Here is a 56,102-nt window from a genome sequence, read left to right on the forward strand (position 1 = left end):
TTGGCATTATTGATATTCTGATTTATCACAGCATTATTTTTGGTAACCTGCTGATCTGTATATGCCATTGATTCATTCTTGGCATTACTGATGTTTTGATTAATTACAGTATTATTTTTAGCTATCTCATTCCCAGTATAATCTTTCAGCTGCTTAACGTTAACACCATCAGTATCCTCAGTACCTGCGGCAACATGAGTCAATTGTCGATTAGTGTTACCCGTCCCAAAAGATACACTATACTCTCTGTCAGTTGTACTTCCCCCGCCAATGGCAACACTATTATTATGTTCGGCTACACTCTGTGAGCCTAGTGAGATAGCATTTTCTGCAGTAGATGTAGCCCCTACACCAATAGCTAATGTATCTCCTGCAGTCGCCTGGGCGGAAGAGCCAAATGCAACACTATTCTCCCCAGTTGCTTTAGACGCAGCACCTACACTTGTAGAATTAGCGACTGCCTCACTACCCGCACCATTTGCTATAGCTGAATCACCGTTTACTTTACTAAATGAACCAATGGCTACCGAGTTATTTCCAACAACATTTGCATTTGCGCCAATAGCTGACGATGAGTTACCTTGAGATGAAGAATATGAACCAATTGCAGTATTATAGGCTCCTTCGGTTTTTGAAACAGCGCCTATTGCTGTAGAAGAAGAACCTGAAGCATTTGCATATGCACCAATAGCTGTCGCATTACTATCAGTTGCCTGGCTATTATCACCGGCATTATAAGAATTATATGCATAAGTATTTGCTGAAACTGCAAATATAACAGAGGCTGCGAATATTTTTTTCATAAACATTCAATCTTTTAAATTGATAGATAGACAGGATTTAACACCATTGAATAGAGCTCTAAAAATAAGCTGTGGGATTTTATTTATATGATTTATGAAATTCAAGAATTATCTTATATTCAAAAAAGGGATAAAGATTATAAGAAAAATCGATATAACAATAAAGTTACACTCGGAGGTTAATAAAAACACAATCAATACACATAAAATGATTAGCGCACCTTATAATTAAGGTGTCTTTATCAAAAAAATACACACATTTACTTCATAAAACAACTCATTGTTATTTCACTTCTCATATTTGAACGATTTTTAAACAGAAACTCATAAAGAAAACTTCACATTACCCGCGTAACAAAAAATCTCTCCCACTCAAAATATTGCTATTTTGTTGCACAGCAAATCTATATAACGTTCAAATTTCACACTAAAATTATATAAATAACCATTCATGTTATTAGCCTTCAATTAATTGAGAGCTAAAATATACCTATCGAAATAAAATATGAATGTGTTGATATTTATTCATTTATATACATAAAAATGCAGCATCTTCTATCTCGCATTAGATCATACGCAATAAACCAACTATTCAATATTAAAGGTGCATACAAAAGCGAATAATTATGCATTTTTGAATCATGTACTGATAAATTTATAAAAAAACACCACCAACCACATCCATACTTATCAAGTAAGGTATAGCCCGGTTTAATGGCATTCGATACCTTTCTAAACTGTAAGCAGCAAAAAGTTCTACTTAACATGCACCACGGTTGAGGAGACAGCTAACGAATATTTTGATCATTTATCAACCGGTAGCATCGATAACAAATTAAAATGCCCCTGCACACCATACAGAAAGTTGACCGACCACTGTACGATCGTGTATATGGTGTGCCCGCGACATATCGCAGAAATGATTATTACATGACAGGAATTACAGGCCTCTCAATATCTGGGACGATTGGCGTATTGCACATGATTTAACAGAACTCGGTGCTTATTCCTGGCAACCTGAAGCGGCACCGCTTCCTCCGTTGCATTTACAGCCACCTTTTTCACCCACGATTAATCAACATCCAGACCAGAAGACACGCCACCACCGGCACAGCAAAATCCATCAGGCTTGCCACATCCCATGCACGTGGATCAAAACCGCCCCACCACGGCATATTCATACGCTTGCCATGCCCGAACATTTCAATCCAGCGATATTCTGCCTGGGTGTGTTCGCGCGCAATGAAGAACGTACAATGTAGTGGCATAGTGAATTTGGCCACCTGAATAGAGGTGATATCATCACCTCATAGTCAAAACAGGTGACATTATGACCGGACGTAACAGACGCAATTTTAGCCCCGAGTTTCGCCTCGAGGCTGCCCAGCTTGTACTCGATCAGCATTACACCGTTGCCGCCGCTGCCACTGCGATGAATGTCGGCAAATCCACGATGGATAAATGGGTTCGACAACTGAAAGAAGAGCGAGCGGGAAAATCACCCATAGCTTCACCCATGACACCTGAGCAGATTGAAATACGTGAGTTGAAGAAAAGACTTCAACGCGTTGAAATGGAAAGGGATATATTAAAAAAGGCTACCGCGCTCTTGATGTCAGACTCCCTGAACAATTCTCATTAGTTGATAAACTCAGGGCGCGGTTTCCTGTTGCCGTTGTGTGCAACGTGTTTGGGGTTCATCGCAGCAGTTATAAATACTGGCGGCAGCCCAGGAAGCCTGACGCCACGAAAGTGGCATTACTGAGCCTTGTGCGTGAAGTTTATCACGAAAGTAACGGTTCAGCAGGAGCGCGAAGCATTGCCGCAATGGTCACCACCAAAGGTATAAAACTGAGCCGCTGGGGGGCAACAAAGCTGATGAAAGCGCTCAATATTATCAGCTGTCAGCAACCTGGCCATCGTTATAAGAAGGCGTCTAAGGAACACATTGAGATCCCTAATTATCTGGATCGCCAGTTTGCTGTTACCGAGCCTAATCAGGCTTGGTGCGGTGATGTGACTTATATCTGGACGGGAAAACGCTGGGCTTATCTGGCTGTTGTACTCGATTTGTTTTCCCGTAAACCGATTGGCTGGGCGATGTCATTTTTCCCTGATTCCGCACTGACAGGTAAAGCCCTGTCGATGGCCTGGGAAGCACGGGGGAAACCGGCTAATTTACTGTATCACTCGGCTCAAGGCAGTCACTATACCAGCAGGAATTTCAGACAGTTACTGTGGAGATATCAGATAAAGCAAAGCCTGAGTCGCCGGGGAAATTGCTGGGATAACAGCCCAATGGAACGGTTCTTCAGAAGCCTGAAAACAGAGTGGGTACCGGATAATGGCTACGCGAATTTTAGCGAAGCCAGCACGGCAATAACGAATTACATCACAGGATATTACAGCCAGCTCAGACCTCATCAATATAATGGTGGTTTGACGCCGAATGAATCAGAACGATTGTTCTGGAAAAACTCTAAAGCGGTGGCCAGTTTTTGTTGACCACTACACGTTGACCTGGCTGCCAGCGGCGTTGCCTACAAAGAGCGGATGAATATACCGGTAATTGCAGAACAGGTAGCCCGTGAGCAACCGGAGAACTTGCACACCTATTTCATGGAACGGCTACGATACTGGCCGGCGTTGAATTAATCCACATGATGCGCAAGGGGCAATATCAGCATCCTCAGGGTGATGGATTGTCACCCACGGAACAATTTTATCTGCTGACTTTCCACCGTTAACGCGACACAACCTTTGTTCCTGAGCTTCGCGTTGCAGAGCCGGTAATCTCCGTCTCTTTAAATTAAAAAGACGGAGACTATTAAAAACTCATTAAAACATCAGGAAACAACAGATTCCCCGTAAAACGCTGCAGCCTGTGCAGGCTGGGAGTCCATATCATCATGGAGATCTCTGGAGTATGGGAGGGAGTTGACTGTCGATATAAATATCCTGTCATTTTCTAAAGTGAAAATTTCTGATTCGAGACTACCAATATCACTATGTACAGGATTAGTCCACCCACTAAATAGTAAAAATCCCCATTCCTGAAAAAGCCCGGAATTCACTTCACGTTTTACATCATGAAACATTTCTCCCGTCAGTTCATCGAAATGGACATTATTGATATCGCGTCGTGCCGGGACAGTCCCTTTTTTATCCTCAATCCAAAACAATGCATTGTCAAATCTGTCCGACGTTGCGGTACGAGGCTTAAAGAAGCGATGAGGTTTAATTAAATAAGATGACACAAATTTCCCTGTGGCTTTATCCTTCGCAAAAATAACAAATGTTTTACCAATGCAGCTTTCATCAATATCTTTTGAAAATGACACCACGCCGTCCTGATTTACAGTCAGCGAATTGTCTCCCGCATTGGTGACAACACTCCAGTCCAACGTATTATTATTGACAACATCATTGTCAACCACCATCTGAAATGTCGCACCTGGAAATAATGTTTTCGGGAATGAACCATTAGCCATGTCTTTTTTTATATCGAAAACATGGTGGCTCACTAGAACACCGGTAATTTTTGGCATAAAAAACTCCTTATTTGTTTAATTGAAATGCGATCAATAAATTCGATCGCCAGAGAGATATTATTACTTTTACAAGAATAAATGTTGTTATTTGTTTATTATAAAACAATCATCACCCAGAAAAGAAAAAGATGCAGCTCGTTAACAAAAACCTTTGTGGCATATTAAGGTTGTGTCGCGTTAACGGTGGAAAGTCAGCAGATAAAATTGTTCCGTGGGTGACAGCCATTACCGCGAAGGCATATTGCAAGGGGCGTTGCTTGTGGTCGATTCCTCACTCACTCCAGTTGATGGTTCGCTGCTTGTATGTGCTTATCGCATAAAGAGATATCGGAAGCATCCGCGCCGCCATGATTGTCTTTCTCCTGATGCAGGAAAAGCAGAATGGCTAAATCAGCAGCAGAGCGCAAAGCCGATCAGAGAGCCAAGCAAGCATCATCCGGTATGCGTAAGCTGGAGCTTGTACTTGATGCTCAGGAAATTGAAATGCTGGAGCGTAACTGTGCCACGCGTCGCTTCAGGCGTGCGCCTTACGAGTTTGGTGAGTACATCGCGTTACTGAGCCGCCAGGATGATGCACTTGTGCGCTGGCGTATAAAATCGATCAGCAGAAAACGTTGCGGTAAGTGCGGCGAGAGAGTTCCTGTTAATTCATGCCCGTGTAATGGTGACTCACAATGCTGGGTGACCAAAGGCTGATTCGAATTTAAGAACTGAAAGAACACCAAGCCGCCTGATGGCGGTTTTTTATTGGAGACAAGAAATGTCAGATTTGGCTATGAAGATTTTGAAATGGCAAACGACTGGCGATGTCGGCATCAGTAGCGCAACTCTTGCCTCAATCGCATGTGGACTGAAAAAGAATATCTATGGTCATCACTTCGGCGCTCCACATGACGCAGCCGATTTCCGACGATGCGTTGCACTTGTTGAGCAGATTCCAGAAATCAGAGATTCATTCGACAAGGTTGCAAAGCGCGTTCCGGCATTCAAAGGCATCCTCAACGAATGGGATTCCCTCGTTGCTCTGTTGAAGTCTGAAATGAAGATACACGGAAACAAAGCACCAGAGACTTACAGAAGAATTAGCGAACTACGCAAGGACTAACCATGGAATCACACAGCCTCAAACCCAATGAGGCATGTTAACCCCCCCCCTTTCATTCCAGCACCGGAGAAAACAATGAGCGAAGTTAACTTAATTGTGCCCAATGACTGGGTGACAGAGCAAAAACTGATCGAAATTACAGGTTTACGCCCAGGAACCATAGAGAGAGCACGTAAACAATCCTGGCTTGTTGGTCGTGAATATCTCCATGTTGCACCTGACGGTATTCCAAAAGAAAACAGCGAATGCATGTATAACCGCAAGGCTATCGACCAGTGGGTTGAAAGTATGTCAAAAAAACAGCCTGGTGCGCGTCGATGAAGAACCGTTTATGCTTAATGCGCTCTTGGGCGTCAGGAGGGAACAATGGCTAAGACAGCATACCCAACAGGCGTTGAGAACCATGGCGGATCACTCCGAATATGGTTCATGTATAAAGGCACACGAGTGCGGGAAAGTCTCGGTGTGCCGGATACACCAAAAAACAGGAAAATAGCTGGCGAGCTACGAGCGTCTGTTTGTTTTTCCATTAAGACGGGTAATTTCGACTATGCCGCTCAATTTCCGGACTCTCCCAACCTGAGAAAATTTGGTGCGGAAAGTAAGGAAATTACCGTCGCAGACCTGGCTGAGAAATGGCTGGATCTGAAAAAGCTGGAAATCAGTACCAATGCGATGGGGCGTTACAGCTCCATTGTAAGAAATATGGTTCCCCGAATCGGAGGCAACAGACTTGCATCTGCTGTGACCCAGGAAGAACTGCTGTTCATACGAAAGGATTTGCTGACCGGATATCATGTTCTGAAACGTGGGCAAAAAACACCCATTAAGGGACGTTCCGTGCCGACAGTTAATAACTACATGAACACCATGGCGGGGATGTTTCAGTTCGCAGCCGACAGCGGATACATCAAAGAAAATCCGTTTGCAGCCATTTCGCAACTGAAGAGATCACGAACAGAACCTGATCCGTTAACCCGTGATGAGTTTGTCAGGTTGATTAACGCATTTAAGCATCAGCAATTAAAAAATATGTGGTCGCTGGCTGTGTATACGGGAGTTCGCCACGGGGAGTTGGTTTCTCTGGCATGGGAGGATATAGACCTGAAGGCAGGGACAATGACGATCAGAAGAAACCACACATTAACGAAAGAGTTCACTCTTCCTAAAACCGAAGCGGGAACAAACCGTGTTATCAACCTTATTCAACCAGCAATAGACGTGCTTAAGAATCAGGCTGAAATGACACGGCTTGGTAAGCAGTATCAGGTTGAAGTGAAACTTCGTGAGTATGGTCGAACTGAAATGCATCCGTGCACTTTTGTTTCAATCCGCAAATCGTTACGCGTAATGGCCTTGCCGGGTACCATTATGCAGTTGGGTCGATTAATCAGTCATGGGAAACTGCAATGCGACGCGCCGGAATTCGCTACCGCAAAGCATATCAGTCCAGGCACACTTATGCATGTTGGTCTTTGACCGCTGGAGCTAACCCTAACTTCATCGCGAAGCAAATGGGACACTCGGATGCTCAGATGGTTTATCGCGTTTACGGATCGTGGATGGCAGAAAACAATCAGGATCAGGTATCCATTTTAAACCAGAAATTGAGTGAGTTTGCCCCATCCATGCCCCACGCTGTGGGATCGGATGTAATTAAACAAGCATAGTCAACAGGTTACAAAACCTACACCTGCATGGACATCACTTCCTGATACGCCGCCACCAGCTTATTACGCACCTGAATCCCCATTTGCATCGAAACCGACGCTTTTTGCATCTCGGTCATCACATCGTTTAGCGCTACGCCGGGTTCACCGAGGGTAAATTTTTCTGCCTGTGTGCGGGCGGTGGTTTGCGTATCGCTAATGCGATCGAGCGCAGCATGAAGCTGTCCGGCAAAACTGATGGTCGGTTGCGGCAGAGTCCCCTGCGCACGCGCACTCATCGCCGTGGCCTGTAACTGGCTGATAACCCCTTCAATCCCCTGTATCGCTGACATATTCATCTCCCGGACAATTCTTGGTAGCAGAGCCTACCAGTAAGTCAATAAGATAAAGGCGCTAAATAGAGACAAAAAAATGGGTTAATTGGCGCATAGAAAAAAATAAAACCACAAATAATGAGGCCGTTAATTTTTCGAGTTTGCTGACCCGGGAGTGCGTCTTGTTCCACTTTGCCAATACCGCTGTCTATCATCTGCCACGAGGTGCGCGATGAATGCGACTGCAGCCCAGACAAAATCTCTTGAGTGGCTTAATCGCCTGCGCGCAAATCCGAAAATACCTTTGGTTGTTGCTGCTTCCGCGGCGGTTGCAGTGATGGTCGCGTTAATTCTGTGGGCAAAAGCCCCTGATTACCGCACGTTATTCAGCAATCTTTCCGATCAGGATGGCGGTGCGATCGTCAGCCAACTGACACAAATGAATATTCCTTACCGCTTCAGCGAAGCCAGCGGCGCGATTGAAGTTCCGGCAGATAAAGTTCACGAGCTACGTCTGCGTCTGGCACAGCAAGGCTTGCCTAAAGGCGGCGCGGTCGGTTTTGAACTGCTCGATCAGGAAAAGTTTGGTATCAGCCAGTTCAGCGAACAGGTGAATTATCAGCGAGCGCTGGAAGGTGAACTTTCCCGTACCATCGAAACTATCGGCCCGGTAAAAGGAGCGCGCGTGCATCTGGCGATGCCGAAACCGTCTTTATTTGTCCGTGAACAAAAATCCCCTTCGGCATCAGTGACGGTAAATCTTTTACCTGGTCGCGCGCTGGATGAAGGGCAAATCAGTGCCATTGTGCATCTGGTTTCCAGTGCGGTAGCCGGATTGCCACCGGGTAACGTCACGCTGGTAGATCAGGGTGGGCATCTGTTAACCCAGTCCAGCACCAGCGGGCGCGATCTTAATGACGTCCAGTTAAAATATGCCAGTGATGTCGAAGGTCGCATTCAGCGGCGTATTGAAGCGATCCTGTCACCAGTTGTCGGCAACGGCAATATTCACGCTCAGGTGACGGCACAACTGGATTTCGCCAGTAAAGAGCAAACCGAAGAACAGTATCGCCCTAATGGCAATGCGTCACAGGCAGCGCTCCGTTCCCGTCAACTGAATGAGAGCGAACAAAGCGGTTCCGGTTACCCTGGCGGCGTGCCTGGCGCATTATCGAATCAGCCCGCGCCTGCCAATAACGCGCCAATCAGTACACCTCCGGCAAATCAAAACAACCGTCAGCAACAAACAAGCACCACCAGTAATAGCGGCCCGCGCAGCACTCAGCGTAATGAAACCAGCAACTACGAAGTCGATCGCACTATTCGTCATACCAAAATGAACGTAGGCGACGTGCAACGTTTGTCGGTCGCCGTCGTGGTGAATTACAAAACGCTGCCGGATGGTAAACCGCTGCCACTGAGCGCCGAACAGATGAAGCAGATTGAAGATCTGACCCGCGAGGCGATGGGCTTTTCTGAAAAGCGCGGCGATTCACTCAATGTCGTCAACTCCCCCTTCAACAGCGGTGACGAAAGCGGTGGAGAACTGCCGTTCTGGCAACAACAAGTGTTTATCGATCAACTGCTGGCTGCCGGTCGCTGGTTGCTGGTGCTACTGGTGGCGTGGCTGCTGTGGCGTAAAGCGGTACGCCCGCAGTTAACACGCCGCGCCGAGGCGGTGAGCGCCGTACAACAGCAGCCACAGGCTCGCCAGGAAGTGGAAGATGCGGTGGAAGTACGCCTCAGCAAAGACGAACAATTGCAGCAACGCCGTGCTAACCAACGTCTGGGAGCGGAAGTAATGAGCCAGCGTATCCGTGACATGTCTGATAACGATCCGCGCGTAGTAGCGCTGGTCATTCGCCAGTGGATAAATAACGATCATGAGTAACCTGACAGGCACCGATAAAAGCGCCATCTTGCTAATGACCATTGGCGAAGATCGGGCGGCTGAAGTGTTCAAGCACCTCTCCCAGCGCGAAGTGCAAACCCTGAGCGCAGCGATGGCAAATGTCACGCAGATCTCCAATAAACAGTTAACTGAAGTGCTGGCGGAGTTTGAACAAGAAGCTGAACAGTTCGCCGCCCTGAATATTAACGCCAACGATTATCTGCGTTCGGTGCTGGTGAAAGCGCTGGGCGAAGAGCGTGCCGCCAGCCTGCTGGAAGATATTCTCGAAACCCGCGACACCGCCAGCGGCATAGAAACGCTCAACTTCATGGAGCCGCAGAGTGCCGCCGATCTTATTCGCGATGAACATCCACAGATTATCGCCACCATTCTGGTACATCTGAAGCGCGCCCAGGCCGCCGATATTCTGGCGTTGTTCGATGAACGTCTGCGTCACGACGTGATGCTGCGTATCGCCACCTTTGGCGGTGTACAGCCTGCCGCGCTGGCGGAACTGACCGAAGTGCTGAATGGTCTGCTCGACGGTCAGAATCTCAAACGCAGCAAAATGGGCGGCGTGAGAACAGCAGCCGAAATTATCAACCTGATGAAAACCCAGCAGGAAGAGGCGGTTATTACCGCCGTGCGTGAATTTGACGGTGAGCTGGCGCAGAAAATCATCGACGAAATGTTCCTGTTCGAAAATCTGGTGGATGTCGACGATCGCAGTATCCAGCGTCTGTTGCAGGAAGTGGATTCCGAATCGCTGCTGATCGCCCTGAAAGGAGCCGAACAGCCACTGCGCGAGAAGTTCCTGCGCAATATGTCGCAACGCGCCGCCGATATCCTGCGCGACGACCTCGCCAACCGTGGTCCGGTACGTTTGTCGCAGGTGGAGAACGAGCAGAAAGCGATTCTGCTGATTGTGCGCCGTCTTGCCGAAACCGGCGAGATGGTGATTGGCAGCGGCGAGGACACCTATGTCTGATAACCTGCCGTGGAAAACCTGGACGCCTGACGATCTTGCGCCGCCACAGGCAGAGTTTGTGCCGCTGATGGAGCCGGAAGAAACCGTCACTGAAGAGATCGAACCCAGCCTTGAACAACAACTGGCACAACTGCAAATGCAGGCTCACGAGCAAGGTTATCAGGCGGGGATTGCCGAAGGTCGCCAGACAGGCCATGAACAAGGCTATCAGGAGGGTCTGGCACAGGGGCTGGAACAAGGACTGGTGCAGGCGAAATCTCAGCAAGCACCGATTCATGCGCGGATGCAGCAACTGGTCAGCGAATTCCAGACCACCCTTGACGCGCTGGATAGCGTGATAGCTTCGCGGCTGATGCAAATGGCTCTGGAGGCGGCGCGTCAGGTGATCGGTCAGACGCCCACGGTGGACAGCCCGGCACTGATCAAACAGATCCAGCAGTTGCTACAGCAGGAACCGTTATTCAGCGGCAAACCACAGTTACGCGTGCATCCGGATGACCTGCAACGCGTCGATGAGATGCTTGGCGCAACGTTAAGCCTGCACGGCTGGCGGTTGCGCGGCGATCCAACTCTGCATCCCGGCGGCTGTAAAGTCTCTGCCGATGAAGGCGATCTCGATGCCAGTGTCGCCACCCGTTGGCAAGAACTCTGCCGTCTGGCAGCACCTGGAGTGGTGTGATGACCACTCGCCTGACACGCTGGTTAACCTCGCTGGATAGCTTTGAAGCCAAAATTGCGCAACTTCCTGCGGTACGCCGCTACGGGCGATTAACCCGCGCCACCGGGCTGGTGCTGGAAGCCACCGGATTACAACTACCGCTCGGCGCAACCTGTGTGATTGAACGCCAGAACGGCGCTGAAACTCACGAAGTGGAAAGCGAAGTGGTTGGCTTTAACGGTCAACGGCTGTTTTTAATGCCGCTGGAGGAAGTGGAAGGTGTACTGCCTGGCGCACGCGTTTATGCCAAAAACATCGCCCCACAAGGGTTGCAAAGCGGCAAGCAATTACCGCTCGGTCCGGCGTTGTTAGGTCGCGTTCTGGACGGTAGCGGTAAACCACTCGACGGTCTGCCCTCTCCCGATACGACTGAAACCGGTGCATTAATTACCCCGCCGTTTAACCCATTGCAACGTACGCCGATTGAGCACGTGCTGGATACGGGCGTGCGTCCAATCAATGCCCTGCTTACCGTCGGACGCGGGCAGCGTATGGGGCTGTTTGCCGGTTCCGGCGTCGGCAAAAGTGTGTTGCTGGGGATGATGGCGCGTTACACCCGTGCAGATGTGATTGTCGTTGGTTTAATTGGTGAACGTGGACGCGAAGTAAAAGATTTTATTGAGAATATCCTCGGTGCTGAAGGGCGTGCGCGCTCGGTGGTGATTGCCGCACCAGCCGATGTTTCTCCGCTCCTGCGAATGCAAGGTGCCGCCTATGCCACGCGCATTGCCGAAGATTTTCGCGATCGGGGTCAGCATGTGTTGCTAATTATGGATTCCCTCACCCGCTACGCGATGGCTCAGCGTGAAATTGCGCTGGCGATTGGCGAACCGCCTGCCACCAAAGGCTATCCTCCATCGGTATTCGCCAAACTACCGGCATTGGTCGAGCGTGCCGGAAACGGCATCAGCGGCGGCGGCTCGATTACCGCTTTTTATACCGTGCTCACCGAAGGTGATGATCAGCAAGATCCGATTGCCGACTCCGCGCGGGCGATCCTCGACGGGCACATCGTACTGTCTCGTCGTCTGGCGGAAGCCGGACACTATCCGGCAATTGATATTGAAGCGTCAATCAGCCGTGCAATGACAGCACTGATCAGCGAGCAACATTACGCGCGGGTGCGCACATTCAAACAGTTGTTGTCGAGTTTTCAGCGCAACCGCGACCTGGTCAGCGTTGGTGCTTATGCCAAAGGCAGCGATCCCATGCTCGATAAAGCCATCGCCTTATGGCCGCAGCTTGAGGGCTATTTGCAACAAGGCATTTTTGAACGCGCGGACTGGGAAGACTCTCTCCAGGGGCTGGAGCACATTTTCCCAACGGTGTCATAACTCAGGAGATAACAGCAGATGGCAGAACATGGCGCACTGGCGACCCTGAAAGATCTGGCAGAAAAAGAGGTGGATAACGCCGCACGACTGTTGGGTGAAATGCGTCGCGGATGCCAGCAGGCAGAAGAGCAACTCAAAATGCTGATCGATTATCAGAATGAATATCGTAACAACCTGAATAGCGATATGAGTGCAGGAATGACCAGCAATCGCTGGATTAATTATCAGCAATTTATCCAGACGCTGGAAAAAGCCATTACTCAGCACCACCAGCAACTTACACAGTGGACACAGAAAGTTGATGTTGCCCTGAATAACTGGCGGGAAAAGAAACAACGTTTGCAGGCCTGGCAGACACTGCAGGAACGGCAATCCACGGCGGCACTGTTAGCAGAAAACCGCCTCGACCAGAAAAAGATGGATGAGTTTGCCCAGCGCGCCGCCATGAGGAAACCAGAATGATTCGCTTAGCGCCCTTGATTACCGCTGACGTTGACACCACCACGCTGTCCGGCGGTAAAGCCACCGATAGCGCACAAGATTTTCTCGTTTTGTTGAGCGGAGCATTAGCAGGCGAGACAACAAACAACAAATCTACGCCCCCATTGTTGGTGGCGACAGATAAACTTGTCATCAAAGTCGAGCCGCTGGTCAGCGATATTCAGAACGACGCGCAACAACCAGATTTACGGATCTCTGTGGATGGAACACAGCCCGTCATCAACGACGAACAATCCACATCAACACCATTAATCACCGCTCAGGCGATTACGCTGGCTGCAGTGCCAGACAAAGACACGGCAAAAGACGAAAAAGCGGATGATCTTAATGAAGACGCCGCGGCCAGCCTGAGCGCCCTTTTCGCAATGTTGCCGGGTTTTGACAATACGCCCAAAGTAACTGACACACCATCAACCGTGTTACCGACAGAAAAGCCAGCACACCCCACAAAACTGACTTCTGCGCAACGCACAACAGCACAGCCTGGCGACACCGCTGAAGCGTCAGTCCAGCCATTAACACCGCTGGTAGCTGAAGCCCAGAGCAAAGCGGAAGTCATCAGCACACCTTCGCCAGTGACTGCTGCTGCCAGCCCGCTAATCACTCCACACCAGACGCAGCCTCTGCCCACCGTCGCAGCGCCTGTTTTGAGTGCCCCGCTGAGTTCCCATGAATGGCAACAATCCTTAAGCCAACATATTTCACTGTTTACCCGTCAGGGGCAACAAAGCGCTGAATTGCGTTTGCACCCGCAGGATTTAGGTGAAGTGCACATCTCCCTCAAAGTGGATGACAACCAGGCGCAAATCCAGATGGTTTCGCCGCATCAGCACGTGCGCGCCGCCCTGGAAGCGGCTCTTCCGGTACTGCGTACACAACTGGCAGAAAGCGGTATTCAGTTGGGGCAGAGCAATATCAGCGGCGAAAGTTCTAGCGGTCAGCAACAGGCGGCGTCTCAGCAACAGCAAGGCCAGCGCACAATAAACCATGAACGCCAGGCTGGCGAAGATGACGATGCACTGCCAATTTCTGCCTCTTTACGAGGGCGTGTAGCAGGCAACAGTGGCGTTGATATTTTCGCCTAACGTCAGAGGTAACCCCTTAATCTGCGTCTTTTCCCCGCTTTGTCGCGATCAAGACACAGGATAATTAGCCGATAAGCAGTAGCGACACAGGAAGACCGCAACACATGACTGATTACGCGATAAGCAAGAAAAGCAAGCGATCGCTTTGGTTCCCGATTCTGGTATTCATTACTCTCGCGGCCTGCGCCAGCGCGGGGTACAGCTACTGGCACTCGCATCAGGCGGCGACTGACGACAATGCGCAGCAACATGTCATGCCCTCACCGGTCTTCTACGCACTGGACACTTTTACGGTCAACCTGGGCGATGCGGATCGTGTGCTTTATATCGGTATTACTCTGCGACTAAAAGATGAAACCACCCGTTCGCGCCTGAGCGAGTATTTGCCGGAAGTCCGTAGTCGCTTGCTGTTACTGTTTTCGCGTCAGGATGCCGCCGTGCTGGCAACCGAAGAAGGCAAGCAAAAGCTGATTGCCGCGATTAAAGCCATACTCTCCACCCCGCTTGTTGCCGGGCAACCGAAACAGGATGTCACCGACGTGCTGTATACCGCTTTTATTCTGCGATAACGACATGGGCGATAGTATTCTTTCTCAAGCTGAAATTGATGCACTGTTGAATGGCGACAGCGAGGTCAAAGACGAACCGACTTCCGGCGTGACCAGCGACAATGACATTCGGCCTTACGATCCCAATACGCAACGACGGGTTGTGCGCGAACGTTTGCAGGCACTGGAAATCATTAATGAACGTTTTGCCCGACATTTCCGCATGGGGCTGTTTAACCTGCTGCGTCGTAGCCCGGACATCACCGTCGGGGCGATCCGTATCCAGCCATATCATGAATTTGCCCGCAACCTGCCGGTGCCGACCAACCTTAACCTTATCCACCTGAAACCGCTGCGCGGCACAGGACTGGTGGTGTTCTCGCCAAGCCTGGTATTTATTGCCGTGGATAACCTGTTTGGCGGCGATGGTCGGTTCCCTACCAAAGTGGAAGGTCGCGAGTTTACCCATACCGAACAGCGCGTCATCAACCGCATGTTAAAGCTGGCGCTTGAAGGCTATAGCGACGCCTGGAAGGCGATTAATCCGCTGGAAGTCGAGTATGTACGTTCGGAAATGCAGGTGAAATTTACCAATATCACCACCTCACCAAACGACATTGTGGTTAATACGCCTTTTCATGTCGAAATTGGCAACCTGACCGGTGAATTTAATATCTGCCTGCCATTCAGCATGATCGAGCCGCTGCGGGAATTGTTGGTTAACCCGCCACTGGAAAACTCGCGTAATGAAGATCAGAACTGGCGCGATAATCTGGTGCGTCAGGTACAGCATTCACAACTGGAGTTGATCGCCAACTTTGCCGATATTTCGCTGCGCCTGTCGCAGATTTTGAAACTGAAACCCGGCGATGTCCTGCCGATAGAAAAACCCGATCGTATCATCGCGCACGTTGACGGCGTTCCGGTGCTGACCAGCCAGTACGGCACCATCAATGGCCAGTATGCGTTACGGATAGAACATTTGATTAACCCGATTTTGAATTCTCTGAACGAGGAACAGCCCAAATGAGTGACTTGAATAATCCGGCCGATGACAACAACGGCGCAATGGACGATCTGTGGGCTGAAGCGTTGAGCGAACAAAAATCAACCAGCGGCAAAAGCGCCACTGAGGCGGTGTTCCAACAGCTTGGTGGCGGCGACGTCAGTGGAACATTGCAGGATATCGACCTGATTATGGATATTCCGGTCAAACTGACCGTCGAACTGGGTCGCACACGAATGACTATCAAAGAGCTGTTGCGCCTGACGCAAGGATCAGTGGTGGCGCTGGACGGTCTGGCTGGCGAACCGCTGGATATTCTGATCAATGGCTATTTAATCGCCCAGGGCGAAGTTGTGGTCGTTGCCGATAAATATGGCGTGCGGATCACCGATATCATTACCCCGTCTGAGCGGATGCGCCGCCTGAGCCGTTAGTGATGAATAACCACGCCACCGTGCAACCAACCACGCCGGTTTCCACCGCGCCGCTCCTGCAGGTGAGTGGCGCATTAATTGCCATTATTGTCCTGATTCTCACTGCAGCATGGCTGGTGAAACGGCTGGGATTTGCCGCCAAACGCAGCGACGCCCGCGGGTTAAGAGTCAGCGCCAGCGCTTCACTTGGCGCGCGCGAGCGGGTAGTGGTGATCGATGTGGAAGATGCACGACTGGTACTCGGCGTCACCGCAGGGCAAATCAATCTGTTGCATAAACTTCCCCCTTCTGCGCCAACGGAAGAGATGCCACAGGCCGATTTCCAGTCGCTAATGAAAAATTTGCTCAAGCGTAACGGGAGATCCTGATGCGTCGTCTGTTATCTGTCGCTCCTGCTCTTCTCTGGCTGGTCAGCCCCCTCGCCTTTGCGCAACTGCCTGGCATCACCAGCCAACCGCTGCCTGGCGGAGGACAAAGCTGGTCGCTTCCGGTGCAGACGCTGGTGTTCATCACCTCGCTGACGTTTATTCCGGCGATTTTACTGATGATGACCAGTTTCACTCGCATCATCATCGTTTTTGGTTTACTGCGTAACGCGCTGGGAACCCCCTCCGCCCCGCCCAACCAGGTATTGCTGGGACTGGCGCTGTTTTTGACCTTTTTTATTATGTCACCGGTTATCGACAAAATTTATGTCGATGCGTACCAGCCATTCAGCGAAGAGAAAATCTCAATGCAGGAGGCGCTGGAAAAAGGGGCGCAACCGCTGCGTGAGTTTATGCTGCGTCAGACCCGCGAGGCAGATTTAGGGTTGTTTGCCAGACTGGCAAATACCAGCCCCTTGCCGGGACCGGAAGCCGTGCCGATGCGCATTTTGCTACCGGCCTATGTGACCAGCGAGCTGAAAACCGCATTCCAGATAGGCTTCACGATTTTCATTCCTTTCCTGATTATCGACCTGGTGATCGCCAGCGTGTTGATGGCGTTGGGGATGATGATGGTGCCCCCCGCGACCATTGCTCTACCATTTAAACTGATGCTGTTTGTGCTGGTGGATGGCTGGCAATTGCTGGTCGGTTCGCTGGCGCAGAGCTTTTATAGTTAGAGAGGGCAAAATGACACCTGAATCGGTCATGATGATGGGGACGGAAGCGATGAAAGTCGCTCTGGCGCTGGCCGCCCCGCTGCTACTGGTGGCGCTGGTGACTGGCCTTATTATCAGCATTTTGCAGGCTGCCACGCAGATTAACGAAATGACGCTATCGTTTATTCCGAAAATCATCGCCGTATTTATCGCCATTATTATTGCCGGGCCGTGGATGCTCAACCTGTTGCTGGATTACGTCCGCACCTTGTTCACTAACCTGCCGTATATCATCGGGTAGCGCGTGCTATGTTGCAGGTAACAAGCGAACAATGGCTTTCCTGGTTAAGTCTGTATTTCTGGCCATTGCTGCGCGTGCTGGCGCTGATCTCCACCGCGCCCATTTTAAGCGAACGTAGTATACCGAAACGGGTGAAACTGGGACTCGCGATGATGATCACTTTCGCTATTGCCCCGGCATTACCAGCCAACGATGTTCCCGTTTTTTCGTTCCATGCCCTGTGGCTGGCGGTGCAGCAAATCCTGATTGGCATTGCCCTTGGGTTTACCATGCAATTTGCCTTTGCCGCTGTGCGAACTGCTGGAGAAATTATCGGTCTGCAAATGGGGCTTTCATTTGCGACATTCGTCGATCCAGGCAGCCATCTTAATATGCCCGTTCTGGCGCGTATTATGGATATGCTGGCTCTGCTGTTGTTCCTGACATTTAACGGCCATTTATGGTTGATTTCGCTGCTGGTCGATACGTTTCACACTCTGCCTATTGGGGGCGAGCCGCTTAACAACAATGCGTTTCTGGCGCTCACCAAAGCAGGAAGTTTAATTTTTCTCAACGGATTGATGCTGGCATTACCGATTATTACCCTGCTGCTGACACTGAATCTGGCGCTGGGATTACTTAATCGAATGGCTCCGCAATTATCAATTTTCGTTATCGGTTTTCCATTAACTCTGACGGTCGGTATTTCATTAATGGCAGCATTAATGCCGTTAATTGCTCCGTTTTGCGAACATTTATTCAGTGAAATTTTTAATTTGCTTGCCGATATTATTAGCGAATTTCCAGCAATATGATTCCGTAATGTTTATCGTGTTATCCTAAGGATTATCCGAAAAATAAAATCAGGCTACATCTTCCAGGATACTCCGCTGGCGCAATATTTATTTTAGTCTCACTCACATATCACAACATTTACTTTACTTTAAGACAATTCCAGGCAAATTATAAAGAACTTTACGGGATAGTAAGTCCGCCTGAAAAATCGCGAGAGTGCCGCATTAGGTGATGCTTGTTGTTCCGTTTAGTCATGATGAAATATTCAGGTAAGGGGAATTATCGTTACGCATTGAGTGAGGGTATGCCATGTCAACGATTATTATGGATTTATGTAGTTACACCCGGCTAGGTTTGACCGGGTATCTGTTGAGTAGAGGGGTTAAAAAAAGAGAAATCAACGACATCGAAACCGTTGATGACCTTGCCATCGCTTGTGATTCACAGCGCCCTTCAGTGGTGTTTATTAATGAGGACTGTTTTATCCACGATGCTTCTAACAGTCAGCGTATCAAGCACATCATTAATCAACATCCCAATACGTTATTTATCGTTTTTATGGCAATTGCCAATGTTCATTTTGATGAATATCTGTTGGTCAGAAAAAATTTATTGATTAGTTCTAAATCAATTAAACCGGAATCTCTCGATGATATCCTTGGCGATATTCTGAAAAAAGAGACAACAATGGCCACTGTTTTAAATATGCCGACGTTATCATTGAGTCGAACCGAATCGAGTATGTTGCGAATGTGGATGGCTGGTCAGGGAACCATTCAGATCTCCGACCAAATGAATATCAAAGCCAAGACCGTTTCATCGCATAAAGGCAATATTAAACGTAAGATCAAAACGCATAATAAACAGGTTATCTATCATGTCGTCCGACTGACGGATAATGTGACTAATGGTATTTTTGTCAACATGCGCTAACACATTCTGACTGGTGGTTTCCCACCAGTCAGGCTGAATGAAATTACTCTGCTTTCTCCACAAAGATACCGTCCTGATGCCCTGCCTCATTAAAGAACCAGATGCCGAGCGGGTAGTCTTCCAGCGAAACCAGGTACATTGTGCCTTCACTAAACTCCTCAACTGCCAGTACCACGCCAGGACGACGCGGACCGCCATCCGTTTTGACTGTTACCCGATCATTCACCTTCATCATTTTCCTCCTGTGGCTTTGTGCCAGTGTAGAACAATTTCTTTTTGCTGGCAGCGCCGGATGAGCGCGAGTGCTGATTTTCTCGACGGTCTATACTTAAAAGATGCCAGGCGTGCATCACGGTCAGCAGCATCAAATGAGTAACGGTTGCGAGGAAAGATGATGAAAACCGCAAAAGAGTACAGCGATACCGCAAAACGTGAGGTCAGCGTCGATGTCGATGCCCTGCTGGCGGCGATCAATGAAATTAGCGAAAGCGAAGTTCATCGCAGCCAGAGTGATTCAGAACACGTCAGTATCGATGGTCGTGAATACCATACATGGCGTGAATTAGCGGATGCCTTTGAACTGGATATTCATGACTTTAGCGTCTCGGAAGTAAACCGCTAAATGCGACATAAAAAAATCCCGGCCCTTGTGGGGGTCGGGATCAAACTTGCTTAAGCAAGAAGCACTTAAAAAATTCGTTACACCAGGAAATCTGATGTGTTCATCACCTTATCTGCAATTTTTTTCGCTGACAAGGAAATATTCTTTGCATGAATGATTAATATCACTAATGAATGAAATTGTGACTTTCGTCACCCCTTATGGCCTCTGCTACGGGCGGGATCGCTCCCAAAAAATGATCAAATACAAATCGTGCTATTTTGAGAAACATCCTGGTAAAGGGAGTATGCGCTACCATGCTTTCAATTCAACAACCACTGCTGATTTTCACCGATCTCGATGGCACCCTGTTGGACAGTCATAGCTATGACTGGCAGCCTGCCGCTCCCTGGCTAAACCGTTTACGAGAAGCAGACGTTCCAGTGATTCTCTGCAGCAGTAAAACGTCGGCGGAAATGCTGTACTTGCAAAAAATCCTGGGTCTGCAAGGGTTGCCGCTGATTGCCGAAAACGGAGCGGTGATCCAACTGGATCATCAATGGCAAGATATAGATGGTTTCCCCCGTATCATCTCGGGTATTGCCCATAGTGAAATCAGTCTGGTGTTGAATACGTTACGCGAGAAAGAACATTTCAAATTCACCACTTTTGATGATGTCGATGAGACAACCATTGCTGAATGGACTGGATTAAGCCGTAGCCAGGCGGCGCTGACGCAATTGCATGAAGCCTCGGTCACGCTCATCTGGCGCGACAGTAACGAGCAAATGACGCAATTTACCGCTCGCCTGAACGAGTTAGGGTTGCAGTTTGTCCAGGGCGCTCGCTTCTGGCATGTGTTGGACGCCTCTGCCGGAAAAGATCAGGCCGCCAACTGGATCATCGCGGCATATCAACAATCAGGCGGAGAACGTCCGACGACGCTTGGCTTAGGCGATGGTCCAAATGACGCGCCATTACTGGAAGTGATGGATTACGCGGTCATTGTGAAAGGGCTAAACCGGGAAGGCATTCATCTGCAAAATGAGGATCCGCCTCGTGTCTGGCGAACGCAGCGAGAAGGTCCTGATGGCTGGCGCGAGGGGTTGGATCACTTTTTTACCGTCCGTTAAGGGGTATCACTGGCGCAGACCCGATTACGTCCTGCTTGTTTAGCGAGATACAGCCGACGATCGGCCAGCGATTGCAATTGTTCAAAATCATAATCACCGGTTTCTTCACTGCTGCTCACCCCCAATGAAGCACTGATGCGGATAGTCTTGCTCTTGGCAATCAACATCTCTTTTTCATTCAGCTTCAGACGAATATGTTCGGCAACTTCTTTTGCCTGCTCCAGGCTGGCGCCAGGCAGAATCACACAAAACTCCTCACCACCAACCCGTCCGGCAACATACTGGGGTCGTAATGAACGACTAATTAATCCGGCAGCATGTGACAACACACGGTCGCCCGCCTGGTGACCAAAGCGGTCATTAATCGCTTTAAAATGGTCAAGGTCGACCTGAATGACAGAAAAAGGATGTTTGTGTGTCTGGCACATTTTGGCCAGCGGACGCGCTTTTTCGAACAGTGCGCCACGGTTATACAGGCGGGTTAAAGTGTCGTGCCACGCCTGCCATTGCAACGAGCTTTGCAGGACAAACATATTGCTGACCATCTGGCGAATCACATACCAGGAGATAAGTAACATGGTTGTGAAGAGCGCCCACAACAGGGTTAATGCAATGCTGATACTGCCGAAATCACCACGCACACCTTCGCTAAGCGTATGGATTCGCACTAATACCCCGTCAAAATGATCCAGCCGTTCCCAGCTAACATAGCGACTGTTCATCCGGATTCCACCGCGCGTATCGTGTTCAATGGCCTGCGCAAGTGATGCCAGTTCGCGAGGATCAAAGAGATCTTCGGTAGGATTCTCCGGGTTGGAAGAGGTCAATAATTTCAGTTTACTGTCGTAGAGTTGATATTCACCGTCGAGATTTTTATCGATAGCATTTTGTAAAAATTGCTGCATTGAACGCACGGGAATACTCATTCCCAGCACGCCATACCAGTAATTATTGCTGTCAACCGGCACGCTTACAGTGACTTGTGGTTCAGTAACATTGTTATGGTCATGCTGAGAGGTAAACCAACGCACCGCACGTTGGCGGTTTTCTCGTTGTGAATGACCGATAAACCAGGGTTGGGTGACAAATTCGTAGTAACGCCCGGGCACACTTCGCATAAACAGCGTCGGCTGCGTAGAAACGTAAAATCCGGCGCGCGAGACATACATCGCCTGTTCAACCATCGACGAGGAGTTGTGCGCCAGTCGCAGCAAGTAACCGACTTCCAGCGCGGCGGTAATTTCGTTGTCCAGGGATTCATTTTCGCGAGAAAGCAGATCCCCCTCGCTGACTAACGCATCAGAGACGCCATTTACCGGCAGGGTACGTCGTCTGTTGAGTTCTATCTGCCAGGCATGTTCATCGCGACGTTGTTCGAACTCGGTAACGGCATTGCGCAGAGAGGTGAAATCGAGCGGCGCAACGAGGGCTTCGCGCATCCCGTTACGCAAAAATAATAACTTATCAACGTTATATTGCAGTTGTTTATCAAGCGCGTTGGCAACATTTTCCAGATGGTTACGCTGACTTGAAATATAGGCATCTTCCAGTACGACGACTTCACGCCATGTGAGTAAAGTTGAGAAGATCAACACCACAATAAAGCAGAGATTAACGACATGACCAGGCCCCAGGCGGCGCGCGAGTTTTTTCAGCCAGCTCTGGTTTTCCATTTCTGTCTCGTGCAGCACCCTGACAACTCCCAACCTGCTTTCTTATGATTCTGGCATAACCTGGCAATAGCGTACCGCCAAACAACAATATTTTTATAACGAGGCATGATAAGACGCGCCAGCGTCACATCAGGCTTTCAATGCCAACGCTGGCACAATCGCCAGATGCGGCGTGAACGCCTTATCTGCCCTGGTGTTAATTATACGCTTTTAAACTTCTTCCGATGAACGACTCTTCTCCCCCGGAACAAGCTCAGTTTCATGAAAGGCTTCCCGTTTGACGCCGTAACCGTCATACCAGCGACACTCAACCATGCCGCTGGAATACCCGGTAACAATCATCCGCGGGCCGCCCTCTTTAACCGTTACTTCCTCACTCACCACAAAGCTCATACTCGCCTCCTTTTTTCGAGTGAAACTTGTTCACCTTAGTCGAGAATGGCGAATTTTGCATACCAGCCAGTGAGAATATTAATGTACCTGACCGCGCATTTTCGCTACTGCTTTCACTGCCAATACGACGATGCTACCGATGATAAAACCAAGAATCAGATTTAAAACAGTCGGTAATATCATCGCCACCAGCGCACTCTGCTGCCCGGAGAAATGTTCAATAGCATGATGCAGCGGCGCAATACCATGTACCACAATGCCACCACCGACGAGAAACATCGCCAGCGTGCCGACGATCGATAACGCTTTCATCAGCCAGGGCGCGATAATCAATAACCCCTTGCCCAGCGCCTGTATAACCGTACTGGATTTTTCCGCCAGCCAGTAACCCAGATCATCAATCTTAACGATGACCCCCACCAGACCGTAGACGCCCACGGTAACCACCAGTGCGATCCCTGAAAGTACCAGCACCTGATTAAGCAACGGCGCTTCCGCCACAATCCCCAGCGTGATAGCGACAATTTCCGCAGACAAAATAAAATCGGTACGAATCGCCCCTTTTATTTTGTCCTTTTCGAACTTCAGCGGATCCTGCGCTGCCAGTTTTTCCAGACGCTGCTGACTCTGTGCCGGATCCTCTTTATGCTTACGCGCCTCCAGCATATGCAGCACCTTCTCTACCCCTTCAAAGCAGAGAAATGCACCGCCAATCATCAACAGCGGTGTAATCGCCCACGGGATAAACGCACTGATGATCAGCGCCAACGGCACCAGAATCACTTTGTTGATGAGCGATCCCTTCGCCACGCCCCAGACCACGGGTAATTCCCGGTTGGCACGCACACCTGAAACTTGTTGCGCATTAAGCGACAAGTCATCCCCTAATACACCAGCGGTTTTCTTCGCCGCCAGCTTGCCCATCACGGAGATATCGTCCAGCAAAGTGGCGATATCATCGAGCAACGTCAATAAACTACTCCCGGCCAAAAGCATTCCCTCTCATTTTTATTGTTGACGGTGCTAAGTATGAAGCAAAATCGGCTTGTCTGATACTTGCTTCACAAGTCAACATTTTATTAACAATCAATTACGATTATATCTCTCGCCAGTGAAATGATTTTCACGTTTACTATGAACAGCCTTTTTATTTCCATCGTGAGGGATTATGCGTTTCCGCCAGTTGTTACCGCTTTTTGGCGCACTGTTTGCGCTGTATATCATTTGGGGCTCAACCTATTTTGTCATTCGGATTGGGGTAGAAAGCTGGCCACCGTTAATGATGGCGGGCGTGCGCTTTCTGGCAGCCGGTATTTTACTAATGGCATTTTTACTGCTGCGCGGGCACAAATTGCCGCCGCTACGTCCACTGCTTAATGCCGCGCTTATTGGCCTGTTACTGCTGGCTGTCGGTAACGGCATGGTAACGGTAGCCGAACATCAAAACGTCCCTTCCGGCATTGCCGCCGTGGTGGTGGCAACGGTGCCACTCTTTACCCTGTGCTTCAGCCGCCTGTTTGGCATAAAAACGCGCAAACTGGAGTGGCTTGGCATCGCCATTGGGTTAGCGGGGATCATCATGCTCAACAGTGGCGGTAATTTAAGCGGCAATCCGTGGGGCGCGATCCTGATTTTGATCGGGTCTGTGAGTTGGGCATTTGGTTCAGTTTATGGCTCACGAATCACTCTGCCAGTGGGGATGATGGCGGGAGCCATTGAAATGCTGGCGGCAGGCGTGGTGTTAATGATCGCATCGATGATTGCGGGTGAAAAACTGACGGCGCTACCTTCTCTTTCGGGCTTCCTGGCGGTCGGCTATCTGGCGCTGTTTGGTTCTATCATCGCCATCAACGCTTATATGTATTTAATCCGCAATGTCAGCCCGGCCCTGGCGACCAGCTACGCTTATGTTAACCCGGTGGTCGCGGTATTGCTGGGTACGGGGCTGGGTGGCGAAACGCTATCGCGGGTTGAATGGCTGGCACTGGGCGTGATTGTCTTCGCGGTGGTGCTGGTAACGCTGGGGAAATATCTCTTTCCTGCTAAACCCGTTGTCGCCCCCGTCATTCAGGACACATCAAGCGAGTAAATGAATCCCTAGAGAGTCGATCTGCGCGCTGGCACCCTCGCTGCAGATCCACTCTTCCAGACGCTCGGTCAGCGCCGCGTCCGTCAACTTCTCTCGCCCACGTAACGCACACTCCCAGACAATCAATACACGCCAGCCGAGTTCCTGCAATCGATTAATATCACGACGATCGCGCTCGACATTTTTACCTATCTTCTCCAGCCAGAACTCCGTTCGTGTGGCAGGAACTTTGAACAGATGGCAATGATGATGGTGCCAGAAGCAGCCGTGGGTAAATATCACGCAGCGATACTCATCGAGGACAAAATCCGGACGTCCGGGTAGACTGGCACCCTGAACGCGAAACATCAGCCCCTGTCCGGTTAACAGACTGGCCAGGCGCTTCTCGATTGCTGTATCGTGCGTGGCAATCGCGCGCATATTTTTGCTACGCGTGGCCTTATCGTGAACGTCGGCCATGTTGTGCCTCTTGCTGACGCAACGCTACCGCCTGTTTGATTTTTGGCTCGAGCAGTTTTGCCACCGCGGCAAAGACCGGTACGACTACCGAGTTGCCGAACTGGCGATAGGCCTGAGTGTCAGAAACCGGAATGCGGAATTTCGCTTCATGCGGCGCTTCAAAGCCCATCAACCGTGCGCATTCACGAGGTGTTAACCGACGCGGACGATGTTGCTGATTCTGCGGATCGTCAAAGTCTTTCTCACCTGTTGCCATATCCCAGCCGCGATCGATTAAAATTTCTGCGCCATCTTTGTAATAGCGGGCAGAAAGCGTGCGCGTGACACTTTGCGGATTGTTCGGATAAACCATCCCGTACCCGAAGCCGTTACCGCGCGCCTGATGTTTTTTCGCATAGCGATAGAGGTACTTCCACAGCACCGGCGTCAGAATATATTTCGCTTCGACTATCGGATCCAGCAACTCCGCCAGCGTCACTCGCTGCGCAGGGAAACAATCGCTGATATCACGCAGGGTAAAATCTTGCTTCAGATTAAGATCGCGACGGAAACCCACCAGCACAATGCGTTCACGGTGCTGCGGTAAAAAATGTTTGCCATCAATGATCTTCGGATCGTTCGGGCCATTATCTTCTGCATCGGCTACGTCATAGCCCAGTTCGTCCAGCGTCTGCATGATGATGCGGAACGTTTTGCCCTGGTCGTGACTTTTCAGGTTTTTGACGTTTTCAAGTACAAAAATCGCCGGACGGCGGGCGTCGATAATGCGTACCACATCAAAAAACAACGTCCCCTGGGTATCGCAGGCAAAACCGTGCGCGCGACCAAGAGAGTTCTTTTTCGATACGCCAGCCAGGGAAAACGGCTGGCAAGGAAAACCGGCCAATAAAACATCATGTTCAGGAATGTGCTGACGAATATGTGCCGCCGCTGCTTCATCGCTCACGCCCTCTTTATGGCTCAGGGTAATGTCGCGGATATCTTCATTAAAGTGATGCGTAGCCGGGTCGCAATAATGATTCGCTTTGTAGGTGCGTACCGCATGTTTATTCCATTCACTGGTAAACACGCATTGACCGCCAATCGACTCAAAACCGCGACGGATGCCACCAATTCCGGCAAACAGATCGATAAAACGAAACGCATAGTGCGGATGATGTGCAGGTGGTTTGGGTAACAACGTTTGCAGATGAGCGAACTCTTTCTCACTTAAACGGTGCCATGCCGAATCATTCGCCAGCGCACGTTTTAAAATCGCCGCGCTCCAGTGATTCTCACCCACACCATTAAGTTGCGCCACCAATGTTTTAACATCATAAATTTGCAGCAGTTTCTCCAGCATTGCCTGTGCGGCATTCCCGGTGCTGTATGAATCGGTTACTGATATATTTTCCTGCATAGATTTAACCGGCCATCTGAGATGGCCGACAGGTTAACATAATTACTTCAGTTTAGGGCCACGCGGTCAGCCTGCAGGAGAAAAGGCACGAATCACGTCATGATCCACACCTTCATTCTCGCCCGCCAGTTCAGCGCTGAGTTTAGCCATAAACTCCACCTGAAAACGGGCGTTGTGTTGCGCCAGTTGTTTACCTTTTGTCGTTTGCATGGTTTGCGGTAGTTTCAGCAGCTTAGTCTGGAAATGATCCAGCGCGTAGCGTTTATCATCAAGCGGGCGATGCTGCGCGAACGGGTCTTCACCGTCAAACAACGCCACACCCAGCGAGCCTGAGACCGCAAACACTCGCGCCAGACCAATCGCGCCTAAAGCTTCCAGCCTGTCTGCATCCTGCACGATTTTGGCTTCCGCCGTTAAAGGTGTAATTTGTGCGCTGAAACTGTGTGCCGCGATAGCATGGCAAATGGCGTCTATTTTCTCTGGCGGAAAATCGACAAATTCCGCACTTAAAATGCGACGCGCCTCTTCTGCCGCCAGTAATGAGGAGCGCTGCCGTTGCGGATGATTTTTCGCCAGACTCACAATATCGTGAAAATAACAGGCGGTTAAAATGACCAGCATATCGACGTCTTCATCTGCCGCCAGTTTCTGCGCTGTCGCCCAGACACGACGAAAATGACACAGGTCATGGGCCACGTCCTGGTGCGTTTGATGGTTTTTAAACCAGTTTTCAAACTGTGCCTGCCAGTGTTGTAAATCCATACACGCTCCGCTGCAAATGAGTCGCAACCTTAGCAGTTTTTACTCATAGCGTCTGCTACGCACGGGTCGTGGTCGGGTGTACCACGCAATACCACCTAACAACGCTCCGACCAGGGCCATAAACAAAAATCCCACTAATGCCCCTAACCACTTTCCTGCGGTAGAGCCTAAATCACTTTCAAATCCCGACACGGGGGCATCCGGGATCCTGCTCATCACCCAAATGTAACGCGCCATTACCCAGACGAAATAGCCACACCATGTATAGAAAGCCCATAAAGCCAGTTTGCCGCCAGGGCTGCGAGAAAGTCTCTCTTCCATCGTTGTCGAACCGTACTCCATTTTGAGATAACCCGGGAAATTCAGACTTAGCACTATTATGTGATAAAAGTCACATTTTTCCACATTAGTTGAGACAGTCAAGTCTCACTCATTTTTTGAACAAATATATAAATCTTAGCCAATGGCTATTATTTGTAGAAAAAACAAATAAGAAAGTATTTTCCTTTCGGCAGTGGATAATTAATTAATTCACATATTGAATATATTAGCACTGAATACAATTATACCTTTTTCGTTTTCTGTGTCATGATAACTCCGTTATTAGCCTTTATCGTCTTGTTTATATTTTTGGGCCGGCATGATGCCGGCTTTTTTTATGCCATTCATAATGTGCGCAAGATCACTCAGGGTCTTTGGTGCAACACTCATTGACACAAACTATCCTTCCGCAAAATCAATAATCTATTGATATACAACCATAAATGACATGAATTTCTGTATCTGCAATTCATAATTTTGAATTATATTAAATAAGATAGAAACATTTTGAAATCTTTTAAATATATTTGTTACATGCAATCTTTAAAATAAAATGAACTTCATAGAATAGTATCCAAATGTGCTTTTTTTTGGATAATGGCACTTATTGATATATTCATGAAGATTATAATCACAAGGGAATACATAATGAAAAGAAAAGTTCTGGCAATGCTGGTCCCGGCGTTATTAGTTGCTGGCGCAGCAAATGCGGCTGAAATTTATAATAAGAATGGCAATAAAGTTGATTTTTACGGCAAGATGGTTGGCGAACGCATCTGGTCGAACACTGATGATAATAACAGCGAAAACGAGGATACCTCCTATGCTCGTTTCGGCGTTAAAGGTGAAACTCAGATTACCAGCGAACTGACTGGTTTTGGTCAGTTTGAATACAACCTTGATGCCAGCAAGCCTGAAGGTTCTAATCAGGAAAAAACCCGTTTAACCTTCGCCGGTTTGAAATATAACGGATTTGGTTCTTTCGACTACGGTCGTAACTACGGTGTTGCCTATGATGCCGCAGCTTATACCGATATGTTAGTTGAATGGGGCGGCGATTCCTGGGCTTCCGCTGACAACTTTATGAACGGTCGTACCAACGGTGTTGCAACCTACCGCAACTCTGATTTCTTTGGTCTGGTCGATGGACTGAATTTTGCAATTCAGTATCAAGGCAAGAACAGCAATCGTGGCGTTACTAAACAAAACGGTGATGGCTATGCGTTGTCCGTAGACTACAACATTGATGGTTTTGGTATTGTCGGTGTTTATGGTAAATCTGATCGTACCAATGAGCAAGTTGCTGATGGAAACGGTTCAAATGCAGAAGTATGGTCATTGGCAGCAAAATATGATGCGAACAATGTCTACGCTGCTGTGATGTATGGTGAAACTCGTAATATGACACCGACATCAGTTAATACAGGCGGCTTCGACAAAGACGGCAACTCGATAATGCATGATCAACTGCTCAACGAAACTCAGAACTTTGAAGCAGTTGTTCAGTATCAGTTCGACTTTGGTCTGCGTCCTTCCTTAGGTTATGTCTACTCCAAAGGTAAAGATATTAAAGGCGTCCCAGGCCATAGATATGTTGACGCTGACCGCGTGAACTACATTGAAGTTGGTACTTGGTACTACTTCAATAAGAACATGAACGTTTATACTGCATATAAATTCAACATGCTGGATAAAGATGACGCGGCAATTACTGGCGCAGCAACTGATGACCAGTTTGCAGTTGGTATCGTCTACCAGTTCTAATCAGCCAACGCGCCACGGCACGTTACTGTAAAAACTCATCCAGCCTGAGTTCGTCCCTCATTGAACTCGGGCTTTTTTATCCCCCTCGTCAAATCACCAGCAGCGGCACTCTCAACCGCTGTAGCATGTCGACAAAACTCAATTCCTGGGTGACTCCCGGCACAATAACATCTGCCAGTTTCTGTTCAACCAGAGTCGCTAAACAGTGCAAAGCCTGATCACGTAGTGCATCTTTAAAACGATGCATGTCAGAAACATATCTACGCTCCAGGATTCTTACATATTCCGGAATAAAGCCAGGTAAATGAATATGCCCTGAAGAAACGTTAGCGAAAAACTACGCATAATAAAGCGATAGTTCCCTATCATCCCGAGAAAGACATTCACCGGAATAACAATATTTCAGTACATAGAAAACCTCTGAAAACATCTTAATATAAAAAAGACTATAACTTATTATTAATTTACCTGTTAAAGATTATAGTTATGCCTTAAATATTTGGTGCATTATATCTGCTGTAACCTTAGCCACTCCTTGCACACCTTTTTCTGGTTGCTACTGTAATTAGAGAATCTGATAGCATGTAATTAACCATATCTGTCATTAGTTAATGATTAATCTGATTCATCATTTTTCCACGACTAACGGGCATACAGAACGGCTGCATCATTATTTTTTGCTAAAAATCTCATTTATGATTCTGACAGTCGCCCTATGTAACGAGAGTATGCAATCTCATCTTTTCTGAAAAATGAACTAAAATATATTGCTACGCTTTACGTTTTTTATTGCAAATAAGGTTGATTCGATGAGAACACTATTCGTTAACTGTGATGTATTTTCCCTGACGTGTTTAACGCAACCCTCTACCGCTTTAGGTATATTGACTCGTTTTACGTTCCTGGTTAAATATAGCATCCAGCTCAGTCGCGAATATAGTGACTAACCTACCGAAGTAACAATAAGGAATACACTATGACTGTTCAAACAAGTAAGAACCCGCAGATTGATATTGCTGAAGATAATGCGTTCTTCCCTTCAGAATATTCGCTTAGCCAATATACCAGTCCTGTATCTGATCTTGATGGTGTGGACTACCCAAAACCGTATAGCGGTAAGCATAAAATTCTGGTGATCGCCGCTGACGAACGCTATTTGCCAACCGATAACGGTAAACTATTCTCGACGGGCAACCATCCCATTGAAACGTTGCTGCCGTTGTATCACCTGCATGCTGCTGGTTTCGAGTTCGAAGTTGCGACCATCTCTGGCCTGATGACGAAGTTTGAATACTGGGCTATGCCGCACAAAGATGAAAAAGTGATGCCATTCTTTGAGCAGCATAAATCTCTGTTCCGCAATCCGAAGAAATTAGCGGATGTTGTCGCCAGCCTCAACGCAGACAGCGAGTACGCAGCAATCTTTGTTCCAGGTGGTCATGGTGCTCTTATTGGCTTACCTGAAAGCAAAGAAGTTGCTACCGCTCTGCAATGGGCAATTGAAAACGACCGCTTTGTTATCTCTCTTTGTCACGGCCCGGCTGCGTTTCTGTCGCTCCGCCACGGTGATAACCCACTAAACGGTTATTCAATTTGCGCATTCCCGGATGCAGCAGACAAACAAACACCAGATATTGGCTATATGCCGGGTCATCTGACCTGGTACTTCGGTGAAGAACTGAAGAAAATGGGAATGAACATCATCAATGATGACATTACTGGCCGGGTACATAAGGATCGTAAACTTCTCACCGGAGACAGCCCTTTTGCAGCGAATGCGCTGGGCAAACTCGCTGCACAGGAAATGCTGGCGGCATACGTGGGTTAACCGGACATCACTTACGGTGTAATAAAAAAGTGGGGGTTTATCTCCCCCACTGAATAAACGAGAGATGTTCACCACCAGTTGTTGACGCCTTATCTCTTGTCTTACCTCCATTTATGCATCAGCTTCATGCATTGAAGAATGCAATACAATCCTTTGTTGAAATAACAAGTATAATTCAAGCAAATCATTAACACATAAAATATAAGGACGTGTTATGTGGCATTGCGTTATTTATCGATTTTAGAAAACGACTATCTCTGATAAACTCCATCACGTTTTAACCAGTAGGGAAGCGAGGTTAGATATGTCGTTAACGTCAATTTTTAGACGCATTGCATTTAGCTATTATGATTATTCATGTGAAGATATTGACATTGCAAATACTGAATTTGCAGTCATTCACATTCCAGATCAAATTGGTGATGCAATGGCTATTTACCCGATAATTAGATCGCTGGAATCACATAAAATAAAACATTTATTAATTGTCACATCTACAATTAATAAATCTGTTTTTGATGCGCTTCATCTTAAATACACCAAATTAACATTAGTCAGTATGACAATGCAGGACTATGCCAGCTTAAATGAAATAAAAAAACTGGCGAAAAGTATAAGAGAGCAACACGGTACACCAGATCTCTGTATTGAAGCGATGCGCAAGAAAAACTTGAAAACAATGCTATTCATAAGTCATTTAAAGGCGAAAACGAATTTACAAGTTGTGGGTTTAACGATGACATGTTATTCCCCATTATGTAAATCGGCATCAACAATGGATCAGTCTCTTCGAGCGCCAGTACCAATGACATGGGCTTTCATGATGCGAGAAGCAGGTTTCCCACCCGTCCCCCCTTTATTTGAATTACCGATCCACGAAGAGGTAATAGACGAGGTACATTATGAACTGGATCCATTGGGTTCTTATATCGCTCTTAATCTTGATGGCAGTGCCCAGGAAAGAACCTTTTCAGAAACAATAGCTCAAAAGCTAATAGCTATGATTAAAAATGAAACAAATATGCCAATTGTCATTGTTCATGGACCCAATGGTACTGAAAAAGCAGTAGAGCTAACCCAGTATTTTGACAATGTCTATCATTTATCGTTGGCTCCTTCAATAGCACGTTCTGCTGCCGTCATAAAAAATGCTTTTCTCGCGATAACGCCAGATACCTCTATTTTGCATATGACAAGTGCTTATAATGTTCCTGTCATCGCCGTGTATGCCGATTATAAAACACGCTGGCCTGCAATGGCGGATATTTCAGAGACAATTGTAGTAGGGAAAGAGATTGATCGCATCAATCTGGATGAATTCAGAAACACGGTGAAAAGAATTATCGTAAAAATTCAATCCTGATGTAATTATCAGATTTAAGAGATTTTAGATATGTCTGTTATGATTTGGCGCTAAATAGCAAAAAGCCTGCTTAAAGCAGGCTTTTTTGAATTTGGCTCCTCTGACTGGATGCGAATTTTATTGTAGTTTATTGAATTTTAATGATTTTTATAAATGAATTTAAAATAAGGCCCTCAGAAAGGCCCCTGGGATATTTTTGCTTAAAAAGATGATGTAAATCACATTTTCAGGGACTATTACCCGGAAGTTTTATAACCAACGAGAAGGTCGTCATTATTGACGTATAGCCGGAATGCTCCAGACATACAGACACAGAATTTGCACCAGATTCTGTGGGATTACATCGTTCTGGGCCAGAGCTGGCCCTTTGGGTTGCAGCCCTTTCAGGTCAGGTGCTGTTACCCTTAGCTGGTCTTTACTCTTAGCCCTTTTCCTTTTGACCGTCGGCTATGTAGCCAGGAGCGGACGTTGAAACTGCCATACTAACGGTGCTTGGCGGAATACTTTTAGTAACTTGTAATACTAAACTACCAGGTAACGAGGCTATGAAGGGGATATGTATGCTTAATGTACTAAATTTATCCCAGACGACTGATACCGAGCATGACGAGACAAGCTTGATAAAATGAATGGATGGGGTCATAATGAGCCTATGCTTCTGACTTGGAGTATCTCCGGTCAAACAGGAAGCCTCTATAGGCAGTATAGTCTCGTAAATTATTAAGGCTCCCGTGAAGTGATTCTTGGGGGCCTTAATAATTTATGGGGCCGCAGGTGCTTCAGTACATTCTCCTGACGGCTTTATCATACTAATCACAGGTAAAGGATAAATGAAAGATAATAGCCTGGAGAGTGTGTTCAATTCCTACTTCAATAACAAAAAGAACTTTGCCGATTTCCACACCCTCCGTACGGAGGACGAAGTACGCCTGATTCCCCTCAGCAGAGCTAAAACTGAACTTTATCAGTGCTCCGCGAGGCTAAAGCTGATTCATACTTTTCTTTCTCGATTTGTATTCAGCGAAATGCCAGTGAGGAAAGACATCGTTTTCTCTTACCGGAAAGAAGTAAATATTACCGACGCAGTACGACCGCACTGTAATAGTGAGTTTATTTTTAAAACGGATATATCGAATTTCTTTCCTTCAATCAGCGGTGATGTAGTGTCCGATAAGCTATCAAAGTACTGTGCAACTATACGTACGGTTGACGCTGAAGAGGTAAGGGATAACATCAAAAGGATTGTATTCCTATGTACGATTGGTAATCGCTTGCCTATTGGGTTTTCATCCTCTCCATCAATCAGTAACTTCTGCTTCTACGATTATGACAATCTTATAGATTCCTACTGTCATAATAACAACTATATATATAGCAGGTACGCGGATGACTTAATTATTTCATCTCAACATGAAATATCTAAAGACACAATTACAACTGACCTTAAATCCATACTTTCATCAGACCCATTACTGAAACTTTCAATCAATCATAAAAAAACAAAAGTTATCACGAAAAAATATGAAAGAAAGATTTTGGGGATCAGCATACTTAATGACGGGAAAATGACAGTTAGCAAAGCAACCAAAACGGATATTGAAGTAAAGCTGCATCTGCTCAAAACCGACAGAAATAAACTGGTCAATTATACCGGAGCAGATGAAATGTCATCGATTTTATCAATCGCAGGTGTACTGAGCCAAATCAATAATATTGATCAGGACTACCTATTTCACCTCCGGAAAAAGTACGGTAACTCTATCATTAGTAAGTTGCTCAAAGGGAAGGACTTGCTCAAATGATTCTTAGTGTTGATATTAGAGAGCTTCAGCATCTCGCCAACATCAGCGTGTCTTTTGACTTCACTCGCGACCCGCTAATCTGTATGACAAGTAAGAATGGCGTAGGTAAAACTTCCATCATTAAAGCCTTGGCCCTGCTCAAGGACACTGCCATCGTGAGCAAAACGTCATCCGTGTTTAGTATCAGCGAAGAGACAAAAATAGACGTTAAAATTAACGATGATATTTACGCTTTTAGGTTTAATGACGGCGACCTTGATACCAAAAATATTCTTCGGGATGAGACATTTATAAATGTCGAACTGCCCATTCCATATGGAAAACGGTTCTCTGATTTTCCCGCCTTGGGTAACATCGACATGACGCTTAGGGAAATGTACATAAAAAATGATTATCAGGATGCACATGAATTAATAGCTTTTTTGAGTGCCGTATACAAAGATACAAATAAATTCGACAATTTGAAGTTCGTTACCATTAAAGGTGCGAATTACTATTTTCTACCGCTTGATAACAATCGTTATATCCGCGAAGATTATTTTAGTTCGGGGGAGTTTTTTGTCATCAGTATTTTCAGGATGATAACTTCCTCCAGTCAACTTATCATTATTGATGAAATAGACGTCTCACTGGATTCCTCCGCACAGGTTTCTCTAATGAGTGCAGTCAGAAATATCTGCGTGGAAAGGAATAAGAAAGTTCTTTTCACCACACACTCACTCGCAATTATGAAAACCATCTATGAATATGGCACTCCTATCATTTACCTTAAAAATGAAAACGGAATTATAAACTATAATCTGGTTTCATACAGCTTTATTCAATTTGAAATGTTTGGGTTTCAAGGCTTTGATAAATATATTTTCACCGAAGATGTGACACTTGAAAGTTACATAAATATTAAACTCTCAACTATAGAAACTAAAAACAGGGTTAAGGTTATTTATATCGGTGGCTGTAGTAACGTCGTTGATTTGATGAAGCGTAATGCCAGGACTGGATTTATCTGCTCACCCCAAAATGCGATAGCCGTTCTGGATGGTGATTCTAAACAAAAATATGGTCACCGTGCAGATGTAATTATCAGTCCTTACGATGACATTGAAGATGAGGTCTTTAGAAAATATAAAGAAGAAAATGCATATTATAAACTTCCTGATGTTGCGCCAGATAATGCAAAATCTAAAGCCTACTGGAAAAAATTGCTGGAGAGGCGTGAAGATCATAACCTGACCCAAGAGGATATTTTTACGATTTTGGAACATGGCTTTGATGCTCAAGTGTCTGTTTTTTTTATGATAAATTAAATTCATTTGTTAATAGTTGAACGCATAACAATCAATTGCATATCACTATAATCGTTGTTTTTGGTTCCTGAATTGCTGATAGAAACAGTATTTGAATAGCCTCTTATCATTAACTAAGGCGAAGAGGCTTCTTTAAAACATAACATAGCGTGCTTCGTCCTTTACTGAGAAGGTGCACGGGGATGCTATGAATAAAAATATAGACTGGTAGTTTGGTGACTGTATCGTCAGGCATACAGGGCCAATGTCCGCTCCTCGCTCATAACAGCCAGAGGTTATGAGCACTTATCTAACTCCATCAATGCGCCGTCAGTTCCCGAAAAAAACAGGATTAGTCTGTTTCGGTGCGGGTACTATGCACACCGCAACAATTATCCCCCGCGTCATGTCTGGAACAGGGAATATGATTAACGGGCATCGTTACGCAGTAACCCTTTATTCTGCGCCAGTCATGAAAGCCGTTATTCCTCTTGCCAACGGTAGCCATACACCTGTTTCACCCAGCGCCCGCGCCCGTCACCGTGGCCGAGATCCGTCGCGGTCAGCGCCAGAGATTCCTTTTCGCTGAATCCCTGTGCCAGATAATGGCGGATCGCATCCTGCGCCCACGCATAGCGCAGGGAATGCGGGGAAAATTCGCCCGTCAGCCCGACTTTAGTCGCCTGTTTGTGCCAGTGCTCCATCGCCGTTTTGAGATCGGGTTTGTCGATCAATTTGCCATTACGCTGCTTTGCGACAGGTAAGGCGTTCTCCAGCGCCTTTCTGACTGCGTTAGTGTCCAGAATCGTCGTATAGCGGGGACGCCCGCCTTTGGTGCCAAACACCACTTTCAGCCGGGTTTCCCCGCGCTCAATGGCTTTCAGCCAGGTCTTCAGCGACTGCGAACTTTGCACCGCTTCCTGCGAGCGTAGCCCCATCAGCCGCGCAATCTCCAGCGCCGCCGCCAGCCCCGCATCCTGAGCGCGGGCCTTCTCCATCACCTTTTCATAATGCTCCGGTGTGATGGCGCGGCGCGTACCGTTGCGCGAAGCGCCCGACAACCCCAGCGCCTTATTGGTCAGGCGCGGATGCTTTACCACCTGCCTGCGTCCCGCCTGTCTCAGCACAGATCGCAATGCCGCCATTTCGTTTTGCAGCGTGCGCAAACCGATATCCTGCTCCAGCCGTTCCTGGATGTAGCATTCGATATGCCGCACTTTGATCTGCTCCACCCGCTGGATCTGGATATTCAGCGCCCGTAAATGCTCACTGAACCGCTTCGTGATATGAATGCGATCATCCACCGTTTTGAAGCTGCCGCCAGCCTTCTTCGCCAGCGCCTTCATTTCACTGCTTAATTTGCTCATGACTTCCCCCTGACCTACAAGAACAAACAGTCTCCGGCGTGTGCTTTTTGGCTGCGCCAGAACGATACCTTCACGTCGGAGTGGCAGTTTGTTGAGGTTTAGGGAGTTTCAGGCTGTACGCGGTACAGACTGCCTGCAAGAGCAGGGGGTTCTCCGGGGCGTCGTGCCCCCCTCGGTATCGATCTTTTTCTCCTTTGCTCTGCGCCGACAGCGGCCCAAAAGGGCATGTCAGTTAGCGGGAATGTGGCGCAGTCCATAGATGGCGCGGCTTGCGGTGGTGTGTTGCGCGGCGTCACTTTGCTTTTTCGCTAACGCGATCAAAGTGACGCCTTATCCGGTGCAGGGGATAAACGTTGCGTTTCTGGTGCAGGCTGACGGACACGCGGCAGCAAAGCCTGGCGGCAATGCAGGCCGCAGCCCGTCATGTAAAGGGGCTGGTTGTCAGCTGGGTATAAGCCAGCCGGGAAAACTCCGGCAAAGGTAAACCGTTCAGCCAGTGAAGGCCGCTGTCGTTAAGCGAGGACGACAGGATCGTCCGGGGTGCAGGCTGACGGTCATGCGGCAGCAAAACCTGACGGCATCGCAGGCCGCAGCTCGTCATGTAAAGGGTACTGGTAATCAGCAGGGTATGAATCAGCCGGGAAGATTCCGGCACAGATAAGCCATTCAGCCAGTGAAGGCTGTTGCCGTTAAGCAATAACGATGGAGCCGTCCGGTGTATGTACTTCAGTCTCAGACACAAGGGATTTTGCGTCCCCGGCGTTTGCAGAGATCAACGCCGGTAAAAGGTGCCATGCTGGCGATGCCAGGCGCTTCTTTCAGGCGTGAAGCTTAGGGCGTTGTCTACGACAACTATGATGCCGGAGGAAGATTACACCGTTATTTCTGGCGCAGAAAGGGGAAACTCATTTTTTTGGAAATTGAGTTTCCCCTTGAATTAATCGAAAATTTGTGAGTGGCACACTGCCGCGCTTCGCTTGTCGTCTCCCGTTGCGCGATCAGCCTGTGGCTGACCACACACCGGGAGAGCCGATCTTGTTGTGTCAGGGTATGAGACGACAATAACTCAGTCCGGTTGGCGCTGATTATTCTGGCCGATTTTGTAATCTGAGCACCATGTTCATGATCCCACAGGAAATGGCGTGTCGCTCAATACTCATCAGGTCAGTTATTACATGACTCAGCGTAAAAAAGGTGTAACCCAGCATATCTCGGCCATGAAGGCCGGTATCTCTGTTCGTTCCGGTCGCAGGATCGAAAAAGATCAGTGGTCTAAAACCGGTAGTCGTCACTGGCGGACGCGTAAAGATCCGCTTGAGGCCGTCTGGGACAGCGAGCTTGTTCCCCTGTTGAAGGAAAGACCTGCTCTGATGCCCACGACCCTGCTGGAAATGCTGCAGGATAAATATCCCGGTCAGTACCCCAGCAGCCTCCGCAGGACTATGCAGCGGCGGGTTCGCGAATGGAAGCTGCAGTATGGTGTCGAGCAGGAGGTGATGTTCCGGCAACTTCATCAGCCGGGCCTGCGCGGCCTGTCGGACTTTACCGAGCTCAAAGGTGTAGTTGTCACCATCGGTGGCAAGTTATTGACGCATAAGCTGTACCACTTCCGCCTTGAGTGGAGCCACTGGAGCTGGATGCGGGTTGTGCTGGGCGGTGAAAGCTTCTCAGCCCTGGCTGAAGGCCTGCAGGAAGCCCTCGGGCAGCTGGGCGGTGTACCAGCAGAGCATAAAACGGACAGCCTGCGGGCAGCAGGAAACAACAGGGTGAAGACGGGCGCCGCGAGCTGACTGAGCGCTATGCTGCCCTCTGCCAGCACTATGGCATGCAGGGCGTGCACAATAATGCCGGTCGTGGCCACGAAAATGGTTCGGTTGAAAGCGCCCACGGGCATCTGAAAAGACGGATCCGCCAGGCACTGATGCTGCGGGGCAGTAACGACTTCAGCACCGTGGAAGAATACCAGGCCTTCATCACTCAGCAGGTCATGCGGCACAACCGCAACAATCAGGATCTGGTGAAAGAAGAGCGCCCACATCTGAAACCGCTGCCGCTGCGTCGCAGCGCCGACTACGACGAACTGATGGTGAGGGTCAGTAGCAGCAGTACCATCAACGTCAGGCACGTCGTCTACAGCGTTCCTTCCAGACTTGTCGGTCAGCTGTTACGCGTCCGCTTATGGGATGATCGCCTGAGCTGTTACGTGGGTAGCAGTGAAGTGATGAGCTGCGCCCGCGTCAGGCCAGAAAAAGGGAAAACCCGGGCCAGGCGCATCGACTTCCGGCATGTGATCGACAGCCTGGCGAAAAAGCCCGGTGCGTTCTGCCATGCAACGCTGAGAAATGACATCCTGCCGGACGATGAATGGCGAAAACTGTGGCGTCGCCTGTGCAACCATCTGGAGCCGGAGATGGCCGGTCGCCTGATGGTGCACGCCCTGAAACTGGCTGCAGGCTATGACGATATCTCGATCGTGGCGCGGGGGATGGAGCAGATGCTGAATACCCCGGGTGAGCTGGATCTGCACCGCCTGATGCGGTTCCTGGGGATCAAGGAAAAAGAGCTGCCGGCAGTCAACGTCGTTCAGCACAACCTGAGCAGTTATGAACAGCTGCTACGTGGCAAGGGAGGTCTGCAGTGAGCAACATCCACCTTCTTGAGCGCAGCCTGCGCAAACTGCGCCTGACCCGCGTCAGTGCTGAATGGCATGCACTGGAGAAACGCGCCCTGGCGGAGGGCTGGACCCCGTCACGCTATCTGCTGACGCTGTGCAATGAAGAGCTCCTGTGGCGCGAGAGCGAAAAGCTGCGCCGCTATAAAAAGGAAGCCCGGTTGCCGGTGGCAAAAACGCTGGGTGAGTATGACTTCAGCCAGGTGCCGGAACTGAATAACGCTCAGTTCCGGCAGCTCTGCGAAACGACAGACTGGGTTGATGCCGGAGAAAACGTCCTGCTGTTCGGTGCCAGCGGCCTGGGAAAAAGCCATCTGGCGGCGGCGATCGTGGATGGCGTTGTAGGGCTGGGCTACCGGGCCCGGTTCTACAGTGCCGGAGAGTTGCTGCAGGAGCTGCGTAAAGCGCGGACACAACTGAAACTGAACGAGCTTCTGCTGAAACTGGATCGCTACCGGGTGATAGTGATAGACGACCTCGGGTATGTCAAACGCGACAACGCGGAAACGGGTGTGCTGTTCGAGCTGATCGCACATCGTTATGAGCACGGCAGTCTGGTCATCACCAGCAATCATCCGTTCAGCACATGGGGCAGCATCTTCGTGGATGAAACGATGGCGGTGGCAGCGGCCGACCGGCTGATCCATCACGGGTATATGTTCGAGCTAAAAGGAGAAAGTTACCGGAAAAAGACAGCGAAGGCAGTAACCAGCGTGGCTTAAAACCCTGCTCTATGGATGCGGCCAGAGTAGTTGGCGCCAGTCGGCAAAACTAGTTGACGTCTAATAGTCAGGGTCATCGCTTTCGCATGATCCTTTCCAGGTGATCACCATTGTTATCAAAGTATCTTGAAGGCCAGATTATTTCTGGTGATATTTCCAGCGCATCAGCAATGAGTTTTTCTCCGCGCGGCCACGGGCGGGAAAGCGCATTTGCCAGTGTGGAAGAACTCAACCCTGCTTTGCGCGATACCTCAGCCAGTGATGTTCCTTTCTTTCTTAACCCGGCAATGATATCTGCCGGGTGCCAGTCCTGATTAACCATCCCCATCATCCTTATATTGTTGTTTCAGATAAATATCATTTGTTCAGCATATCTAAACAACTGCGATGTTAAGTAATGCTAAACAGTAAGTCAATGTATGATCATTGATGGCGTAACAGATGCTTCCTTTTCGACTTAAAACAGCCCGGTTACGAGCCGCTATGACTCAGGAAAAATTGGGAGTACTTGCGGGTATTGAAGAGGAAACAGCGCGTTCTCGCGTATCTCAATACGAAGGTGGGATACATCGCCCAACATTTGAAATGATGTGTTCGTTCGCAAAGGTACTGAATGTGCCGGAGTGTTATTTTTATACGGTTAATGATGAACTTGCTGAAATGATTCTGGCGCTTTATTTAACCCACTATCGTTATTCAAAAAAGTAAGAAGACGTTATTAACCCTTTGTTCAGAAAGTCTAAGCAACTCTCCTGTAAAGCAATGCTAAACATGCTGTCAATATCCTTATTGGTGGTATAGCTATGTTGCCTGTTCGTCTTAAAACCGCTCGTTTAAGTGCTAATCTCACTCAGGAAAAATTAGGTGTACTGGCAGGTATTGAAGAAGCTACGGCGCGTTCCCGTATTTCTCAGTATGAAAGTGGAATACATCGCCCTACATTCGAAATGATGTGCGCGTTCGCTAAAGTACTTAACGTTCCAGAGTGCTATTTCTACACGGTGAATGATGATTTTGCTCAGGCAGTGCTGGATCTACATGCTCAGTGGACAAAGGGTTCTACTGGAAGGTAGATCGCAGAAAATAAAAAACCCCGCTGGTGAGGCAGGGTTTCTTAACAGCAAATGTAAGGCTACTCAGGCACTAGCCAGTGCCGAGAACTGAAAACCTGCGGCGTGGACAACACTGCGCAGTGTTTTCAGTGTCGGGTTGCCGGTCGGGGAGAGTGTGCGGTACAGCGATTCACGCGATACCCCGGCTTTCTGGGCAACCGTCGCCATTCCTCCCCGCGCTTCAACAACGTGGCGTAATGCGAGTAAAAAAGCCTCCTGACCGCCATCTTCATCCATATCAAGAAATGCCTGATGCAGATAGGCCTGAGCAAAAGCCGGATCTTCTCTGAGCGCCTCCACCATGACATCATCATATAAACGTTCTTTCGCCATACATCACCTCTTTAAATAGTCTTTGAGGCAGCGAATAGCCTCATCTATATCTGCATCCTGCGTGCGCTTGTCGCCAGCCAGAATCAGCAGGACGACTTCTCTCTCCACCAGGCTGTAATAAACCCGATACCCAACCCCTTGATCTATCCTGAGTTCCCAGACACCTTCCCGGCAGGGTTTGTGATCGCCAAAATTGTCTGAAGCCATCCGGTTGATCCGGGAAGCGATCTTTGCCTTCGCGATGGGGTCGCGTAACCCTTTAAAAAACTCTGCATACAGATCCCGCCCGTCGGCAGTTATGTAGGTTTTTATCGTTTTCATAGAAGATAGTAGCTTAAAAGCTACTTTTTATCCAGTGAGTTTAGTTTAAAAGCTACAGTCAGAATCGACATTTGAGGTGTATTGAAGGGGGAATATACCTTTTCCCCCCTTCAATACTGTGTTGACTTACGACGCCTGTTTCAGACGGCGGGCATACTGGTAAGCCGAAACATACCCGTCACTGTTTGCATCAAGATAATCGGACCACCATTGCATCATCTCGATCCGTTCCTCCAGATATTCAGCCTTGTGGATATAAGCTGCACGCACGCTGTTTCTTTCCTGGTGGCTCATCTGCTTTTCAATGGCTTCTTTGCTCCATAATCCCGATTCACTCAGCGCACTGCACGCCATCACCCGCAGCGCCTTATTCACGGTGTTGTCACTCATGCACTTGTCCTGGTCGTACTCACCGGGAAAAATAAAGGCCAGATGCCCGGAGAGAGCCTCGATCTGTTTCAGTATCGCAATCGCCTGATCCGACAGCGGCACAATATGTTGGATTTTCATTTTCGAACCGCGATAAGAGAAGCGCACATTTTCGATCTGCTCGCGTTCTTCCGGTATCACCCACAGTTTTTGCTGCCAGTCGATTTCACTCCAGCGGGCAAAACGCAGCTCACTGGAACGCACAAAAAACATCAGCGACAATTTCAGGGCATATTTTGTCAGCAGCCTGCCGCAGTAGCTATCCGTCCTGGACAGAAGCTCTGGCAGTTTGTCCAGCGACAGGGCCGGGTAGTGACTGGTTTCTGGCGTGGCAAATTCACCATCCAGATACAGTGCCGGGTTCGCTTTGAGCAACTGCTTTTTCATCGCGTAGTGCATAATGTCGGTGACGTAGCTTTTCAGCCGGGCGGTGATCTCCAGAAAGCCTTTGTTCTCCACCTTACGCAGCGTGAACAACAAATCCTCCGTTTCGATTTCCCCGATAAGGCGATCCCCGATATCCGGGAAAACGTACATTTCCAGCCGACGCATCACGGTTTTCGCGTAATGCTCAGACCAGCGTTTATGCTCGCCATGCCAGTTGGTGGCGATCTGGCTGAACGTCTGCCCGTTTTTCCGTTTCTGTTTCTCCGTTTGCTTAACAGCGGCGGGATCGACGCCTGCATGAATGTTATTGCGTGCGGCCTCCCGCAAACGGCGCGCCTGCAACAGCGAGATCTCCGGGTAGGGGCCAAAGGCTAACTTTTTCTCTTTGCCGTCGATGCGGTACTTCATATACCAGAGTTTTGAGCCATTAGGTTTGATCAACAGGTACAGTCCAGAACTGTCTGTCATTTTGAAGGATTTGTCAGAGGGTTTGATCTTGCGAATAGCGGTGTCTGTTAATGCCATAGCGTGGGGGCTCCGTTTGCTCACCGAACCGTGAGGCCCCTGATTAGGCCCCCAAAAACCATGGATGTCAAGAAACCCGGCAGCCTCTTGCGAGACAACCGGGTAAAGATAAGTTCTTGTTTTTTAACTATCTTGAGACTCATAGAGATATCTCAAGACTAAAATTTGGCTCCTCTGACTGGACTCGAACCAGTGACATACGGATTAACAGTCCGCCGTTCTACCGACTGAACTACAGAGGAATCGTGAGAACGAGGCGAATATTACTGAGTGGTGCAGCGAGTGTCAACACTAAAATTCACAAGCCATTTCAATCGGTTAATTAAGCAACAAAATTGATATTTAATGAACATCTGGTGCTGAATATGCGTCCCTTTCATTAGCATTTCGCAGTCTTTGCAGTGGTTCCTGCTGATAAAATTGGCAGAAACGTTGCCACAGCGAGGGGAAGCGAGGCGCAAAAAGCTCCGGAGCACTAAAAAAGTATTCGGAAAGCACGGCAAAACATTCGGCAGGATCACTGGCAGCATAAGCATCGATGCTGGAGGCATTCTCCCCCACTAACTCAATTTCTTCCTGAATGTTATCCATCGCAGCGTGAAGATCGTGTTCCCAGCCCGCGACTTCGCGTAAAGAAATAAAGGGGACGCCACTGGCGCGATCGCCATTTCGGGTGTCCAGTTTATGTGCAACTTCATGGATAATCAGATTAAATCCCGAGGCATCGAAAGAATCCTGTATATCGAGCCAATTCAGCACGATGGGACCTTGCTGCCAGCTTTGACCTGACTGAACAATACGTTGATTATGAACCAGCCCTATATCGTCTTCCCATTCATCGTCTACCACAAATGGTGCCGGGTAAATTAACACTTCATGAAATCCATCCAGCCATTCCAGTCCCAGTTCCATAACAGGTAAGCAAAACAGCAAGGCAATGCGACCACTTTTCAATGCATCAAGTTCAACGCCTTGTAAAGGAACCAGCCGTTTTTGTTGCAAAAAACGTTCAGCCAGAGTGACTAATTTGTTTTGCTCTTGCTCAGTCAAACATGTCAAAAGAGGTATCGCCAAAGCTTCCTTCCACGGAATTGCATCATCATGGGCGGTTTCTTGTACTTTCCAGGGCCACTTAATCATCGTTTTGCTCGCAAACTCGTCACTTGAACAAAATTGCACGGACAGAGACTGTTAAAATGCCAAATTTCCTGGCATCATGGCAACAATCTGAACGGAGAGATGCCGGAGCGGCTGAACGGACCGGTCTCGAAAACCGGAGTAGGGGCAACTCTACCGGGGGTTCAAATCCCCCTCTCTCCGCCAATCATTCAAACAGCTAGTCCGCCCCATGTCAGTGACACAAATCCCATTGAGAAAATTCGAAAAATTCATCCGCGAAAAATAACGCCTGTAAGTAACCTGCACTACTTTAGCAATCACATTTTTCTCGCTGTTTTTGAATTTCTAATACGCGCCTGAACCCACAATTCTGTTTCGTTTCCGCACATTACAGTGATGCCCCTACCCGTCCCCCATAGTCATTTTCTGACATAAAAACATTTGCAGATGCTCTCTGTCGCGGTAGTCTCATAAGGTTCGTTTATAGTTCGACGGCAATGTGAGTTACCTTTTCCATACTAATTATAAAAAGACAGTACAAACAGGAACATTATGGACTCCACGCTCATCTCCACGCGTCCCGATGAAGGCACGCTTTCGTTAAGTCGCGCCCGACGAGCTGCGTTAGGCAGTTTCGCCGGTGCCGTCGTCGACTGGTACGATTTTTTACTCTATGGCATTACCGCCGCACTGGTGTTTAATCGCGAGTTTTTCCCGCAAATAAGCCCGGCAATGGGAACGCTCGCCGCATTTGCTACTTTTGGGGTCGGTTTCCTTTTCCGTCCGCTCGGAGGTGTCATTTTCGGCCATTTTGGCGACCGTCTGGGACGTAAACGCATGTTAATGCTGACCGTCTGGATGATGGGCATCGCAACAGCTTTGATTGGTATTCTCCCTTCGTTTTCGACTATTGGCTGGTGGGCACCGATTTTACTGGTGACGCTGCGTGCCATTCAGGGTTTTGCCGTCGGCGGAGAGTGGGGAGGCGCTGCATTGCTGTCTGTTGAAAGCGCGCCGAAAAATAAAAAAGCCTTTTACAGCAGCGGCGTACAAGTTGGTTACGGTGTAGGGTTACTACTTTCAACCGGACTGGTTTCACTGATCAGCATGATGACTACTGATGAGCAGTTTTTGAGCTGGGGCTGGCGCATCCCTTTCCTGTTTAGCATCATACTGGTGCTGGGCGCATTGTGGGTGCGTAATGGCATGGAGGAGTCCGCTGAATTTGAACAACAGCAACATAATCAAGTGACCGCGCAAAAGCGTATCCCGGTTATCGAAGCCCTGTTACGACATCCCGGCGCTTTCCTGAAGATTATTGCACTACGCCTGTGCGAGTTGCTGACAATGTATATCGTTACCGCCTTTGCACTTAACTATTCAACCCAGAATATGGGGTTACCGCGCGAATTGTTCCTTAATATTGGTTTGCTGGTGGGTGGGTTAAGCTGTCTGACAATTCCCTGTTTTGCCTGGCTTGCCGACCGTTTTGGCCGCCGTAGGGTGTATATCACTGGCGCGTTAATTGGAGCGTTAAGCGCGTTTCCTTTCTTTATGGCGCTTGAGGCACAGTCCATTTTCTGGATTGTTTTCTTCTCCATTATGCTGGCGAACATTGCGCATGACATGGTGGTTTGTGTGCAACAACCGATGTTCACCGAGATGTTTGGTGCCAGTTATCGCTACAGCGGCGCGGGGGTCGGATACCAGGTTGCCAGTGTGGTAGGGGGTGGATTTACACCTTTTATTGCTGCAGCTCTCATTACTTATTTTGCTGGAGACTGGCATAGCGTCGCCATTTATTTGCTGGCAGGATGCCTGATTTCCGCAATAACTGCTTTGTTGATGAAAGACAATCAACGCGCCTGAGGGTATGGCGAAGATCATTCGATCTTCGCCTTCCACTTTTGTTTCACATTCCTGTGACATACTATCGGAAACGCGGTAATTGTATGGAACAGGAGACACACATGAATAATAAGGGCTCCGGTCTGACCCCAGCTCAGGCACTGGATAAACTCGACGCGCTGTATGAGCAATCTGTAGTCGCTTTACGCAATGCCATTGGCAAATATATTAAAAGTGGCGAATTGCCTGATGAAAACGCCCGCAAACAAGGTCTTTTTGTCTATCCATCACTGACCGTGACCTGGGACGGCAGCACAACCAATCCCCCCAAAACACGCGCTTTCGGTCGCTTTACTCACGCTGGCAGCTATACCACCACCATCACACGCCCTGCTCTCTTTCGTTCGTATCTCAATGAACAACTTACTTTGTTGTATCAGGATTATGGCGCGCATATCTCCGTGCAACCGTCACAGCATGAAATCCCCTACCCCTATGTCATTGATGGCTCCGAGTTAACGCTTGATCGCTCAATGAGCGCCGGGCTAACGCGTTATTTCCCGACAACAGAGCTGGCACAAATTGGCGATGAAACTGCAGACGGCATTTATCATCCGGCGGAATTTTCTCCGTTATCGCATTTTGATGCACGCCGGGTAGATTTTTCCCTCGCGCGGTTACGCCATTATACCGGCACACCTGTCGAACATTTTCAGCCGTTCGTCTTGTTTACCAACTACACACGTTATGTGGATGAATTCGTTCGTTGGGGATGCAGCCAGATCCTTGATCCTGAAAGCCCTTATATTGCACTTTCTTGCGCTGGCGGGAACTGGATCACTGCCGAAACAGAAGCACCTGAAGAAGCAATTTCCGACCTCGCATGGAAAAAACACCAGATGCCCGCCTGGCATTTAATCACTATTGATGGTCAGGGCATCACTCTGGTGAATATTGGCGTGGGGCCGTCAAATGCAAAAACCATCTGTGATCATCTGGCGGTGCTACGCCCGGATGTCTGGTTAATGATTGGTCACTGCGGTGGATTACGTGAAAGCCAGTCTATTGGTGATTATGTACTTGCGCATGCTTATTTACGCGATGACCACGTTCTCGATGCGGTTCTGCCGCCCGATATTCCTATTCCCAGCATTGCTGAAGTGCAACGTGCGCTTTATGACGCGACCAAGCTGGTCAGCGGTAGACCGGGTGAGGAAGTTAAACAGCGGTTACGTACTGGCACTGTGGTAACCACAGATGACAGAAACTGGGAGCTGCGCTACTCGGCTTCTGCACTGCGTTTTAACTTAAGCCGGGCCGTGGCGATTGATATGGAAAGTGCAACCATTGCAGCACAAGGATATCGTTTCCGCGTGCCATACGGGACGCTACTGTGTGTTTCAGATAAGCCGTTGCATGGTGAGATTAAACTTCCCGGCCAGGCTAACCGTTTTTACGAAGGCGCTATTTCCGAGCACCTGCAAATTGGCATTCGGGCGATAGATTTGCTGCGCGCGGAAGGCGATCGACTGCATTCGCGTAAACTGCGAACCTTTAATGAGCCGCCGTTCCGGTAATGAGTTCAGATCCTTTGCGTCAGGAAAAAATGTGAAGGATTTGATAAGTAGCAAGGCAAAAAGCCCGCTATCAAAGCGGGCTTTTCAGAATTTGGCTCCTCTGACTGGACTCGAACCAGTGACATACGGATTAACAGTCCGCCGTTCTACCGACTGAACTACAGAGGAATCGTGAGAACGGGGCGAATATTAACTATGCCCATCCACAATGTCAAAGCCTGTTTTTTAATTTTGAAAGCGTTTGCTGAAATATTCTGCGTTTTGCCGTTTATTCCGACACAACTGGCTTTTTTTCACACTTTTTATGTTCAGCGCGAGGATATTTCCATAGCCAACGCCCAGTCACCATCCGCCAGTAAAACAGCACGGCACGCACGGCCCAGTCGGCAAACATCCCCATCCAGACGCCAACCACGCCCCAGTCAAGCATAATTCCCAGCGCATAACCCACAACCACGCGGCATCCCCACATGCTCAGCATAGAAACCCACATGGCGTAGCGTGCATCACGAGCACCTTTAAAACCAGCAGGTAACACCCATGAGGCGGACCAAATAGGCATAAACAAAGCGTTTAGCCAAATCAGAATCACAACGACATGTTTAACTTGTGGATCCTGGGTATAAAACGACGCCATAACTCCGGCAAAAGGGGCAGTCAACCAGGCTATTGCCGTTAGTCCAATAGTGGACAGCCAGAAAACATGCCGCAACTGAATTTCTGCTTGCGCTATCTGCCCTACCCCCAGTCTTCGACCGGTGATTATTGTGGAGGCTGAACCGAGTGCACTTCCTGGTAAATTGATAAGAGCCGCGATCGAAAAAGCGATAAAGTTCCCGGCAATAACGCTGGTTCCCATCCCGGCGACAAACATTTGTGTTAATAACCGGCCACTGGTAAATAATACAGATTCAACGCTCGCAGGAATACCGATCCCCATTACTTCCCAGATAATGCTGAAATTCAAAGGTTTAAAATAGCTCTTTAACGAGATCCGTAGCGCAGGGTTAAAACCAATCGCCAGTACCCACAAAATTGCAATTGCGCCAATATAACGGGAAATAGTTAATCCCAGCCCAGCCCCGACAAAACCCAATCCCTGCCAGGAAAAAAGACCGTAAATTAATATACCGCTAATAATAATATTAAGAATATTCAGGCTGCCGTTTATAAGCAGCGGTATTTTCGTATTCCCTGCACCGCGAAGTGCCCCACTGCCAATCAAGGTGATAGCAGCCGCAGGATAACTGATTACCGTTAGCTCCAGATAAGTCAGCGCCAGTGCTTTCACTTCCGTCGAGGCATCACCTGCAACAAATTCGATAATGTGCTCGCCAAAATGATGAATAAGAACAGCCAACAGCACGGCAAACAACGTCATGATTACCAATGATTGCCGTGTCGCTACTCTGGCTCGCCGTCGATCACGTTTACCGAGACTAAATGCCACAACGACAGTAGTACCAAGATCGATAGCGGCAAAAAAGGCCATAATGACCATATTGAAGCTATCAGCCAACCCTACGCCCGCCATCGCATCTTTTCCCAGCCAACTGACCAGAAAAGTGCTCAGGACGCCCATCAACAGGACACAGGCATTCTCCATAAAGATAGGAACAGCAAGCGGAGTTATCTCACGCCAGAACAACACTTTGTAACTCTTGCGTTTTGCGTGCCAGCGAGTGTGGCGTAAAGCAGAGGAGATATTCAAAGCCGACCCTAATTGCAGAAAGTGAAACCACATTTCAAATAATGAGGGAGAATCAGCAAAGCTGCAAAGATTTTCGCTGTCAAATTGTCTGCAAATGCAACAAACTGTTGATAGAAACGGCAAACAGTTAGGTTTTTTAAAAATCGGGTTTGACAAAATATTTTTCGCCGTTAAGATGTGCCCCAACAGCGATTCCTCTGTAGTTCAGTCGGTAGAACGGCGGACTGTTAATCCGTATGTCACTGGTTCGAGTCCAGTCAGAGGAGCCAAATTTCTGAAAAGCCCGCTTTGATAGCGGGCTTTTTGTTATATCTGATAATCAATTACCTCTTCACTATTTTCCATCACCTGCCGCTTAATATCCTCAACCGACAATCCAGCGTTACACAGTTCCAGAAAGTGCCAGACGTAGTTACGCTGCAGTTGCCCTCGTTTCAGCCCCAACCAGACAGTATTGGCATCGAAAAGATGGCGAGTATCCAGACGAATTAAATTCTCTTCCTCTTGTTCACCGCTGGATTGTTCGGCTACTAATCCGATTCCCAGCCCAAGAGCGACGTAGGTTTTGATGACATCAGAATCCTGGGCGCTCAATACAATATCTGCCAGCAAACCTTTGCGGGTAAATGCATCATCAATACGCGAGCGGCCTGTAATCCCCTGCCGGTAAGTGATCAACGGCCACTTCGCTATTGATTCCAGCGTTAATGGCGTAATTTTTGTTAAAGGATGATTAACAGGAACAAGCAAACTATGATGCCAACGAAACCAGGGGAAGGCGACGAGTTGGAGGTCATTGCTCAAACGCTCACTGGCTATGCCAATATCAGCGCCGCCATTTTGTAGCAATGTGGCAATTTCCTGTGGCGTTCCCTGGATAAGCTCGAGTCGCACTTCCGGGAAAAGTTCGCGAAAGACTTTAATGACATCCGGCAAGCTGTAGCGAGCCTGAGTATGCGTCGTTGCGATAGTGAGTACGCCAGACGTATCGTTGGTAAACAGCTCGGCAAGCCGACGAACATTACTGGCTTCATTCAGAATACGTTCTGCAATAACCAGTAACGCTTTGCCCGGTTCAGTCATGCCAAGAAGCCGTTTGCCCCGACGAATGAATATTTCTATACCAAGTTCATCCTCCAGCTCTCGAATATGACGGCTGACACCAGACTGTGAGGTAAAGAGCATATTCGCGACCTCTGTCAGATTGTAATCCTGACGGGCAGCCTCGCGGATTATCTTTAGCTGTTGGAAATTCACGGTAAACTCCGGGCATATCAGACATCCACTATTGTTAGAGTCTAATGCCCGGCATAACAAATAATAAAAACCTGCATCTTATTCCATTCGGATATAACGTTTAGCTCACCAATTGCCATTGTCTTTTTTCCATGGCTGGATTACTAATCACTGACAACAGAAGCTCTTTCACTGCCTGCGCCTGTGGCGATAAATTCGATCTGGCGGGTAAATTTAATGACAATGAGAGACTCATTGAAGGTGTGGTAATACGTGACATCCAACCGTTAACAGCGTCACATAACGAACGCGCGGCCGATTCCGGCAATACTGCAACGCCCATACCGCTGGCAATCGCGGCGGTAAGTGTGGCGATAGACTCAATTTCACCGATAACTTTAGCTGTGAGTCGCCGTAGGGAAAAAGCCTCATCGACACGAAGTCTTACTGCACTGTAATCGCCGGGAAGGAAGAGGTTCATTTGCGCTATAGCATTAACATCAACGCTTTGCCCAGGACAATCCTGAGTACCGACAAGAAACAGATCTTCTTTTAACAAGGCCTGGCTGGATACGCCTGACACAGGGGAATGCTCGTAAATCACCGCCATATCAAGCTGACGATTAATAAGTTTATCGTTAAGAACAGCACCACTATTTTCATGTAGATAGATAACCACCTCTGGAAATTCGGCGCGAACCGCCTGTAATAAGGGCATGGTGATAGATGACGCGGCGATCCCAGGCGCAAAGCCAATCGAAACTTGACCCGATAATGTCTGTCCTACGTTATGTACCGCCAGTTGGGCCTGTTCACACTGACGTAAAATTGCCCGCGCATGGGTGTAGAGAATTTTTCCGGCGTCTGTCGGTGTAACGCCTCGTTTTGTGCGAATCAAAAGTTGTTGATTCAGCTCTCCTTCCAGCGTAGCAACCTGCTGACTGAGCGCAGGCTGTGCTATATGCAATACTTCAGCAGCCTGGGTCAGGCTACCAATGTCTACAATTTTTACGAAGTATTTCAGGCGTCTAAAGTTCATGGTGCCTCCGGTTTTTTAAAAGTCAGCCCAAGTGCCGACATTACTACAACCAGATTGCAAGATACTTGCCAGTTTCATTTTTCCGCTGGTACTAAAGCTAATAGCCTGTCAAATAAGAGATTATGATTGTTTTGCCCTTGCTCTTTTTTACAGAGCAAATGTCCCATGCCCCATGAAAGGGTGATATGCACCACGATGGAACATGATTAAAAAGATTGAAAGTTCATCGCTTTGTTGAAATTGGCAGCAAACGAACAAAAAAATGCATTTCCCCCTTTGACATCCCCAGGCCTCGCCATTAATATTCGCCCCGTTCTCACGATTCCTCTGTAGTTCAGTCGGTAGAACGGCGGACTGTTAATCCGTATGTCACTGGTTCGAGTCCAGTCAGAGGAGCCAAATTTCTGAAAAGCCCGCTTTTAACGCGGGCTTTTTGCTATTCACTCGGCAGTTATTTTAAAACCTCTGCCTTGCGCCAGGATTAATTTGCACAGGCATTCCCGAGCGACGTTGCAACGCAGCATTTGCACGGTTTACATCAACTTCTTGCCCGTTGATAAACGCCCGCAAAGAAGGCGTTACCGGCAATGGCACTTTTCTGTCAGACTCATATTCTGCTCGATTGCGCGACAGCGGTTCATGAACTTCCAGCCACTTTGAACCATCCGGTTCAGTTGTGTATTTCACAGGCTGATCAATAATTTGCACCCGCGTGCCTACCGGAACATTATCAAACAGATACTTGATATCGTCATTACGCAGACGAATACAGCCCTGACTCACCCGTAGGCCAATACCAAAATTGGCATTAGTACCGTGGATGGCATATAACCTGCCGATATAAATAGCGTACAACCCCATAGGATTATCGGGTCCGGCAGGGACAAACGCGGGCAGACTCTCCCCTCGTTTCGCATATTCGCGGCGAGTGTTGGGAGTTGGCGTCCAGGTTGGCGCTTCTTGTTTTCGTTCAACGGCAGTCACCCAGTTACGCGGGGTTTCACGCCCGGCCTGACCGATCCCGATAGGAAAAACTTCTACAGTATTACTGTCTGGCGGATAGTAATAAAGACGCATCTCAGCAACGTTAACGACTATCCCTTTACGTATAGTGTCGGGTAAAATCAGTTGCTGCGGAATGGTGAGTTGCGAGCCAGACTTCGGCAAGAAAACGTCAACGCCTGGATTCGCTTCCAACATATTACTCAGCCCTTGCCCGTACTGCGCAGCAAAAGTTTCAAGCGGCTGGATATTGCGATCGGGAACCGTAACCGTAAGAGACTGCCCCACTAAACGGCTACCCTCTGGAGGTAGTGGATAAGTTACCGCCAGACTATGATGGCTGGCAAAAAGCAGAACAAATGAACAAAGAATATTTACACGACGCATCATATCCCTTTCCTAAGTCGCGAAAGTTATCCAATAAGTATAGCTTTTGTCAGGCTTTCCGTTTTTAGCTGTTCAATCCAGAAGTTGTATTTCCGGGTAGAACAATATTACTGGCAGCAAGTTCGCCCATGCTGCTGTATATCGCACAAGCTGCTTCAACGATGGGCATCGCCAGTGCCGCGCCACTCCCCTCACCTAAGCGCATTTCCATATTGAGATAAGGCTCCATTCCCAAATGCGCCAGCGCAATACGCGCCCCTTTTTCTGCCGATAAGTGAGAAGGAATAAGATAAGGTTTAATAGCGGGTGACATCTGGCAGGCCGCAAGCGCGGCGGCATAAGATAGAAATCCATCCAGCAATACAGGTAAACCACAGGAGGCGGCACCTAACATCACGCCAGCCATTCCGACCAAATCAAACCCACCGACTTTTGCCAGTACATCAACACCATCCCGTGGATTCGGTTGATTCAACGTAATTGCCCGACGGACAACATTCACTTTATTAGCCAGTTTATCTGTTGGCAGGTTTGCACCAATACCCACCACAACTTCAGGATCATGTCCCGTCATAGCGCTAACTATCGCCGCTGCCGGAGTCGTGTTTGCCATCCCCAGTTCGCCCACACCAAACAGCGTTACGCCATTTTTCGCCAGTTCACGCGTATAACGGATGGTTTCCAGAAGCAACTCTTCAGCCTGGCAGCGGCTCATTGCCGGGCCTGAGGCGATGTTGCCACTACCTCGGGCGACACGCATGTTGATAAGTCCGGGGATTGGCTCTGCAGTATCTATCCCCACATCAATCACATGAACTTTAGCACCCGCTTGTGCTGCCAGCACACACACGCCTGTTGTTCCGCGTGTCATATTTTCAGCCTGAATGGCTGTCACCGCTTTCGGGGAAATAGCGACCCCCTCATCCCAGACGCCGTGATCGGCACACATGACCAGTACTGCTTTTTTGCCCACATGAGGTGTGCCATTCAGCCCCGGCATTCCCGCCAGTTGTATGGCAAGCGACTCCAGTCTTCCCAGACTACCGACGGGTTTTAGTAACCCGTCAATATACCGTTGTACGCGCGACATAGCGGCAGAATCGATAGCAGGGATTGTATTCAGTAAATCGACGAGTGTTTGCATGTCACTTCTCCTGGGTTATCTGTCTTACAGCAGCGCCAGCAGGAAAACCAGTTCACCAAGTTCAATGGCCGCTCCCAGCGTATCGCCGGTCTGCCCACCCAGAGTACGTTTGAGAAGCTGACCGAGGATGAAAATCACCACCATCGTCACCACCATAGCAGCAACACCGTGCATACCTGGCAATAATACGGCTGCAAAAATAACGGCTAAACCGAGGGTGACACAGGTTTGTCGTCCATCGATTTTACCAATAAACACATTGCCAAGCCCTTCTTCCCTGGCATAACGATGACGATACATTAATAACGCAGCGGCTCCGCGGCTGACCGCACACGCTGCTGCCAGAGATGCAAGGATCGGCTCACCACGTAATGCCAGCTCGCTTAACACCAGAATCTTTGCCAGCACAACAAAAATCAGTGCCAGACCGCCGTGGGTTCCTAAACGACTATCACGCATGATTTCCAACATGCGATCGCGGCTACGAGCAGAAAATACGCCATCACAGGTATCTGCAAGCCCATCCAGGTGGAATCCTCCGGTCATCAGCGCCAGAACCAGCACACTAAACAATGCCGCCAGCGGCACACCACACCATGCCTGCAACACCATGAAGACCAGTCCGCTAATAGCACCAAGTAATAAACCAATTAAAGGAAAAGTAATAATACCGCGAGAATAATGCTCAAAATCCAGCCCCTGGGACCAACGATGCGGTACAGGCAGACGCGTAATAAAAGAGAGCATCGCCCAAAATAATTTACTCATTTGATTTTTACTCCAATACCCGAAACCACCAGCCATACTTCATCTGCCGCAGCGGCCAGTTGCTGATTCACTCGCCCGGCAATATCACGAAAATGTCGCGCCAGGCGATTCTCCGGCACAATCCCCATTCCCACTTCATTGGTGACTACTACGACTTTTGCAGGGCAACATAGACAGGCGGCAATCAACGACTGAATCTCGTCATTAATCGCCAGCTCCAGCGCCATATAGTCCCATTCGTCAGGGTCTTTATCGCCGCCATATTCAAACAACAGATTAGTCACCATTGTCGTAATGCATTCCAGCAACACGGCGTGTTGCGGATTAATGTCCGCATTAATTAACTCATCAAGCTGTTGCCAGCGTTCCACTGTACGCCAGTGCACTGGGCGGCCTTGTCGATGATGCTCAATTCGTGCCGCCATCTCATCGTCAAGGATTTGCGAAGTGGCGATATACAGAACCTGTGGAGAATTCCCAATAAGCGCCTC

General features: G+C 48.5%; 58 protein-coding genes, 5 tRNA genes and 4 pseudogenes (1 of these 67 running past the window's edge). 39 read left to right on the forward strand and 28 right to left on the reverse strand.

Features of this window, described 5'->3' with window-relative positions:
* Window positions 1-803, reverse strand: a pseudogene (locus A31E_RS26230) (hypothetical protein); the annotation flags it as partial.
* Window positions 804-1,864: 1,061 nt separating this feature from the next.
* A complete protein-coding gene (locus tag A31E_RS13070; protein ID WP_016248827.1) occupies window positions 1,865-2,071 on the reverse strand; it encodes a hypothetical protein in 207 nt (68 codons plus the stop codon).
* A 62-nt stretch (window positions 2,072-2,133) separates the two neighbouring features.
* On the opposite strand from A31E_RS13070, the gene A31E_RS13060 reads away from it, so the two are divergent.
* A protein-coding gene (locus A31E_RS13060) for an IS3 family transposase (protein WP_105265740.1) occupies window positions 2,134-3,308 on the forward strand; the annotation gives its coding sequence in 2 pieces (ribosomal slippage) (window positions 2,134-2,392 and window positions 2,392-3,308; 1,176 coding nt in all).
* 15 nt (window positions 3,309-3,323) lie between these two features.
* Window positions 3,324-3,458, forward strand: a complete 135-nt coding sequence (locus A31E_RS24240) for a DNA polymerase III subunit theta (protein WP_071990834.1) — start codon at window positions 3,324-3,326, stop codon at window positions 3,456-3,458.
* Between the two features lie 191 nt (window positions 3,459-3,649).
* On the opposite strand, the gene A31E_RS13055 is transcribed toward A31E_RS24240, so the two are convergent.
* Entirely contained in the window at window positions 3,650-4,351 is a 702-nt protein-coding gene (locus A31E_RS13055; RefSeq protein ID WP_016248829.1) for a hypothetical protein, read from the reverse strand.
* A 220-nt stretch (window positions 4,352-4,571) separates the two neighbouring features.
* Here A31E_RS13055 and A31E_RS26435 point away from each other — a divergent pair.
* From A31E_RS26435 to A31E_RS13035, 5 genes and pseudogenes are all read left to right on the forward strand, one after another.
* Window positions 4,572-4,703, forward strand: a pseudogene (locus A31E_RS26435) (DNA repair protein); the annotation flags it as partial.
* Between the two features lie 32 nt (window positions 4,704-4,735).
* Window positions 4,736-5,050, forward strand: coding sequence for a hypothetical protein (locus tag A31E_RS13050; RefSeq protein ID WP_016248830.1), 315 nt, complete (start codon window positions 4,736-4,738; stop codon window positions 5,048-5,050).
* Window positions 5,051-5,114: 64 nt separating this feature from the next.
* Entirely contained in the window at window positions 5,115-5,459 is a 345-nt protein-coding gene (locus A31E_RS13045) for a hypothetical protein (RefSeq protein WP_016248831.1), read from the forward strand.
* A gap of 75 nt (window positions 5,460-5,534) precedes the next feature.
* Window positions 5,535-5,780, forward strand: coding sequence for an excisionase family protein (locus A31E_RS13040; RefSeq protein WP_000005726.1), 246 nt, complete (start codon window positions 5,535-5,537; stop codon window positions 5,778-5,780).
* A 45-nt stretch (window positions 5,781-5,825) separates the two neighbouring features.
* Window positions 5,826-7,129 (forward strand): annotated as a pseudogene (locus tag A31E_RS13035) (tyrosine-type recombinase/integrase).
* A gap of 17 nt (window positions 7,130-7,146) precedes the next feature.
* Here the strand turns inward: A31E_RS13035 and fliE are convergent.
* On the reverse strand, window positions 7,147-7,461 hold the full coding sequence (fliE, locus tag A31E_RS13030; protein WP_001274304.1) for a flagellar hook-basal body complex protein FliE: 315 nt from the start codon (window positions 7,459-7,461) through the stop codon (window positions 7,147-7,149).
* 214 nt (window positions 7,462-7,675) lie between these two features.
* On the opposite strand from fliE, the gene fliF reads away from it, so the two are divergent.
* The 14 genes from fliF (at window position 7,676) to rcsA (ending at window position 19,040) form a co-directional block, all read left to right on the forward strand.
* Window positions 7,676-9,334, forward strand: coding sequence for a flagellar basal-body MS-ring/collar protein FliF (fliF, locus tag A31E_RS13025; RefSeq protein ID WP_000994476.1), 1,659 nt, complete (start codon window positions 7,676-7,678; stop codon window positions 9,332-9,334).
* Complete coding sequence (gene fliG, locus A31E_RS13020) at window positions 9,327-10,322, forward strand: flagellar motor switch protein FliG (protein WP_016248833.1); 996 nt, start codon at window positions 9,327-9,329, stop codon at window positions 10,320-10,322. The genes fliF and fliG overlap by 8 nt, the downstream gene beginning before the upstream one ends.
* Window positions 10,315-11,001 carry a flagellar assembly protein FliH gene (fliH, locus tag A31E_RS13015; protein WP_016248834.1) on the forward strand — a complete coding sequence of 229 codons (687 nt, stop codon included), beginning with the start codon at window positions 10,315-10,317 and terminating at the stop codon, window positions 10,999-11,001. Before fliG ends, fliH begins: the two co-directional genes overlap by 8 nt.
* On the forward strand, window positions 11,001-12,374 hold the full coding sequence (gene fliI, locus A31E_RS13010) for a flagellar protein export ATPase FliI (protein WP_016248835.1): 1,374 nt from the start codon (window positions 11,001-11,003) through the stop codon (window positions 12,372-12,374). Before fliH ends, fliI begins: the two co-directional genes overlap by 1 nt.
* Window positions 12,375-12,392: 18 nt before the next feature.
* Window positions 12,393-12,836: a flagellar export protein FliJ gene (fliJ, locus tag A31E_RS13005; protein ID WP_000807573.1), complete on the forward strand. Its 444-nt coding sequence runs from the start codon at window positions 12,393-12,395 to the stop codon at window positions 12,834-12,836.
* Window positions 12,833-13,960: a flagellar hook-length control protein FliK gene (locus A31E_RS13000; RefSeq protein ID WP_016248836.1), complete on the forward strand. Its 1,128-nt coding sequence runs from the start codon at window positions 12,833-12,835 to the stop codon at window positions 13,958-13,960. Before fliJ ends, A31E_RS13000 begins: the two co-directional genes overlap by 4 nt.
* Before the next feature lie 104 nt (window positions 13,961-14,064).
* Window positions 14,065-14,529: a flagellar basal body-associated protein FliL gene (gene fliL, locus A31E_RS12995; protein ID WP_000133098.1), complete on the forward strand. Its 465-nt coding sequence runs from the start codon at window positions 14,065-14,067 to the stop codon at window positions 14,527-14,529.
* A gap of 4 nt (window positions 14,530-14,533) precedes the next feature.
* A complete protein-coding gene (gene fliM, locus A31E_RS12990; protein WP_001516574.1) occupies window positions 14,534-15,538 on the forward strand; it encodes a flagellar motor switch protein FliM in 1,005 nt (334 codons plus the stop codon).
* Window positions 15,535-15,948, forward strand: coding sequence for a flagellar motor switch protein FliN (gene fliN, locus A31E_RS12985; RefSeq protein WP_001281690.1), 414 nt, complete (start codon window positions 15,535-15,537; stop codon window positions 15,946-15,948). The genes fliM and fliN overlap by 4 nt, the downstream gene beginning before the upstream one ends.
* Before the next feature lie 2 nt (window positions 15,949-15,950).
* The gene (gene fliO / locus A31E_RS12980) at window positions 15,951-16,316 is read left to right on the forward strand and encodes a flagellar biosynthetic protein FliO (protein ID WP_001516576.1); all 366 of its coding nucleotides are present in this window, start codon (window positions 15,951-15,953) and stop codon (window positions 16,314-16,316) included.
* Window positions 16,316-17,053, forward strand: coding sequence for a flagellar type III secretion system pore protein FliP (fliP, locus tag A31E_RS12975; protein WP_001253435.1), 738 nt, complete (start codon window positions 16,316-16,318; stop codon window positions 17,051-17,053). The genes fliO and fliP overlap by 1 nt, the downstream gene beginning before the upstream one ends.
* 10 nt (window positions 17,054-17,063) lie before the next feature.
* Window positions 17,064-17,333, forward strand: coding sequence for a flagellar biosynthesis protein FliQ (gene fliQ, locus A31E_RS12970; protein WP_000187358.1), 270 nt, complete (start codon window positions 17,064-17,066; stop codon window positions 17,331-17,333).
* 8 nt (window positions 17,334-17,341) lie between these two features.
* Entirely contained in the window at window positions 17,342-18,127 is a 786-nt protein-coding gene (gene fliR, locus A31E_RS12965; protein WP_001516577.1) for a flagellar biosynthetic protein FliR, read from the forward strand.
* A gap of 289 nt (window positions 18,128-18,416) precedes the next feature.
* Window positions 18,417-19,040, forward strand: coding sequence for a transcriptional regulator RcsA (gene rcsA / locus A31E_RS12960; RefSeq protein WP_000103995.1), 624 nt, complete (start codon window positions 18,417-18,419; stop codon window positions 19,038-19,040).
* Between the two features lie 43 nt (window positions 19,041-19,083).
* Here rcsA and dsrB read toward each other — a convergent pair whose 3' ends face one another.
* Entirely contained in the window at window positions 19,084-19,272 is a 189-nt protein-coding gene (gene dsrB / locus A31E_RS12955) for a protein DsrB (protein WP_000867217.1), read from the reverse strand.
* Window positions 19,273-19,434: 162 nt separating this feature from the next.
* Between dsrB and yodD the strand changes: the two genes are divergently transcribed.
* Both yodD and A31E_RS12945 read left to right on the forward strand, forming a co-directional pair.
* A complete protein-coding gene (gene yodD / locus A31E_RS12950) occupies window positions 19,435-19,662 on the forward strand; it encodes a peroxide/acid resistance protein YodD (RefSeq protein ID WP_001516578.1) in 228 nt (75 codons plus the stop codon).
* 296 nt (window positions 19,663-19,958) lie between these two features.
* Window positions 19,959-20,774: a mannosyl-3-phosphoglycerate phosphatase-related protein gene (locus A31E_RS12945; RefSeq protein ID WP_001516579.1), complete on the forward strand. Its 816-nt coding sequence runs from the start codon at window positions 19,959-19,961 to the stop codon at window positions 20,772-20,774.
* On the opposite strand, the gene dgcQ is transcribed toward A31E_RS12945, so the two are convergent.
* From dgcQ to A31E_RS12930, 3 genes are all read right to left on the reverse strand, one after another.
* Window positions 20,771-22,465, reverse strand: coding sequence for a cellulose biosynthesis regulator diguanylate cyclase DgcQ (gene dgcQ / locus A31E_RS12940; protein ID WP_016248837.1), 1,695 nt, complete (start codon window positions 22,463-22,465; stop codon window positions 20,771-20,773). The two genes, A31E_RS12945 and dgcQ, sit on opposite strands and share 4 nt — an antisense overlap.
* Before the next feature lie 192 nt (window positions 22,466-22,657).
* Complete coding sequence (locus tag A31E_RS12935) at window positions 22,658-22,840, reverse strand: YodC family protein (RefSeq protein ID WP_000011632.1); 183 nt, start codon at window positions 22,838-22,840, stop codon at window positions 22,658-22,660.
* 78 nt (window positions 22,841-22,918) lie between these two features.
* Window positions 22,919-23,836 carry a DUF808 domain-containing protein gene (locus tag A31E_RS12930; RefSeq protein WP_016248838.1) on the reverse strand — a complete coding sequence of 306 codons (918 nt, stop codon included), beginning with the start codon at window positions 23,834-23,836 and terminating at the stop codon, window positions 22,919-22,921.
* 172 nt (window positions 23,837-24,008) lie between these two features.
* Here A31E_RS12930 and yedA point away from each other — a divergent pair, with 172 nt between their 5' ends.
* A complete protein-coding gene (gene yedA / locus A31E_RS12925; protein ID WP_016248839.1) occupies window positions 24,009-24,929 on the forward strand; it encodes a drug/metabolite exporter YedA in 921 nt (306 codons plus the stop codon).
* On the opposite strand, the gene A31E_RS12920 is transcribed toward yedA, so the two are convergent.
* The 4 genes from A31E_RS12920 to drpB form a co-directional block, all read right to left on the reverse strand.
* The gene (locus A31E_RS12920; RefSeq protein ID WP_000785975.1) at window positions 24,918-25,388 is read right to left on the reverse strand and encodes a very short patch repair endonuclease; all 471 of its coding nucleotides are present in this window, start codon (window positions 25,386-25,388) and stop codon (window positions 24,918-24,920) included. The two genes, yedA and A31E_RS12920, sit on opposite strands and share 12 nt — an antisense overlap.
* On the reverse strand, window positions 25,369-26,787 hold the full coding sequence (gene dcm / locus A31E_RS12915) for a DNA-cytosine methyltransferase (RefSeq protein WP_001157228.1): 1,419 nt from the start codon (window positions 26,785-26,787) through the stop codon (window positions 25,369-25,371). Before dcm ends, A31E_RS12920 begins: the two co-directional genes overlap by 20 nt.
* Window positions 26,788-26,853: 66 nt before the next feature.
* Complete coding sequence (locus tag A31E_RS12910; RefSeq protein ID WP_016248840.1) at window positions 26,854-27,549, reverse strand: phosphohydrolase; 696 nt, start codon at window positions 27,547-27,549, stop codon at window positions 26,854-26,856.
* A 39-nt stretch (window positions 27,550-27,588) separates the two neighbouring features.
* The gene (gene drpB / locus A31E_RS0122675) at window positions 27,589-27,870 is read right to left on the reverse strand and encodes a cell division protein DrpB (RefSeq protein ID WP_242664688.1); all 282 of its coding nucleotides are present in this window, start codon (window positions 27,868-27,870) and stop codon (window positions 27,589-27,591) included.
* Between the two features lie 648 nt (window positions 27,871-28,518).
* Between drpB and A31E_RS12905 the strand changes: the two genes are divergently transcribed.
* Window positions 28,519-29,634 (forward strand): porin, encoded by a 1,116-nt coding sequence (locus A31E_RS12905; RefSeq protein ID WP_016248841.1) that lies wholly within the window; start codon window positions 28,519-28,521, stop codon window positions 29,632-29,634.
* Window positions 29,635-29,722: 88 nt separating this feature from the next.
* Here the strand turns inward: A31E_RS12905 and A31E_RS26440 are convergent, their stop codons facing one another.
* The gene (locus A31E_RS26440; protein ID WP_172955709.1) at window positions 29,723-29,881 is read right to left on the reverse strand and encodes a hypothetical protein; all 159 of its coding nucleotides are present in this window, start codon (window positions 29,879-29,881) and stop codon (window positions 29,723-29,725) included.
* A gap of 729 nt (window positions 29,882-30,610) precedes the next feature.
* Between A31E_RS26440 and hchA the strand changes: the two genes are divergently transcribed.
* The 4 genes from hchA (at window position 30,611) to A31E_RS12885 (ending at window position 35,934) form a co-directional block, all read left to right on the forward strand.
* Window positions 30,611-31,462: a glyoxalase III HchA gene (gene hchA / locus A31E_RS12900; protein WP_000218188.1), complete on the forward strand. Its 852-nt coding sequence runs from the start codon at window positions 30,611-30,613 to the stop codon at window positions 31,460-31,462.
* A gap of 304 nt (window positions 31,463-31,766) precedes the next feature.
* Complete coding sequence (locus A31E_RS12895) at window positions 31,767-32,825, forward strand: glycosyltransferase family 9 protein (RefSeq protein WP_001516582.1); 1,059 nt, start codon at window positions 31,767-31,769, stop codon at window positions 32,823-32,825.
* A gap of 830 nt (window positions 32,826-33,655) precedes the next feature.
* Window positions 33,656-34,627: a reverse transcriptase domain-containing protein gene (locus A31E_RS12890; protein WP_016248842.1), complete on the forward strand. Its 972-nt coding sequence runs from the start codon at window positions 33,656-33,658 to the stop codon at window positions 34,625-34,627.
* Window positions 34,624-35,934: an AAA family ATPase gene (locus A31E_RS12885; protein WP_016248843.1), complete on the forward strand. Its 1,311-nt coding sequence runs from the start codon at window positions 34,624-34,626 to the stop codon at window positions 35,932-35,934. Before A31E_RS12890 ends, A31E_RS12885 begins: the two co-directional genes overlap by 4 nt.
* A gap of 461 nt (window positions 35,935-36,395) precedes the next feature.
* On the opposite strand, the gene A31E_RS12880 is transcribed toward A31E_RS12885, so the two are convergent.
* Window positions 36,396-37,280, reverse strand: a complete 885-nt coding sequence (locus tag A31E_RS12880; protein WP_016248844.1) for an integrase domain-containing protein — start codon at window positions 37,278-37,280, stop codon at window positions 36,396-36,398.
* Between the two features lie 259 nt (window positions 37,281-37,539).
* Here A31E_RS12880 and A31E_RS24255 point away from each other — a divergent pair, with 259 nt between their 5' ends.
* The 3 genes and pseudogenes from A31E_RS24255 to istB all read left to right on the forward strand — a co-directional run bounded on the left by A31E_RS24255 (window position 37,540) and on the right by istB (window position 40,673).
* On the forward strand, window positions 37,540-37,764 hold the full coding sequence (locus A31E_RS24255; RefSeq protein ID WP_071790976.1) for a hypothetical protein: 225 nt from the start codon (window positions 37,540-37,542) through the stop codon (window positions 37,762-37,764).
* 658 nt (window positions 37,765-38,422) lie between these two features.
* A pseudogene (gene istA, locus A31E_RS0122695) lies at window positions 38,423-39,921 on the forward strand (IS21 family transposase).
* The gene (gene istB, locus A31E_RS12875) at window positions 39,918-40,673 is read left to right on the forward strand and encodes an IS21-like element ISEc10 family helper ATPase IstB (protein ID WP_016248847.1); all 756 of its coding nucleotides are present in this window, start codon (window positions 39,918-39,920) and stop codon (window positions 40,671-40,673) included. The pseudogene istA and the gene istB overlap by 4 nt, the downstream one beginning before the upstream one ends.
* Before the next feature lie 73 nt (window positions 40,674-40,746).
* Here istB and A31E_RS12870 read toward each other — a convergent pair whose 3' ends face one another.
* Entirely contained in the window at window positions 40,747-40,995 is a 249-nt protein-coding gene (locus A31E_RS12870) for a helix-turn-helix domain-containing protein (protein ID WP_016248848.1), read from the reverse strand.
* 119 nt (window positions 40,996-41,114) lie between these two features.
* Between A31E_RS12870 and A31E_RS12865 the strand changes: the two genes are divergently transcribed.
* Together A31E_RS12865 and A31E_RS12860 are read left to right on the forward strand one after the other, a co-directional pair.
* Window positions 41,115-41,381, forward strand: a complete 267-nt coding sequence (locus A31E_RS12865; protein ID WP_024193595.1) for a helix-turn-helix domain-containing protein — start codon at window positions 41,115-41,117, stop codon at window positions 41,379-41,381.
* Window positions 41,382-41,476: 95 nt separating this feature from the next.
* Window positions 41,477-41,746 (forward strand): helix-turn-helix domain-containing protein, encoded by a 270-nt coding sequence (locus A31E_RS12860; RefSeq protein WP_016248850.1) that lies wholly within the window; start codon window positions 41,477-41,479, stop codon window positions 41,744-41,746.
* Between the two features lie 63 nt (window positions 41,747-41,809).
* Here A31E_RS12860 and A31E_RS12855 read toward each other — a convergent pair whose 3' ends face one another.
* From A31E_RS12855 to mtfA, 5 genes are all read right to left on the reverse strand, one after another.
* Window positions 41,810-42,118 carry an addiction module antidote protein gene (locus tag A31E_RS12855; protein WP_016248851.1) on the reverse strand — a complete coding sequence of 103 codons (309 nt, stop codon included), beginning with the start codon at window positions 42,116-42,118 and terminating at the stop codon, window positions 41,810-41,812.
* A gap of 3 nt (window positions 42,119-42,121) precedes the next feature.
* A complete protein-coding gene (locus A31E_RS12850) occupies window positions 42,122-42,439 on the reverse strand; it encodes a type II toxin-antitoxin system RelE/ParE family toxin (protein ID WP_016248852.1) in 318 nt (105 codons plus the stop codon).
* A gap of 126 nt (window positions 42,440-42,565) precedes the next feature.
* Window positions 42,566-43,780, reverse strand: coding sequence for a tyrosine-type recombinase/integrase (locus tag A31E_RS12845; RefSeq protein ID WP_016248853.1), 1,215 nt, complete (start codon window positions 43,778-43,780; stop codon window positions 42,566-42,568).
* A gap of 166 nt (window positions 43,781-43,946) precedes the next feature.
* Window positions 43,947-44,022: transfer RNA gene (locus tag A31E_RS12840), tRNA-Asn, on the reverse strand.
* Window positions 44,023-44,122: 100 nt separating this feature from the next.
* Window positions 44,123-44,920 (reverse strand): DgsA anti-repressor MtfA, encoded by a 798-nt coding sequence (mtfA, locus tag A31E_RS12835; protein WP_016248854.1) that lies wholly within the window; start codon window positions 44,918-44,920, stop codon window positions 44,123-44,125.
* Between the two features lie 93 nt (window positions 44,921-45,013).
* On the opposite strand from mtfA, the gene A31E_RS12830 reads away from it, so the two are divergent.
* From A31E_RS12830 to amn, 3 genes are all read left to right on the forward strand, one after another.
* Window positions 45,014-45,103 (forward strand) — tRNA-Ser (locus A31E_RS12830).
* Window positions 45,104-45,451: 348 nt separating this feature from the next.
* On the forward strand, window positions 45,452-46,768 hold the full coding sequence (gene shiA, locus A31E_RS12825) for a shikimate transporter (RefSeq protein ID WP_000378543.1): 1,317 nt from the start codon (window positions 45,452-45,454) through the stop codon (window positions 46,766-46,768).
* 101 nt (window positions 46,769-46,869) lie between these two features.
* Complete coding sequence (amn, locus tag A31E_RS12820; RefSeq protein WP_001060212.1) at window positions 46,870-48,324, forward strand: AMP nucleosidase; 1,455 nt, start codon at window positions 46,870-46,872, stop codon at window positions 48,322-48,324.
* Between the two features lie 92 nt (window positions 48,325-48,416).
* Here amn and A31E_RS12815 read toward each other — a convergent pair.
* A tRNA-Asn gene (locus tag A31E_RS12815) sits at window positions 48,417-48,492 on the reverse strand.
* A 100-nt stretch (window positions 48,493-48,592) separates the two neighbouring features.
* A complete protein-coding gene (gene yeeO / locus A31E_RS12810) occupies window positions 48,593-50,068 on the reverse strand; it encodes a toxic metabolite efflux MATE transporter YeeO (RefSeq protein ID WP_077627720.1) in 1,476 nt (491 codons plus the stop codon).
* Window positions 50,069-50,228: 160 nt separating this feature from the next.
* Between yeeO and A31E_RS12805 the strand changes: the two genes are divergently transcribed.
* Window positions 50,229-50,304, forward strand: a tRNA-Asn gene (locus A31E_RS12805).
* Window positions 50,305-50,341: 37 nt separating this feature from the next.
* On the opposite strand, the gene cbl is transcribed toward A31E_RS12805, so the two are convergent.
* Complete coding sequence (gene cbl, locus A31E_RS12800) at window positions 50,342-51,292, reverse strand: HTH-type transcriptional regulator Cbl (protein WP_001010989.1); 951 nt, start codon at window positions 51,290-51,292, stop codon at window positions 50,342-50,344.
* 100 nt (window positions 51,293-51,392) lie between these two features.
* Window positions 51,393-52,310: a nitrogen assimilation transcriptional regulator NAC gene (gene nac, locus A31E_RS12795; RefSeq protein ID WP_001011486.1), complete on the reverse strand. Its 918-nt coding sequence runs from the start codon at window positions 52,308-52,310 to the stop codon at window positions 51,393-51,395.
* A 323-nt stretch (window positions 52,311-52,633) separates the two neighbouring features.
* Here nac and A31E_RS12790 point away from each other — a divergent pair.
* Window positions 52,634-52,709: transfer RNA gene (locus A31E_RS12790), tRNA-Asn, on the forward strand.
* 57 nt (window positions 52,710-52,766) lie between these two features.
* On the opposite strand, the gene ldtA is transcribed toward A31E_RS12790, so the two are convergent.
* The 4 genes from ldtA to cobU all read right to left on the reverse strand — a co-directional run.
* Complete coding sequence (ldtA, locus tag A31E_RS12785) at window positions 52,767-53,702, reverse strand: L,D-transpeptidase (protein WP_000986354.1); 936 nt, start codon at window positions 53,700-53,702, stop codon at window positions 52,767-52,769.
* Between the two features lie 61 nt (window positions 53,703-53,763).
* On the reverse strand, window positions 53,764-54,843 hold the full coding sequence (cobT, locus tag A31E_RS12780; RefSeq protein ID WP_016248855.1) for a nicotinate-nucleotide--dimethylbenzimidazole phosphoribosyltransferase: 1,080 nt from the start codon (window positions 54,841-54,843) through the stop codon (window positions 53,764-53,766).
* 24 nt (window positions 54,844-54,867) lie between these two features.
* Complete coding sequence (gene cobS / locus A31E_RS12775) at window positions 54,868-55,611, reverse strand: adenosylcobinamide-GDP ribazoletransferase (protein ID WP_001516588.1); 744 nt, start codon at window positions 55,609-55,611, stop codon at window positions 54,868-54,870.
* Window positions 55,608-56,102 carry the 3' portion of a bifunctional adenosylcobinamide kinase/adenosylcobinamide-phosphate guanylyltransferase gene (gene cobU / locus A31E_RS12770; protein ID WP_000973182.1) on the reverse strand. 51 nt of this gene lie beyond the right edge of the window, so only the last 495 of its 546 coding nucleotides appear in the window; the start codon falls outside the window, past its right edge — the gene reads right to left on this strand; the stop codon is at window positions 55,608-55,610. Before cobU ends, cobS begins: the two co-directional genes overlap by 4 nt.

This window comes from Escherichia sp. KTE159 (genome assembly GCF_000408805.1).
Classification (GTDB): domain Bacteria; phylum Pseudomonadota; class Gammaproteobacteria; order Enterobacterales; family Enterobacteriaceae; genus Escherichia; species Escherichia marmotae.

What these genes read in the sequence shown, in the direction of transcription:
- A31E_RS13070 (WP_016248827.1), bottom strand. Translation starts at nt 2,071, where the DNA reads ATGCCACTACATTGTACGTTCTTCATTGCGCGCGAACACACCCAGGCA.
- A31E_RS13055 (WP_016248829.1), bottom strand. Translation starts at nt 4,351, where the DNA reads ATGCCAAAAATTACCGGTGTTCTAGTGAGCCACCATGTTTTCGATATA.
- A31E_RS13050 (WP_016248830.1), top strand. Translation starts at nt 4,736, where the DNA reads ATGGCTAAATCAGCAGCAGAGCGCAAAGCCGATCAGAGAGCCAAGCAA.
- A31E_RS13045 (WP_016248831.1), top strand. Translation starts at nt 5,115, where the DNA reads ATGTCAGATTTGGCTATGAAGATTTTGAAATGGCAAACGACTGGCGAT.
- A31E_RS13040 (WP_000005726.1), top strand. Translation starts at nt 5,535, where the DNA reads ATGAGCGAAGTTAACTTAATTGTGCCCAATGACTGGGTGACAGAGCAA.
- fliE (WP_001274304.1), bottom strand. Translation starts at nt 7,461, where the DNA reads ATGTCAGCGATACAGGGGATTGAAGGGGTTATCAGCCAGTTACAGGCC.
- fliF (WP_000994476.1), top strand. Translation starts at nt 7,676, where the DNA reads ATGAATGCGACTGCAGCCCAGACAAAATCTCTTGAGTGGCTTAATCGC.
- fliG (WP_016248833.1), top strand. Translation starts at nt 9,327, where the DNA reads ATGAGTAACCTGACAGGCACCGATAAAAGCGCCATCTTGCTAATGACC.
- fliH (WP_016248834.1), top strand. Translation starts at nt 10,315, where the DNA reads ATGTCTGATAACCTGCCGTGGAAAACCTGGACGCCTGACGATCTTGCG.
- fliI (WP_016248835.1), top strand. Translation starts at nt 11,001, where the DNA reads ATGACCACTCGCCTGACACGCTGGTTAACCTCGCTGGATAGCTTTGAA.
- fliJ (WP_000807573.1), top strand. Translation starts at nt 12,393, where the DNA reads ATGGCAGAACATGGCGCACTGGCGACCCTGAAAGATCTGGCAGAAAAA.
- A31E_RS13000 (WP_016248836.1), top strand. Translation starts at nt 12,833, where the DNA reads ATGATTCGCTTAGCGCCCTTGATTACCGCTGACGTTGACACCACCACG.
- fliL (WP_000133098.1), top strand. Translation starts at nt 14,065, where the DNA reads ATGACTGATTACGCGATAAGCAAGAAAAGCAAGCGATCGCTTTGGTTC.
- fliM (WP_001516574.1), top strand. Translation starts at nt 14,534, where the DNA reads ATGGGCGATAGTATTCTTTCTCAAGCTGAAATTGATGCACTGTTGAAT.
- fliN (WP_001281690.1), top strand. Translation starts at nt 15,535, where the DNA reads ATGAGTGACTTGAATAATCCGGCCGATGACAACAACGGCGCAATGGAC.
- fliO (WP_001516576.1), top strand. Translation starts at nt 15,951, where the DNA reads ATGAATAACCACGCCACCGTGCAACCAACCACGCCGGTTTCCACCGCG.
- fliP (WP_001253435.1), top strand. Translation starts at nt 16,316, where the DNA reads ATGCGTCGTCTGTTATCTGTCGCTCCTGCTCTTCTCTGGCTGGTCAGC.
- fliQ (WP_000187358.1), top strand. Translation starts at nt 17,064, where the DNA reads ATGACACCTGAATCGGTCATGATGATGGGGACGGAAGCGATGAAAGTC.
- fliR (WP_001516577.1), top strand. Translation starts at nt 17,342, where the DNA reads ATGTTGCAGGTAACAAGCGAACAATGGCTTTCCTGGTTAAGTCTGTAT.
- rcsA (WP_000103995.1), top strand. Translation starts at nt 18,417, where the DNA reads ATGTCAACGATTATTATGGATTTATGTAGTTACACCCGGCTAGGTTTG.
- dsrB (WP_000867217.1), bottom strand. Translation starts at nt 19,272, where the DNA reads ATGAAGGTGAATGATCGGGTAACAGTCAAAACGGATGGCGGTCCGCGT.
- yodD (WP_001516578.1), top strand. Translation starts at nt 19,435, where the DNA reads ATGAAAACCGCAAAAGAGTACAGCGATACCGCAAAACGTGAGGTCAGC.
- A31E_RS12945 (WP_001516579.1), top strand. Translation starts at nt 19,959, where the DNA reads ATGCTTTCAATTCAACAACCACTGCTGATTTTCACCGATCTCGATGGC.
- A31E_RS12935 (WP_000011632.1), bottom strand. Translation starts at nt 22,840, where the DNA reads ATGAGCTTTGTGGTGAGTGAGGAAGTAACGGTTAAAGAGGGCGGCCCG.
- A31E_RS12930 (WP_016248838.1), bottom strand. Translation starts at nt 23,836, where the DNA reads ATGCTTTTGGCCGGGAGTAGTTTATTGACGTTGCTCGATGATATCGCC.
- yedA (WP_016248839.1), top strand. Translation starts at nt 24,009, where the DNA reads ATGCGTTTCCGCCAGTTGTTACCGCTTTTTGGCGCACTGTTTGCGCTG.
- A31E_RS12920 (WP_000785975.1), bottom strand. Translation starts at nt 25,388, where the DNA reads ATGGCCGACGTTCACGATAAGGCCACGCGTAGCAAAAATATGCGCGCG.
- dcm (WP_001157228.1), bottom strand. Translation starts at nt 26,787, where the DNA reads ATGCAGGAAAATATATCAGTAACCGATTCATACAGCACCGGGAATGCC.
- A31E_RS12910 (WP_016248840.1), bottom strand. Translation starts at nt 27,549, where the DNA reads ATGGATTTACAACACTGGCAGGCACAGTTTGAAAACTGGTTTAAAAAC.
- drpB (WP_242664688.1), bottom strand. Translation starts at nt 27,870, where the DNA reads ATGGAAGAGAGACTTTCTCGCAGCCCTGGCGGCAAACTGGCTTTATGG.
- A31E_RS12905 (WP_016248841.1), top strand. Translation starts at nt 28,519, where the DNA reads ATGAAAAGAAAAGTTCTGGCAATGCTGGTCCCGGCGTTATTAGTTGCT.
- A31E_RS26440 (WP_172955709.1), bottom strand. Translation starts at nt 29,881, where the DNA reads ATGCATCGTTTTAAAGATGCACTACGTGATCAGGCTTTGCACTGTTTA.
- hchA (WP_000218188.1), top strand. Translation starts at nt 30,611, where the DNA reads ATGACTGTTCAAACAAGTAAGAACCCGCAGATTGATATTGCTGAAGAT.
- A31E_RS12895 (WP_001516582.1), top strand. Translation starts at nt 31,767, where the DNA reads ATGTCGTTAACGTCAATTTTTAGACGCATTGCATTTAGCTATTATGAT.
- A31E_RS12890 (WP_016248842.1), top strand. Translation starts at nt 33,656, where the DNA reads ATGAAAGATAATAGCCTGGAGAGTGTGTTCAATTCCTACTTCAATAAC.
- A31E_RS12885 (WP_016248843.1), top strand. Translation starts at nt 34,624, where the DNA reads ATGATTCTTAGTGTTGATATTAGAGAGCTTCAGCATCTCGCCAACATC.
- A31E_RS12880 (WP_016248844.1), bottom strand. Translation starts at nt 37,280, where the DNA reads ATGAGCAAATTAAGCAGTGAAATGAAGGCGCTGGCGAAGAAGGCTGGC.
- A31E_RS24255 (WP_071790976.1), top strand. Translation starts at nt 37,540, where the DNA reads ATGGCGCGGCTTGCGGTGGTGTGTTGCGCGGCGTCACTTTGCTTTTTC.
- A31E_RS12870 (WP_016248848.1), bottom strand. Translation starts at nt 40,995, where the DNA reads ATGGTTAATCAGGACTGGCACCCGGCAGATATCATTGCCGGGTTAAGA.
- A31E_RS12865 (WP_024193595.1), top strand. Translation starts at nt 41,115, where the DNA reads ATGCTTCCTTTTCGACTTAAAACAGCCCGGTTACGAGCCGCTATGACT.
- A31E_RS12860 (WP_016248850.1), top strand. Translation starts at nt 41,477, where the DNA reads ATGTTGCCTGTTCGTCTTAAAACCGCTCGTTTAAGTGCTAATCTCACT.
- A31E_RS12855 (WP_016248851.1), bottom strand. Translation starts at nt 42,118, where the DNA reads ATGGCGAAAGAACGTTTATATGATGATGTCATGGTGGAGGCGCTCAGA.
- A31E_RS12850 (WP_016248852.1), bottom strand. Translation starts at nt 42,439, where the DNA reads ATGAAAACGATAAAAACCTACATAACTGCCGACGGGCGGGATCTGTAT.
- A31E_RS12845 (WP_016248853.1), bottom strand. Translation starts at nt 43,780, where the DNA reads ATGGCATTAACAGACACCGCTATTCGCAAGATCAAACCCTCTGACAAA.
- mtfA (WP_016248854.1), bottom strand. Translation starts at nt 44,920, where the DNA reads ATGATTAAGTGGCCCTGGAAAGTACAAGAAACCGCCCATGATGATGCA.
- shiA (WP_000378543.1), top strand. Translation starts at nt 45,452, where the DNA reads ATGGACTCCACGCTCATCTCCACGCGTCCCGATGAAGGCACGCTTTCG.
- amn (WP_001060212.1), top strand. Translation starts at nt 46,870, where the DNA reads ATGAATAATAAGGGCTCCGGTCTGACCCCAGCTCAGGCACTGGATAAA.
- yeeO (WP_077627720.1), bottom strand. Translation starts at nt 50,068, where the DNA reads ATGTGGTTTCACTTTCTGCAATTAGGGTCGGCTTTGAATATCTCCTCT.
- nac (WP_001011486.1), bottom strand. Translation starts at nt 52,310, where the DNA reads ATGAACTTTAGACGCCTGAAATACTTCGTAAAAATTGTAGACATTGGT.
- ldtA (WP_000986354.1), bottom strand. Translation starts at nt 53,702, where the DNA reads ATGATGCGTCGTGTAAATATTCTTTGTTCATTTGTTCTGCTTTTTGCC.
- cobT (WP_016248855.1), bottom strand. Translation starts at nt 54,843, where the DNA reads ATGCAAACACTCGTCGATTTACTGAATACAATCCCTGCTATCGATTCT.
- cobS (WP_001516588.1), bottom strand. Translation starts at nt 55,611, where the DNA reads ATGAGTAAATTATTTTGGGCGATGCTCTCTTTTATTACGCGTCTGCCT.